Annotated in this window: 84 protein-coding genes and 1 pseudogene (1 of these 85 only partly in view); 39 read left to right on the top strand and 46 right to left on the bottom strand. The window is 56.6% G+C overall.

Going from position 1 to position 49,506, the window contains the following annotated elements; all coding sequences use genetic code 11:
• The 17 genes from CKW23_RS26265 to CKW23_RS15680 form a co-directional block, all read right to left on the bottom strand.
• Positions 1–260: the 5' portion of a hypothetical protein gene (locus CKW23_RS26265; RefSeq protein ID WP_143498965.1), read on the bottom strand. It extends 181 nt beyond the left edge of the window; only the first 260 of its 441 coding nucleotides appear in the window; it begins with the start codon at positions 258–260; its stop codon lies beyond the left edge, outside the window.
• 61 nt (positions 261–321) lie between these two features.
• Positions 322–573 (bottom strand): hypothetical protein, encoded by a 252-nt coding sequence (locus tag CKW23_RS26975; protein WP_095067937.1) that lies wholly within the window; start codon positions 571–573, stop codon positions 322–324.
• Between the two features lie 17 nt (positions 574–590).
• Complete coding sequence (locus tag CKW23_RS15750) at positions 591–1,064, bottom strand: hypothetical protein (RefSeq protein WP_095067935.1); 474 nt, start codon at positions 1,062–1,064, stop codon at positions 591–593.
• A 71-nt stretch (positions 1,065–1,135) separates the two neighbouring features.
• Entirely contained in the window at positions 1,136–2,071 is a 936-nt protein-coding gene (locus CKW23_RS15745) for a phage tail tube protein (protein WP_095067934.1), read from the bottom strand.
• Positions 2,072–2,135: 64 nt separating this feature from the next.
• A complete protein-coding gene (locus CKW23_RS15740; RefSeq protein WP_143498963.1) occupies positions 2,136–2,558 on the bottom strand; it encodes a phage tail terminator-like protein in 423 nt (140 codons plus the stop codon).
• The gene (locus CKW23_RS15735; protein WP_095067933.1) at positions 2,555–2,935 is read right to left on the bottom strand and encodes a hypothetical protein; all 381 of its coding nucleotides are present in this window, start codon (positions 2,933–2,935) and stop codon (positions 2,555–2,557) included. The genes CKW23_RS15740 and CKW23_RS15735 overlap by 4 nt, the downstream gene beginning before the upstream one ends.
• Positions 2,935–3,300 (bottom strand): hypothetical protein, encoded by a 366-nt coding sequence (locus tag CKW23_RS15730; protein ID WP_095067931.1) that lies wholly within the window; start codon positions 3,298–3,300, stop codon positions 2,935–2,937. Before CKW23_RS15730 ends, CKW23_RS15735 begins: the two co-directional genes overlap by 1 nt.
• Before the next feature lie 2 nt (positions 3,301–3,302).
• On the bottom strand, positions 3,303–3,680 hold the full coding sequence (locus CKW23_RS15725) for a hypothetical protein (protein WP_095067930.1): 378 nt from the start codon (positions 3,678–3,680) through the stop codon (positions 3,303–3,305).
• A gap of 4 nt (positions 3,681–3,684) precedes the next feature.
• Positions 3,685–4,119 (bottom strand): HeH/LEM domain-containing protein, encoded by a 435-nt coding sequence (locus CKW23_RS15720; protein ID WP_095068001.1) that lies wholly within the window; start codon positions 4,117–4,119, stop codon positions 3,685–3,687.
• A gap of 45 nt (positions 4,120–4,164) precedes the next feature.
• Entirely contained in the window at positions 4,165–5,142 is a 978-nt protein-coding gene (locus CKW23_RS15715) for a phage coat protein (protein WP_095067928.1), read from the bottom strand.
• Positions 5,143–5,145: 3 nt separating this feature from the next.
• On the bottom strand, positions 5,146–5,919 hold the full coding sequence (locus CKW23_RS15710; RefSeq protein WP_095067927.1) for a hypothetical protein: 774 nt from the start codon (positions 5,917–5,919) through the stop codon (positions 5,146–5,148).
• A gap of 117 nt (positions 5,920–6,036) precedes the next feature.
• Positions 6,037–7,083 carry a phage head morphogenesis protein gene (locus CKW23_RS15705; protein ID WP_095067925.1) on the bottom strand — a complete coding sequence of 349 codons (1,047 nt, stop codon included), beginning with the start codon at positions 7,081–7,083 and terminating at the stop codon, positions 6,037–6,039.
• Positions 7,073–8,452, bottom strand: a complete 1,380-nt coding sequence (locus CKW23_RS15700; protein WP_095067924.1) for a DUF4055 domain-containing protein — start codon at positions 8,450–8,452, stop codon at positions 7,073–7,075. Before CKW23_RS15700 ends, CKW23_RS15705 begins: the two co-directional genes overlap by 11 nt.
• Positions 8,452–9,777 carry a terminase gene (locus CKW23_RS15695; protein ID WP_095067922.1) on the bottom strand — a complete coding sequence of 442 codons (1,326 nt, stop codon included), beginning with the start codon at positions 9,775–9,777 and terminating at the stop codon, positions 8,452–8,454. Before CKW23_RS15695 ends, CKW23_RS15700 begins: the two co-directional genes overlap by 1 nt.
• Positions 9,752–10,228 carry a DUF2280 domain-containing protein gene (locus CKW23_RS15690; RefSeq protein ID WP_095068000.1) on the bottom strand — a complete coding sequence of 159 codons (477 nt, stop codon included), beginning with the start codon at positions 10,226–10,228 and terminating at the stop codon, positions 9,752–9,754. Before CKW23_RS15690 ends, CKW23_RS15695 begins: the two co-directional genes overlap by 26 nt.
• A gap of 111 nt (positions 10,229–10,339) precedes the next feature.
• Complete coding sequence (locus tag CKW23_RS15685) at positions 10,340–10,852, bottom strand: NUMOD4 domain-containing protein (RefSeq protein ID WP_159918434.1); 513 nt, start codon at positions 10,850–10,852, stop codon at positions 10,340–10,342.
• Entirely contained in the window at positions 10,852–11,469 is a 618-nt protein-coding gene (locus CKW23_RS15680; RefSeq protein ID WP_177434650.1) for a putative metallopeptidase, read from the bottom strand. The genes CKW23_RS15685 and CKW23_RS15680 overlap by 1 nt, the downstream gene beginning before the upstream one ends.
• A 98-nt stretch (positions 11,470–11,567) precedes the next feature.
• On the opposite strand from CKW23_RS15680, the gene CKW23_RS15675 reads away from it, so the two are divergent.
• Complete coding sequence (locus CKW23_RS15675) at positions 11,568–11,858, top strand: hypothetical protein (protein WP_218250570.1); 291 nt, start codon at positions 11,568–11,570, stop codon at positions 11,856–11,858.
• A gap of 44 nt (positions 11,859–11,902) precedes the next feature.
• Here CKW23_RS15675 and CKW23_RS15670 read toward each other — a convergent pair whose 3' ends face one another.
• From CKW23_RS15670 to CKW23_RS26970, 17 genes are all read right to left on the bottom strand, one after another.
• Positions 11,903–12,331, bottom strand: a complete 429-nt coding sequence (locus CKW23_RS15670) for a proteasome subunit beta (protein ID WP_095067916.1) — start codon at positions 12,329–12,331, stop codon at positions 11,903–11,905.
• On the bottom strand, positions 12,328–12,519 hold the full coding sequence (locus CKW23_RS15665) for a hypothetical protein (RefSeq protein WP_095067914.1): 192 nt from the start codon (positions 12,517–12,519) through the stop codon (positions 12,328–12,330). The genes CKW23_RS15670 and CKW23_RS15665 overlap by 4 nt, the downstream gene beginning before the upstream one ends.
• A gap of 126 nt (positions 12,520–12,645) precedes the next feature.
• Complete coding sequence (locus tag CKW23_RS15660) at positions 12,646–13,008, bottom strand: Gp49 family protein (protein ID WP_095067912.1); 363 nt, start codon at positions 13,006–13,008, stop codon at positions 12,646–12,648.
• A gap of 95 nt (positions 13,009–13,103) precedes the next feature.
• A complete protein-coding gene (locus tag CKW23_RS15655) occupies positions 13,104–13,349 on the bottom strand; it encodes a hypothetical protein (protein ID WP_095067910.1) in 246 nt (81 codons plus the stop codon).
• A gap of 34 nt (positions 13,350–13,383) precedes the next feature.
• Positions 13,384–13,722 carry a hypothetical protein gene (locus CKW23_RS15650; RefSeq protein ID WP_095067909.1) on the bottom strand — a complete coding sequence of 113 codons (339 nt, stop codon included), beginning with the start codon at positions 13,720–13,722 and terminating at the stop codon, positions 13,384–13,386.
• The gene (locus CKW23_RS15645) at positions 13,722–14,093 is read right to left on the bottom strand and encodes a chemotaxis protein (RefSeq protein ID WP_095067907.1); all 372 of its coding nucleotides are present in this window, start codon (positions 14,091–14,093) and stop codon (positions 13,722–13,724) included. Before CKW23_RS15645 ends, CKW23_RS15650 begins: the two co-directional genes overlap by 1 nt.
• 83 nt (positions 14,094–14,176) lie before the next feature.
• Positions 14,177–14,662, bottom strand: coding sequence for a hypothetical protein (locus CKW23_RS15640; protein WP_095067904.1), 486 nt, complete (start codon positions 14,660–14,662; stop codon positions 14,177–14,179).
• Between the two features lie 302 nt (positions 14,663–14,964).
• The gene (locus CKW23_RS15635) at positions 14,965–15,558 is read right to left on the bottom strand and encodes a hypothetical protein (RefSeq protein WP_256590465.1); all 594 of its coding nucleotides are present in this window, start codon (positions 15,556–15,558) and stop codon (positions 14,965–14,967) included.
• Positions 15,555–16,184, bottom strand: a complete 630-nt coding sequence (locus CKW23_RS15630) for a recombination protein NinG (RefSeq protein WP_177434649.1) — start codon at positions 16,182–16,184, stop codon at positions 15,555–15,557. Before CKW23_RS15630 ends, CKW23_RS15635 begins: the two co-directional genes overlap by 4 nt.
• Positions 16,181–16,465 (bottom strand): hypothetical protein, encoded by a 285-nt coding sequence (locus CKW23_RS15625; RefSeq protein WP_095067902.1) that lies wholly within the window; start codon positions 16,463–16,465, stop codon positions 16,181–16,183. Before CKW23_RS15625 ends, CKW23_RS15630 begins: the two co-directional genes overlap by 4 nt.
• A complete protein-coding gene (locus CKW23_RS15620; RefSeq protein WP_095067900.1) occupies positions 16,462–16,932 on the bottom strand; it encodes a hypothetical protein in 471 nt (156 codons plus the stop codon). The genes CKW23_RS15625 and CKW23_RS15620 overlap by 4 nt, the downstream gene beginning before the upstream one ends.
• Positions 16,925–17,449: an ead/Ea22-like family protein gene (locus tag CKW23_RS15615; RefSeq protein ID WP_095067898.1), complete on the bottom strand. Its 525-nt coding sequence runs from the start codon at positions 17,447–17,449 to the stop codon at positions 16,925–16,927. Before CKW23_RS15615 ends, CKW23_RS15620 begins: the two co-directional genes overlap by 8 nt.
• Positions 17,446–17,718 carry a hypothetical protein gene (locus CKW23_RS15610; RefSeq protein ID WP_143498961.1) on the bottom strand — a complete coding sequence of 91 codons (273 nt, stop codon included), beginning with the start codon at positions 17,716–17,718 and terminating at the stop codon, positions 17,446–17,448. Before CKW23_RS15610 ends, CKW23_RS15615 begins: the two co-directional genes overlap by 4 nt.
• Positions 17,715–18,185 carry a DUF1382 family protein gene (locus CKW23_RS15605; RefSeq protein WP_095067894.1) on the bottom strand — a complete coding sequence of 157 codons (471 nt, stop codon included), beginning with the start codon at positions 18,183–18,185 and terminating at the stop codon, positions 17,715–17,717. Before CKW23_RS15605 ends, CKW23_RS15610 begins: the two co-directional genes overlap by 4 nt.
• Positions 18,182–18,985: a hypothetical protein gene (locus CKW23_RS15600; protein WP_256590464.1), complete on the bottom strand. Its 804-nt coding sequence runs from the start codon at positions 18,983–18,985 to the stop codon at positions 18,182–18,184. Before CKW23_RS15600 ends, CKW23_RS15605 begins: the two co-directional genes overlap by 4 nt.
• Positions 18,969–19,940: a phage replication protein gene (locus CKW23_RS15595; RefSeq protein ID WP_095067891.1), complete on the bottom strand. Its 972-nt coding sequence runs from the start codon at positions 19,938–19,940 to the stop codon at positions 18,969–18,971. Before CKW23_RS15595 ends, CKW23_RS15600 begins: the two co-directional genes overlap by 17 nt.
• A gap of 1 nt (position 19,941) precedes the next feature.
• Entirely contained in the window at positions 19,942–20,799 is an 858-nt protein-coding gene (locus tag CKW23_RS26970) for a Rha family transcriptional regulator (RefSeq protein ID WP_256590463.1), read from the bottom strand.
• A gap of 154 nt (positions 20,800–20,953) precedes the next feature.
• Here CKW23_RS26970 and CKW23_RS26690 point away from each other — a divergent pair, with 154 nt between their 5' ends.
• Complete coding sequence (locus CKW23_RS26690) at positions 20,954–21,175, top strand: hypothetical protein (protein WP_177434648.1); 222 nt, start codon at positions 20,954–20,956, stop codon at positions 21,173–21,175.
• A 217-nt stretch (positions 21,176–21,392) separates the two neighbouring features.
• Here CKW23_RS26690 and CKW23_RS15575 read toward each other — a convergent pair whose 3' ends face one another.
• From CKW23_RS15575 to CKW23_RS15565, 3 genes are read right to left on the bottom strand one after another with little or no spacing between them, the layout of a single operon-like run.
• On the bottom strand, positions 21,393–21,596 hold the full coding sequence (locus tag CKW23_RS15575) for a hypothetical protein (RefSeq protein WP_095067996.1): 204 nt from the start codon (positions 21,594–21,596) through the stop codon (positions 21,393–21,395).
• Between the two features lie 19 nt (positions 21,597–21,615).
• Positions 21,616–21,816, bottom strand: coding sequence for a hypothetical protein (locus CKW23_RS15570; protein WP_095067888.1), 201 nt, complete (start codon positions 21,814–21,816; stop codon positions 21,616–21,618).
• Between the two features lie 28 nt (positions 21,817–21,844).
• Complete coding sequence (locus CKW23_RS15565) at positions 21,845–22,042, bottom strand: Cro/CI family transcriptional regulator (protein WP_095067884.1); 198 nt, start codon at positions 22,040–22,042, stop codon at positions 21,845–21,847.
• Between the two features lie 78 nt (positions 22,043–22,120).
• Between CKW23_RS15565 and CKW23_RS15560 the strand changes: the two genes are divergently transcribed.
• The gene (locus CKW23_RS15560; RefSeq protein WP_256590462.1) at positions 22,121–22,972 is read left to right on the top strand and encodes a LexA family transcriptional regulator; all 852 of its coding nucleotides are present in this window, start codon (positions 22,121–22,123) and stop codon (positions 22,970–22,972) included.
• An 89-nt stretch (positions 22,973–23,061) separates the two neighbouring features.
• Here the strand turns inward: CKW23_RS15560 and CKW23_RS26260 are convergent, their stop codons facing one another.
• Complete coding sequence (locus CKW23_RS26260; RefSeq protein ID WP_143498957.1) at positions 23,062–23,301, bottom strand: hypothetical protein; 240 nt, start codon at positions 23,299–23,301, stop codon at positions 23,062–23,064.
• Positions 23,302–23,406: 105 nt separating this feature from the next.
• On the opposite strand from CKW23_RS26260, the gene CKW23_RS15555 reads away from it, so the two are divergent.
• The 18 genes from CKW23_RS15555 (at position 23,407) to CKW23_RS15470 (ending at position 33,222) form a co-directional block, all read left to right on the top strand.
• Entirely contained in the window at positions 23,407–24,081 is a 675-nt protein-coding gene (locus CKW23_RS15555) for a hypothetical protein (RefSeq protein ID WP_143498955.1), read from the top strand.
• A 1,078-nt stretch (positions 24,082–25,159) separates the two neighbouring features.
• A complete protein-coding gene (locus CKW23_RS15545; RefSeq protein WP_143498953.1) occupies positions 25,160–25,519 on the top strand; it encodes a hypothetical protein in 360 nt (119 codons plus the stop codon).
• 110 nt (positions 25,520–25,629) lie between these two features.
• Positions 25,630–25,815 carry a hypothetical protein gene (locus tag CKW23_RS15540; protein ID WP_095067875.1) on the top strand — a complete coding sequence of 62 codons (186 nt, stop codon included), beginning with the start codon at positions 25,630–25,632 and terminating at the stop codon, positions 25,813–25,815.
• 64 nt (positions 25,816–25,879) lie between these two features.
• A complete protein-coding gene (locus CKW23_RS15535; RefSeq protein WP_095067873.1) occupies positions 25,880–26,119 on the top strand; it encodes a hypothetical protein in 240 nt (79 codons plus the stop codon).
• 65 nt (positions 26,120–26,184) lie between these two features.
• Positions 26,185–26,502 carry a hypothetical protein gene (locus CKW23_RS15530; protein WP_095067869.1) on the top strand — a complete coding sequence of 106 codons (318 nt, stop codon included), beginning with the start codon at positions 26,185–26,187 and terminating at the stop codon, positions 26,500–26,502.
• A 282-nt stretch (positions 26,503–26,784) separates the two neighbouring features.
• Positions 26,785–27,264 carry a DUF1566 domain-containing protein gene (locus tag CKW23_RS15525; RefSeq protein ID WP_095067867.1) on the top strand — a complete coding sequence of 160 codons (480 nt, stop codon included), beginning with the start codon at positions 26,785–26,787 and terminating at the stop codon, positions 27,262–27,264.
• Positions 27,265–28,615: 1,351 nt separating this feature from the next.
• Positions 28,616–28,867: a hypothetical protein gene (locus tag CKW23_RS15520; RefSeq protein WP_256590461.1), complete on the top strand. Its 252-nt coding sequence runs from the start codon at positions 28,616–28,618 to the stop codon at positions 28,865–28,867.
• Entirely contained in the window at positions 28,864–29,175 is a 312-nt protein-coding gene (locus CKW23_RS15515) for a DUF551 domain-containing protein (protein ID WP_095067863.1), read from the top strand. The genes CKW23_RS15520 and CKW23_RS15515 overlap by 4 nt, the downstream gene beginning before the upstream one ends.
• Before the next feature lie 14 nt (positions 29,176–29,189).
• Positions 29,190–29,579, top strand: coding sequence for a hypothetical protein (locus CKW23_RS15510; RefSeq protein WP_143498951.1), 390 nt, complete (start codon positions 29,190–29,192; stop codon positions 29,577–29,579).
• Complete coding sequence (locus CKW23_RS15505; protein ID WP_095067859.1) at positions 29,576–29,788, top strand: hypothetical protein; 213 nt, start codon at positions 29,576–29,578, stop codon at positions 29,786–29,788. The genes CKW23_RS15510 and CKW23_RS15505 overlap by 4 nt, the downstream gene beginning before the upstream one ends.
• Positions 29,785–29,922, top strand: coding sequence for a hypothetical protein (locus CKW23_RS26490; protein WP_159918433.1), 138 nt, complete (start codon positions 29,785–29,787; stop codon positions 29,920–29,922). The genes CKW23_RS15505 and CKW23_RS26490 overlap by 4 nt, the downstream gene beginning before the upstream one ends.
• Positions 29,919–30,275 carry a hypothetical protein gene (locus CKW23_RS26965; protein ID WP_256590460.1) on the top strand — a complete coding sequence of 119 codons (357 nt, stop codon included), beginning with the start codon at positions 29,919–29,921 and terminating at the stop codon, positions 30,273–30,275. Before CKW23_RS26490 ends, CKW23_RS26965 begins: the two co-directional genes overlap by 4 nt.
• 164 nt (positions 30,276–30,439) lie before the next feature.
• A complete protein-coding gene (locus CKW23_RS15495) occupies positions 30,440–30,874 on the top strand; it encodes a hypothetical protein (protein ID WP_095067856.1) in 435 nt (144 codons plus the stop codon).
• Positions 30,875–30,883: 9 nt separating this feature from the next.
• Positions 30,884–31,636 carry a hypothetical protein gene (locus CKW23_RS15490; protein WP_095067854.1) on the top strand — a complete coding sequence of 251 codons (753 nt, stop codon included), beginning with the start codon at positions 30,884–30,886 and terminating at the stop codon, positions 31,634–31,636.
• Positions 31,633–32,130 carry a siphovirus Gp157 family protein gene (locus tag CKW23_RS15485; RefSeq protein ID WP_095067852.1) on the top strand — a complete coding sequence of 166 codons (498 nt, stop codon included), beginning with the start codon at positions 31,633–31,635 and terminating at the stop codon, positions 32,128–32,130. Before CKW23_RS15490 ends, CKW23_RS15485 begins: the two co-directional genes overlap by 4 nt.
• Before the next feature lie 7 nt (positions 32,131–32,137).
• Complete coding sequence (locus CKW23_RS15480) at positions 32,138–32,371, top strand: hypothetical protein (RefSeq protein ID WP_095067850.1); 234 nt, start codon at positions 32,138–32,140, stop codon at positions 32,369–32,371.
• The gene (locus tag CKW23_RS15475) at positions 32,368–32,829 is read left to right on the top strand and encodes a hypothetical protein (RefSeq protein WP_095067848.1); all 462 of its coding nucleotides are present in this window, start codon (positions 32,368–32,370) and stop codon (positions 32,827–32,829) included. The genes CKW23_RS15480 and CKW23_RS15475 overlap by 4 nt, the downstream gene beginning before the upstream one ends.
• A gap of 81 nt (positions 32,830–32,910) precedes the next feature.
• Entirely contained in the window at positions 32,911–33,222 is a 312-nt protein-coding gene (locus CKW23_RS15470) for a hypothetical protein (protein ID WP_095067847.1), read from the top strand.
• Here CKW23_RS15470 and CKW23_RS15465 read toward each other — a convergent pair.
• Complete coding sequence (locus CKW23_RS15465) at positions 33,219–33,425, bottom strand: hypothetical protein (RefSeq protein ID WP_095067845.1); 207 nt, start codon at positions 33,423–33,425, stop codon at positions 33,219–33,221. The two genes, CKW23_RS15470 and CKW23_RS15465, sit on opposite strands and share 4 nt — an antisense overlap.
• Before the next feature lie 95 nt (positions 33,426–33,520).
• Here CKW23_RS15465 and CKW23_RS15460 point away from each other — a divergent pair, with 95 nt between their 5' ends.
• From CKW23_RS15460 to xerC, 14 genes are all read left to right on the top strand, one after another.
• Positions 33,521–34,129 carry a DUF1566 domain-containing protein gene (locus CKW23_RS15460; RefSeq protein ID WP_256590459.1) on the top strand — a complete coding sequence of 203 codons (609 nt, stop codon included), beginning with the start codon at positions 33,521–33,523 and terminating at the stop codon, positions 34,127–34,129.
• Positions 34,130–34,196: 67 nt separating this feature from the next.
• Positions 34,197–34,805 carry a DUF1566 domain-containing protein gene (locus CKW23_RS15455; protein ID WP_095067843.1) on the top strand — a complete coding sequence of 203 codons (609 nt, stop codon included), beginning with the start codon at positions 34,197–34,199 and terminating at the stop codon, positions 34,803–34,805.
• Positions 34,806–34,859: 54 nt separating this feature from the next.
• On the top strand, positions 34,860–35,216 hold the full coding sequence (locus CKW23_RS15450; RefSeq protein ID WP_095067842.1) for a four helix bundle protein: 357 nt from the start codon (positions 34,860–34,862) through the stop codon (positions 35,214–35,216).
• Positions 35,217–35,422: 206 nt separating this feature from the next.
• Positions 35,423–36,598 carry an RNA-directed DNA polymerase gene (locus tag CKW23_RS15445; RefSeq protein WP_095067840.1) on the top strand — a complete coding sequence of 392 codons (1,176 nt, stop codon included), beginning with the start codon at positions 35,423–35,425 and terminating at the stop codon, positions 36,596–36,598.
• A gap of 242 nt (positions 36,599–36,840) precedes the next feature.
• Entirely contained in the window at positions 36,841–38,436 is a 1,596-nt protein-coding gene (locus CKW23_RS15435) for a DNA cytosine methyltransferase (RefSeq protein WP_095067838.1), read from the top strand.
• A 37-nt stretch (positions 38,437–38,473) separates the two neighbouring features.
• Positions 38,474–39,592 (top strand): DUF4406 domain-containing protein, encoded by a 1,119-nt coding sequence (locus tag CKW23_RS15430; protein ID WP_095067837.1) that lies wholly within the window; start codon positions 38,474–38,476, stop codon positions 39,590–39,592.
• Between the two features lie 52 nt (positions 39,593–39,644).
• Complete coding sequence (locus tag CKW23_RS26960; protein ID WP_256590458.1) at positions 39,645–40,388, top strand: hypothetical protein; 744 nt, start codon at positions 39,645–39,647, stop codon at positions 40,386–40,388.
• On the top strand, positions 40,385–40,525 hold the full coding sequence (locus CKW23_RS26485; protein ID WP_159918432.1) for a hypothetical protein: 141 nt from the start codon (positions 40,385–40,387) through the stop codon (positions 40,523–40,525). Before CKW23_RS26960 ends, CKW23_RS26485 begins: the two co-directional genes overlap by 4 nt.
• Positions 40,526–40,797: 272 nt before the next feature.
• On the top strand, positions 40,798–41,013 hold the full coding sequence (locus CKW23_RS27275; protein WP_371856571.1) for a hypothetical protein: 216 nt from the start codon (positions 40,798–40,800) through the stop codon (positions 41,011–41,013).
• Positions 41,010–41,498, top strand: coding sequence for a class I SAM-dependent methyltransferase (locus CKW23_RS15415; RefSeq protein ID WP_095067833.1), 489 nt, complete (start codon positions 41,010–41,012; stop codon positions 41,496–41,498). The genes CKW23_RS27275 and CKW23_RS15415 overlap by 4 nt, the downstream gene beginning before the upstream one ends.
• Positions 41,489–41,683: a hypothetical protein gene (locus tag CKW23_RS15410; protein ID WP_095067831.1), complete on the top strand. Its 195-nt coding sequence runs from the start codon at positions 41,489–41,491 to the stop codon at positions 41,681–41,683. Before CKW23_RS15415 ends, CKW23_RS15410 begins: the two co-directional genes overlap by 10 nt.
• A gap of 51 nt (positions 41,684–41,734) precedes the next feature.
• Positions 41,735–42,022, top strand: coding sequence for a hypothetical protein (locus CKW23_RS15405; protein WP_095067829.1), 288 nt, complete (start codon positions 41,735–41,737; stop codon positions 42,020–42,022).
• Between the two features lie 42 nt (positions 42,023–42,064).
• On the top strand, positions 42,065–42,280 hold the full coding sequence (locus CKW23_RS15400; protein WP_095067827.1) for a DUF4224 domain-containing protein: 216 nt from the start codon (positions 42,065–42,067) through the stop codon (positions 42,278–42,280).
• Positions 42,281–43,303, top strand: coding sequence for a tyrosine recombinase XerC (gene xerC, locus CKW23_RS15395; RefSeq protein ID WP_095067825.1), 1,023 nt, complete (start codon positions 42,281–42,283; stop codon positions 43,301–43,303).
• A gap of 326 nt (positions 43,304–43,629) precedes the next feature.
• On the opposite strand, the gene CKW23_RS15390 is transcribed toward xerC, so the two are convergent.
• The 3 genes from CKW23_RS15390 to CKW23_RS26685 form a co-directional block, all read right to left on the bottom strand.
• Entirely contained in the window at positions 43,630–43,887 is a 258-nt protein-coding gene (locus CKW23_RS15390) for a DUF1652 domain-containing protein (RefSeq protein ID WP_025260322.1), read from the bottom strand.
• 46 nt (positions 43,888–43,933) lie between these two features.
• Positions 43,934–44,530: an HNH endonuclease gene (locus CKW23_RS15385; RefSeq protein ID WP_025260323.1), complete on the bottom strand. Its 597-nt coding sequence runs from the start codon at positions 44,528–44,530 to the stop codon at positions 43,934–43,936.
• 192 nt (positions 44,531–44,722) lie between these two features.
• Positions 44,723–44,860, bottom strand: coding sequence for a hypothetical protein (locus CKW23_RS26685; RefSeq protein WP_095067823.1), 138 nt, complete (start codon positions 44,858–44,860; stop codon positions 44,723–44,725).
• 232 nt (positions 44,861–45,092) lie between these two features.
• On the opposite strand from CKW23_RS26685, the gene CKW23_RS26680 reads away from it, so the two are divergent.
• On the top strand, positions 45,093–45,257 hold the full coding sequence (locus tag CKW23_RS26680) for a hypothetical protein (RefSeq protein ID WP_162883719.1): 165 nt from the start codon (positions 45,093–45,095) through the stop codon (positions 45,255–45,257).
• Between the two features lie 455 nt (positions 45,258–45,712).
• The gene (locus tag CKW23_RS26480; protein WP_159918431.1) at positions 45,713–45,850 is read left to right on the top strand and encodes a hypothetical protein; all 138 of its coding nucleotides are present in this window, start codon (positions 45,713–45,715) and stop codon (positions 45,848–45,850) included.
• 66 nt (positions 45,851–45,916) lie between these two features.
• Here CKW23_RS26480 and CKW23_RS15370 read toward each other — a convergent pair whose 3' ends face one another.
• Complete coding sequence (locus CKW23_RS15370) at positions 45,917–46,102, bottom strand: hypothetical protein (RefSeq protein WP_025260324.1); 186 nt, start codon at positions 46,100–46,102, stop codon at positions 45,917–45,919.
• A 256-nt stretch (positions 46,103–46,358) separates the two neighbouring features.
• On the opposite strand from CKW23_RS15370, the gene CKW23_RS15365 reads away from it, so the two are divergent.
• Together CKW23_RS15365 and CKW23_RS15360 are read left to right on the top strand one after the other, a co-directional pair.
• Positions 46,359–46,799, top strand: a complete 441-nt coding sequence (locus CKW23_RS15365) for an HIT family protein (protein ID WP_025260325.1) — start codon at positions 46,359–46,361, stop codon at positions 46,797–46,799.
• Positions 46,800–46,850: 51 nt separating this feature from the next.
• On the top strand, positions 46,851–47,378 hold the full coding sequence (locus tag CKW23_RS15360) for a hypothetical protein (protein WP_025260326.1): 528 nt from the start codon (positions 46,851–46,853) through the stop codon (positions 47,376–47,378).
• Positions 47,379–47,821: 443 nt separating this feature from the next.
• Here CKW23_RS15360 and CKW23_RS15355 read toward each other — a convergent pair whose 3' ends face one another.
• The 3 genes and pseudogenes from CKW23_RS15355 to CKW23_RS15345 all read right to left on the bottom strand — a co-directional run.
• Positions 47,822–48,367, bottom strand: coding sequence for a KilA-N domain-containing protein (locus CKW23_RS15355; RefSeq protein WP_025260327.1), 546 nt, complete (start codon positions 48,365–48,367; stop codon positions 47,822–47,824).
• 193 nt (positions 48,368–48,560) lie between these two features.
• Positions 48,561–49,034, bottom strand: coding sequence for a trypco2 family protein (locus CKW23_RS15350; protein ID WP_025260328.1), 474 nt, complete (start codon positions 49,032–49,034; stop codon positions 48,561–48,563).
• 254 nt (positions 49,035–49,288) lie between these two features.
• A pseudogene (locus CKW23_RS15345) lies at positions 49,289–49,506 on the bottom strand (IS21 family transposase); the annotation flags it as partial.

The following is a 49,506-nucleotide window of genomic DNA, read 5'->3' as shown; positions in this document are numbered from 1 at the left end:
GAATAAAGCTTGACCGATTGTCCGCTACCAGTTTCAGCAGCCAAGCGCTCGTTAATAAACACCTGCATACCAGCACCCAAGCAGCTTGTAACACTGGAGTCCTGAGTAAAAACTATCCTGGCATCATCAGGGCTTGTCGGCCTTGAAAACGCATAAATGTTTTCAGAGGGCACCGGCTTAGCCTGATCTGGCGAAACCCTTGTAGTCTCGCAGCCAGACAAAATCGCACCGACAACGCATAAAGCCAATATTCTTTTCACGCAAGTCACTCCCTGTTGATGGCAGCAATCTACCATCATCGGGCGCAACGGCGAACGACCGTTAATCCTCTTCTTCCTCGTCGTCCTGATCCATAAACAGACGATCCAGCTCGAAGATCACGTCGTCGACTTCCTCTCGCGGGATTGGAGACGGTCGCGCGTCGAGCCAGTCCGATATCTCTCTGGCCGAAAGCGGCATTGGGAATACGCCGCCCATGCCTGAAATGTAACGCCGCCCCCGGCAAACACCCCTGAACGTATTCAGTAGGTATGCCGTGATCGGATCTTGGGGCGGCTCATCCGGAACGGGAATGCCGAACCGTTGAAAGATCAGCCTGCGCTTTTCGGCTTCCGGCCCTGCCCACTCGCTTTCCCACTGGAAGCGGGCAACGGCTTTTCCAGCGTTTCGACCTGCTCGACTTTCTTCGAGTCGGCCAGTTCTCCGGACTTTTTGAGCACGAACAGAAAGAACTCGATATCGCTTTCAAGCATCTGCGCGCCGATTGCTGGCTTGTAGGCAAGCTCATTGCCTTCTTCGTCCTGCGCACCTTGCCAGTCCTTCAGCAAGAACGAGGCGATTGCCAAGCAGTGATTGACGTATTCGGTCTTCTCGCCTGCGATCACGCCGATATCACCCTCCTGGAACTGGGCGTCGTTGCGAGCCAGGCGGCGGCGCATGCGCTCCATTGCGATCTGGTATTCGGTGTTGTCCAGAGAGACCAGCAGTACCTTGGTGTCTGCGTCGAAATCGAACCATTTCGCAGCGGTATCGACCACTTCTTTGTTCTTCAGCTTGAGAGCCATGATGCAACCTCAACGCCACGCCATAAAAGGACCGCCCCGGCAGGCGTTATCACCGGAGCGGTCAAAAGGGTTTACGCGTCTGGATCTGGTGCGGGAGTGCGCGTGATGGTGGGTGCGATCTTCGCCACGGTGTAGTTCAGGGTCGCCTGAACGATTTCTCGCTTGCCACCGTTGGGAAGCTCGCCGTCGAACTCAAGCGCAGGAAAAGCGAATTGGTATTTGTTGCCCAGGCTGTCGGTGATCGGGAAGACCACAGAAAAAGGCTTGCGCGTCACCTGCTCTTTCCAGATGCGCCATGCCGCCTTGGACCAAGCCAGGGCTATCGTGCCTGTGATCGCTGCTTCGGTGGCAATCAAGGCACCAGGTCCGAGCTTGCCGCTACCCAGGCATCGCTGAACCTGAATCGTGTTGTCCAGGGTGACGGTCATGGCCGAAACGCACGCCTGACCCACCAGCGACACGCCATCGAGCAAGATGTCGCCAATGGCGAGGCTGGACATGAAAGGCGTAACGGTCGGCGCTGCGGCACCGGTTACAAAAGTGGCTTCGGAATCCGCGTAGTCCAGCGCCTGAGCGCCGATGGTAAGAACCACCTTGCCTTGCTCTGGAATGTCGATGGAGCCAGTAGCCGCATGCACTCCCTTGAAGAGGCCGTATACCCCGATATCGTTGAAACCCTTCTGCACGCTGAACGTGTGGCGGGTGTCGCCGATAGTCAGGACATTGTTGGTCCAGTTACCGTAGAACAGTGCTTCCAACCACTCGTCGAACGAGGCGAAAGACATTTCTCCTACGAGGTCGCCGGCGATGTTCAGCCCGGTCACGACCGAGCCTTGGCTGATGCGACTATCAGTGATCTCGTCAGACACTTCCGTGTCAGGAGTCGGCGACAAGGTGTTGCTCGTCAGTCGCATGGTCTTCCAGGCACCAGCAGCAGGAGCTACAGGTGTTACGCCGGGCTCCGTCTCCTTGATGTAGTGCGTTACGATTTTTGCGCCGGAACTCATGTGAGTCTCCTTTCTGCGGGCATAAAAAAACCCGCTCAAGGCGGGCCGGATGGGTGCTTCAGGTTCAACCGGCGCGGAACCGGATATTCACGTTGATCTGATAAAAGCCTTCGTACTCGCCTGCGTCGACCTGGCTGGCCTCGATGCACTCAAGGTCGCCTTCAGTCCAGTAGGCAAAGTGCGCTTCCAGTGCGTCGGCCAGTTCATTCAGGCCGCGCATGCCGGTGCGCAGACGGGCAAAGCACTGCACGACGATGATGCCGGGCTTACGGGTGTAGGGCTTGTCGGCCATGCCGGCCATGAAGGCCGTGGCGTGCTGGATGCTCAGGCGACACCAGAGCCCCTCTGCGGGAGGCTTGAACACCCCTGATCCGTCCTGATTTTCCGCAGGAACAGGTGCGTTCGGGTAAAAAATGCGCTCCTGCTCGATGCCGGTGAACGCCGCCATGCGCGCCGTGATGGCTCTTCGGATTTGCTCATAGGTCATGATGCATACGCCGCTGCAACACCCGCGAAGGCCACTCCGAAAACGCCAGACGGGGCTTGCTTGGAATGTCCGTTTTCCAGCTTCTCGGCATACGGAAGATTGTTTTGGATGTAGATGATCGAGTAAGGCTTCAGCCCCGATAAAACGGAAGCACCCTTGCTTATCGTGGCAGCGCCGGTCGGGTCCAGGGTCTGATTGTTCGAGAACACAGGGGAGCCAATCGTTACCGTGGTGTTGCCTCGAAATCGGCCGGTATCGACCGGCGACCGAGAAACGATTTCGCCCAGCAACGCCATGGCGATGATCCGAAGCTGCTTGGTCATATCGCTCTCAACCTGAGCTATGAAGACTGTCGGGGGAATGCTCCATCCGGCCATCAGACTTCCCTCAGTTGAATTTGGTAAGTGGCTCCAGCCGGATCAATGCCGACCTTGAGAACATTCATTCCGTTGATCTTGTGCCCAACCTGGGGTAGGCCGCCGAGCACTTCGTTCGTCAGCGCGATCAGGAGCTTGTCGGAAGCCTTGATGCTCTCACCGTCGATCAAGTCGATTTTGTAGCCGGTGAATACGCCGCGTCCGGTGTAGGCGATTACCTCGCCGGGCGTCGATTCCTCGGTAACCGGATCCAGGCTCCCAGGCAGCGTTATGCCGCCCGAGAACGCCTCTACGGCATCGGCCAGACCATCAGGATCGCTGAACGCCTCGGCCAGTTCGGCCTGTATCTCGTCGCGCATGCCCATGATCAGATCCTCTTGAGCATCATGACGCCAGGCCGCTTGATCCATGGAGCCAACAGGGCCAGGGCGAAATTCTCGCCTTGAGTCATTTCGGTGGAGCCGGCCACATAGGTCTTGCTTACGGAAGTGCCTGAGGTGGCCGAAACGGTCTTGCTCTGCACCTCGCGCTCCGTGGCCTTATACAGCTTGCCCTCAGCCGCAACCTTGGCGACTTGAGCGCCGGCCTTCTTGATCTCATCCGGGGTGGGATCTGGAACGGCTCGTTTGATCTTGTCCGTCAGCCAGGCATTGGCCATGTCCACGGAAAGGACCGCATCACCGCTGCCCTGCCAGCCAGGCCCAAGGATGGCGTCGACGTCGGTCACGGCGATGAAGTCGGTCATGCGCTTATTCCTTGGGGATCAGGGCTTGCAGGTCTTCTTTCCTGGCGGAGGCGTCGAAGTCGATACCTTTGGCGGCCAGCCAATCCTTCAGCTCAGGAACCTTCATTTTCATAGGGTCGGTTTCCGGTGCTTCCTGCTCGAGCTTCAGAGCTTGCTCGACCTCGTCGGCGGCACTCCGAGAGGCGTAGCCCTGTGGCGGATAGTTGCTTGCCTTGTAACCGGCAGCAACGTATTCAGCCACGGTCGGACCATCCATGCGCAAACCTTCCTCGATCTCGCTCACGGCGATGCCTTGGCGCTGGTACGCCTCGCCGATGTGAGGAGCATCGCCCTGCACGGCCACCGAGGTGGCACCATCGATGACGCCAAAAAACTGGTCCAGTCGGCGATAGCAGGTTCCGCGCTCACTGCCCGGCGTGTTGGTGTAAATGACTTTCATGCTGATCTCCTGTGCAGGGCGCCAGCCGACGCCCCGCATCATGGGTCAAGGGGTGGCGGTGCCGCTGATAACGGCGGCGAACGGAACCTGTTTGCGGTCGAAGACGCGCTCCCAGTTGGCGGCACTTGCGTACTCCACCGCAGTCGGACTGAGGTTCAGGTTGTTGCTGCCCTTCCAGCTGAAGCCGGCCGGCTGCAGAATGAAGGTCTTGCGCTCCCACAGGACCTCGGCACCACCACCGTTACCTCCTTCAGGCTTGCGCTGCAGCTCTACCGGAGTGTGCGGGGAGCCTTCGCCATAGCCGAATGCGCCTTGACCGAAGAATACGGACAGGTACTGGCCTGGCGCATAGATCAGGCTGTCATCCATGAAAACCGGCTTGCCCATATAGGTAGCAAGGATGATCTTGCCCTCGGAGTCGCGCAGGTACTCGATCATGTCCTGCTTTACCATCTGGTTCATCACGATGGAGTGAACGCCGATGGCACCGAACATGTCGGCAGCATCACCAGCAGTGAACGCAGCATCCTGGAAGGCGTTAGCGCTGATTGTCGCGCCAGCGTCCTTGACCATATCGCCGCCGTTGTTGGCGATATTGGAAGCGATCACGCCGCGAGCCGAGCCCAGCAAGTAACGCTGCCACTGGCGGGTCCAGTAGGTGCCGAAGCGGTTGCGAATATGCTGCTGAGGCTCGGAGTTCGCCAGTTCAGCAGTGAGGTCAGCTACGCCGTAACCCTTGTTGAGGTACAGGGTGCGGGCACGCATGCTGCCCTGCTCTGCCTTGCCAACTTCACCCAGGTCATCGGGATTGTCGTTGGAGATATTCGGCGCTTCGTCGGCATCCAGATCCTGCCAGTAGCTGATCTCGGACGTGCCCTGGCCGTTATTGGCGATGTTGTCCAGGGTGGGCGAGCGAGTGACGATGCCGGACTCGAAGACCGCAGTCTTCTCAGGCGAATTTACGGGTGCGAGAGTGCCGTAGTAATCGCGAACGAAAACGTCGGACAGTTGGGTGCTTGCCATGGATTAGGTTCCTCGGGTGGCTTGGAGTTTTTTGAATGCGTCGGGGTTGTCGCGGGCCAGCGCGGCGCGCTCGGCTTCCGTGTATTCGCCCCATTTCTTTGTGGCCTTGCCACCGTTGTCGCCGGTTTGTCCGGCACCCTGAGCCCTTGGCCAGAGGTGTGTTGCGGTCTCGCGCAGCGATTCCGCCCATTCAAGAGGGGAAAGCGGAGTCTTGCCGTCCTTCCCGTACACGACTTCGCCGGCACGGTCAGTGGCAACGGGCTCGCCGTCTTCGCTCAGTTTGAAAGTCCCGCGGGCGCGCAGAATGATGTCCTCGGCAGCCTCGGGCAGCGCGCCGGCCTTGATGGCCGCAGCGCGGATAGAGTCGGCCAGTACCTTGTCGCTGTACTTGGCGGCAAACGACTCGGCCTTATCGGCGCGCTCGTTGGCGGCCTTTACCTGCTTGTCCAGGTCTGTTCGCAGGCGCTCGGTGCGGCGGCTGATGACCTCGTCCAACTTGCCCTCGGCGATCAGCTTGGTTTCTTCGTCCTGCCCAACCTTGGCCAGCAAGCCCTTCACTGCGTCGATGTCCAAGCCGTCGAACTGGGCTTTCAGCTTGTCCAGCTCGGTCTTGATGGTTTTGTTGGAGCCGATCAGCTCGGCATTTTTGGATTTGAGGCCCGAGACCTCTCCGTCCAGGAATTTCTGCACCTCACCGCCCAGCGCGGCCTTCAGTGCGGCGGTTTGAGTGTCGTCAAGAGTAAGGCCGTGGGCGGCCGGATCGAAGTCAAAAGGCATGCTGCTATCCCCTGGGGATTGATTGGCCCGCCTGACGGGCATGAAAAAGCCCCGCACATGGCGAGGCTTGAGGTTTGTGCGCCACGTTTTTAAGCGGCAGCGTTTTGTGGCGCGAAATTAGTTCCTCCTGGCGCGCTCAAAAGCCATGGGTTCTCTCTGTTTGAGCTGCTCAAGATTGAGCGTCCTTCCGTTGTCATCAACGAATCGTTCAATTTTCAGCTCTCCCTTGCTGAACAGGTCATAGCGGCTCGGCCCCAGAACATCGCGCTGAAATGCCGCAGGCTGCTTGGCGAGCCACTCGGGGTAGCTCGTCTTGCTACTGACCTGCACAGCACCGTCAGAACCTACCGAGGGCCGCACTGATCCAGGTATCTCACGTGCGTACTTCGCCTTGAGCACAGGGATCAGACTTGTGCGGCACCGCCAGTGATACGGAGGCCGCGGGCCATCAAGCGGAATAACCGTCTGATCGACGCTCATGCAGAAAATCGTTGTGCGCCCATCCAGGGTGGCGATGCGTCTCATTCCTTCGAGGATGTCATCGTTCGCCTTGAACGTTTCCACACGCGCCGTGCTGGCTATGTGGTTGGTCATGGTGTTGACCAAGGCCATTGCCTGATCACGCTGCTTTACGCCCAGCGGACTCAGTCGCCGTGCTATCTGCTGGCTTGTCTCTCCCAAAGTAGATCCAATCCTGACCTGGCTGATGATTTCGGCTGACCTTTTTGTGGTGTACTCATCGAGGGCACCGGCAATGCTGATCTTCTGCCGCCCCTTACCAACCTCCAAGTCCATCGGTTCAGCCATCGCGGCTGCGGCGATCATCTCGGCTGACGGCTTGCTGTACTGGACAGATGCCTTGACAACCTTCCCCAGAAGAGCTGCATTGAATGCCACCTCATAAGTGGCGAGGTCAGACAGATCGAGCTTGGCCTGAACTGACATCTCGCTATACACGAAGTAAAGATCACGCTGCAGCGTTGCTATCTGCTGCTCATAGCGCTGCGTACCGTATGCGCTCAACCCCTCAGCCACCCTTCCCTTTGCAGTCTTGATGGCCTGCTCAATGATCTTGGCCAGCTTCTTCATGCTGCCGCCCGCGTAACGCTGGACGTACACCTGATGCCGGGTTGCGGCGTCAGTCAGAAAGCCTTCACTGCTCATCGCTTCCGCCTACGGGTGGCTCCATCGCCAGCTCTTCGTCGATATCTTCGTTGCTTCGGTCGAGCGAAATTACCGCGCCTCGACGCAAATTGTTCCGCAGGTCCGTCTTGGCGATGATCCCGTTTTGCCAGAGTTGTAGCTGCGCCAGAATCTGTTGGGCTTCCGCTTCTGGAACGACGAACTCCGGATCGACTTTGAAAGTGACCTCGTCGGGCTTATACCCGGTCCACTCTGCTGCATAGCGCAAAGCTTGCTCGATACCAGCAGCCGCAGTGATGACAATGCTGTGCAGGGTGGCGTGCTGATCGTTCTGCCGTGTCTTGCGGGCCTCGCCAGACTCGGTACCGCTTACATCCATGACCTTGGCGCCAGCCTCAAGCGCGGCGTTCTTCTGGTCTTCCATGGCTTTGCGGACGGCTTCGACGCCGACGCCCTGAAACTCCAGGTAACCGCAGCTGCCTTCCTTGCCCAAGTCCCAAGCCGCAGAGGGGCCGGTGATGCTGAGCTCGACGTTATCGTCCAGGCCGGACACCCACGGCTGGGGGTGACTGGTCTGGTGCAGCGCAGTGAAGTAGTCGGCACTGAGCTGATAGGCCTTGAGCGCGGCTCTGGCCATTGTCAGCAGCGGGATCTCATCCACGCCCGGAGAGTTGTCGGTCGAGCCGCAGTAGATCACCGGAATATAGCTCAGACCGCGCACCAGGTTGGCGTTACCGTCGACGGCACCAAGAGGTCTGTCGTCTTCGATCAATTCGCCGGCCTCGTTGCGCACCCCGGTACGGCAAACCGCGCCGTCCATGTAGAACTCGCGGTAGACCGTCTCGCATTCGTGGCTATAGCGATCCTGCTCCTTGCGCCGGAACTCGCGAAAAACGGACAGAGCCAGGTCCTGGCGGCCGCCTTGGTCGGCGGTATCCCAGTTGATGGCGTTGCGCACCGCATATGTAGCGAAGTAGGGTCGGCCTGAGTCGTCGATGTTGACCACCAATGGAACCCGGCCATGGGATATGGTCTGGCGAACGACCCGCATGAACAGCTGGGTCAAGCCGAAGCCATCAGCGGTAGCGTTGTCCTCCAGCCCCTTGAGTCCAGCGGGCAGCTTAACCTCCGGGATCAGTCGTGAGACCAACCCCATCATCGAGCGCAGCGAATCCCGCACCCAGTGTTCGTACTGAGCCCGGGCGGTGTAGTTCTGGTACAGGTAGGCATTGTCCGTGCCATCCAGCTTCTCAGCCTCGGTCATGCCGCTAGGCTTGGGCAGGTTGCGCTGGTTGCGCTTGATGGCACTCTCGCCTTCCAAGGCATCATCCATCATCCGCCACTCATCGATATGAGCGTCGTAGTCTGGGTTGGTTGATTGCACAGGCATTACGCCAATCCTCCAATGCGGCGCGTGCCGGCTGTTTGCGACTTGATCGGGAACCGCTTGGCGATGAAGTAGCCAGCAGCATCGTTCATATGGTCGTGACCCTTTTTCGGGTCTTTGTCCGGCTCGCCTTTGTCGGTATAAGTCTGGCGTTCCAGGCACTGGGTAAGCTGCGGGCACTGGTCGATGTTGACCTTGAGCCTGCGCTCACCGTAGGTGTTCAGGAGCATGGCGTTGACCGAGTTGACCCGGTCTTTGACGCCAGGGTTTGTCGAATCCACCACCACGGTAAAGTTGGCCTTCTTGAGCAGGGACAGGTCCGATTCGCTGGCATTCTTGCTGCTTGTGTTCTGGCCTGAGGCATCTGGATACACGGCAATGCTGTGGCCGGGGAAGCGCGCCCGGATCTTCTCGATCATCTCCGGCGTGTCGCGCACGCCATGGAGCTCATCCAGAGCCAGTGGCAGGCCGTCGCGAACGACATAGACAACTGCGGCCATCTTCATGACGTTGAAGTCCATGCCGATATGCAGGGCTTCACCTGGCTTGATCCGCTCGGTTGTTCGACACTCGGTACGGTTGAACGTGTAGTAAACGACGCCTGAGTAGTTCTCGAACCCAGCTTCGTACTCTTGCCGGAAGGTCCGTGGGTCCATCTTGCGGCGTGCCGCTTCCAGCTCATCAGCCGGGACGTTGCCGCCCTGCAGCGAGGTGTACTGCCAGCTCTTGTGGTCCGGCTCCCCGCCTTCTTGCCCATCGCGGTACGTGTCGTAGCAGTGGTTGAAGCCCTTCGGCGTGCCGATCCGTAGCGCGTGACCACCCTTTCGTGTTTCGCCACTCGGCAGGGTGTACTGACACGTCGAGAGCATCGGACGCAGGACTTCTTCCCACGCAGCCCAAGGACAGTCGGCCCATTCGTCAACTAGGACAAAGAACAGGCCAGAGCCGCGCAAGTTGTCGTAGTTATCGAGCCCGACCACGCGCATGATGTGTCCGGATTTGAGGGTGATCGAACACTCTGTCTCGTTTGGGCGGTGCGCACGCCAAGCCTCCGGGATCGCCTGCTTGAGCCGACGCCAAAACACGCGCTTGGCCTGCTTGAAGGTCGGAGCGCCATACCATATCTCGTCCTCCACGCTGACTCCCCACTCTGCCGCCAACCTGGCAGCCCGGCGCATCTCAGCCTTACCGAGGAAAGTCTTGCCAAACCGGCGACCACACACCGCATCACGAAACCGGGCGCTGGGCTGGAAGCCCCACACATAAATGTTCGCCTGCTTAGGTGTCAGCTTGACCGGCGCGTCATAGGTACGGGGTAGGCGGGACATTCTCGTCTGGCTCCAGCTTGTACTCAGCAACGGCCTGCGGCTGGTCGGCCTGGGAGCCAAGGGGCTTCTCTGGTTCGAGGCGGCGATTCACGAATACATCGCCACACTCCTTGGCAGCCTGCTCCAACAACTGAGCAGTCAATGCCATGTTCTTCATGTTCTCGGCCTTCTCAGCCATACGGCCAAGAGCACGCAACCGGTATGCGCGATTCGCAATCGGAATGTCTGCTGTCTCTTCCCGGAACCGCTTTCGGCACTCATGAAACAGATCAGCCCACTTCTGCGCCAAACCTTTACCAGCGTACTTGGTCGGGTCGTGGGATTCGCACTGCTGGCGGGTGATAACGATGCCGAACTCGGTCTTGACGGCCTCGGCTACCTGAGACGGCGTGTCGAAACAGGCCAGAGCCTGCACGATGTAGGCTTTGACCTCGCTTCGTAGTGCTGCCATGTAATTGTCATCCGTCAAAACCTGTCATTGATTCAGGCCGACTTGAGCAGACAGGTTCCGCAGGCCCTCGATATGTTGATTCTTGCCACTTCTGGCGGCTGTTTTGCTGCGTTAGATATGCGCCCAGGTACGCCGGGCCGCTACGTCGCGAACAGTAGCCATAGACACGCCAAGGCTTTTAGCCAGAGAAGCCTGAAGGGAGCGCGGGAGGCTGGCATGAGAACGAATCTCACGAACCCCAGCTTCTGTAAGCTTGGAGTACCCGTTGCTTTCGCCTTTGGCGCTGAGCCCTCCACTCTGGTAGGCATGCAGGCGATTAGCGCTGGAGGTCACCCACTCAAGGTTTGTGGCTAGGTTGTTGGCCCGATTGGAGTCGATGTGGTTTACCTCGCTCGCTCCCTCCGCTCGCTCCAAGAAGGCGGCTGCTACGAGGCGATGAACAGATAAATGGCGCCGACCTGATTCATTCAGCAGGTTGACCATCGGATAACCGGTGCCGCCAATCGGGGTCCTGAGAATTCGACCAGCAATAGCATTGTTATTTGTTTTGAGCCGGCGCAGCCGCCCTTGATTGCTCACTTCATAGTTGGGGTACTCGGCTACCACCTTCCAGCACTCAATCATTATGCAGACCTCATAAGGCATGTACCGCATGCGCTGGCGATAGATGCATGACTTACCGACGGTGCCTTCTTGGCGGCTTCGACCATGCGAGCCAAATCACCGTCCGGGCTCCCTACGCCGTATCGCTCAACAATCGAAACGAACTCGCTGACGTCGTGACCTCGCAAGGCGAGCTTGGGCATGCCTTCTTTCGTGAACTTGGGTGCGCCGTACTGATCTGTGGCCTGGGCCACATGCATCAATTCATGCTCAACAAGCCGCAGAAAATCGACGTCACTGCACTGCGAGCAGTAGTCAGCGGCCAACGTGATGATGAATTCAGGCTCTTCTCCGAACCACTCACGCATCTGTTGCTCGGCGCGGGCTTTCTGCCAGCCTCCTGCACGATGCATCACCATCTCAGCCTGGCCCAGCACAATTCTTCCCTGCTTTGCGAATGACCCGGACGCCCATAGAACACCGATGCTCGCGCCGATCAGGTGCTGGTGGTCTGGATTGTGAATGCTGCCGTCTTCGGCAAGGATCTCGGTCGATATCCACTCCCATACCTCGGGAGCAGGCTCAAGAGTCAGGAATACAGCCTCAAGCACGCTTGCTGGCGGGATGGGCCTGATCATAGGCAGGCCCTGGTTGAAAGCGCACCCGCCCGGTAGGCGCGCTCGATGGCCTCCCAGTCGGGTTGCTTGGTTGTCATCATTTGTCTCGAATTAGGCCAATGGATAACTTGAAAAGATGGCATTTTGACGGTACACGTATCAATCCATCCATAAAGGAGTTACAGATGGCAATTTCATGCGGTGATCCAGATCGCCTTCTCAAGCACATTGAGAATTCGTATCCAAAAGCCAGTCATTCTGAGCCGAATGCGATCGGCACGGTAAAGGTCAAATTTCCTGACGGACATATCGTCAACGTGTTCAAAAACGGCACGGTGAATTTCCAAGGGAAAGCAAGTGACGTTTCAGATCAGATCAAGAGACAAGTCGAGATCATCAACGAAAACTAGATTTTCACTTCATCATTAGCGCCGCACTCACCTGCGGCGCCCTCCTACCCAGGCAAGCTGAACATCAAGACTTTCCCGCCCGTGTAAATATCCCGCTTCATCGCAGCCCGCACTGCATCTTCTGCGCTTGCACCCATGTCCATTGCAGCCAGGGCGTAGGCCGAGCCACTACCAATGGCGTCAGGGTTCGCCGGATCAAGCTCCAGTTTCCAGATGCCGGTCTTGTCGCAGTGACCGACCATCAGTAGCTTGCCGCCGTCGACGGCATAGCCTGAGCACTCAACCGGTACCAGCGACGGAGTGCCGAAGTAGGCCGCGATCAGGGCCTTCTCGTCGCAGACAGCCCCAGACAGGAAGAACTTGACCCCATCGACAACTTCGCACTTCGAGCAATCATCGGAAACAATCCGATCACCCCTTGTCTGCCGCGTGTCGTAGGCAATAACGCCGTCTTTGTATGCAATGGTCGTCATTGATGCACCATCATGTGAGTTTGAGCGTGGGCATGCCCATGCAACGTGGACACAACAAAACCCTGAGGCAGGCCAGCAGCCTTTGCGGCATCAATAGCCTTGACTATCGCGGCATCCATATCAATGAGGGCCTTGCTGATCTCGGCACTCACGGGAGCTGCATGGCGAATGTTCGTGACGTTGCTCATGCTCTACTCCACAGTGCAGGTCGGCCAGATCACCCGGGCGCATGCCAGCGCTTCGGCATGGCTCAGAGCTGGACCCATAGGGATCATTGGGAATGTAGCCAGGCGCATGGACGAGCCAGGACTTTTTCACTTCGAGTCGTGCAGGCGCTGTTTCAGCTCATAGCCCATCAGCGGCCAGATCTTCTGTTCGGCGTTCTGGCGAGCGATCTTGCGACCAATCTCGGCGTCGAAGTTCTCCGGACTGGCACAGGCGCTCTCGCCGGTCACGGTGAAGCCGTTTTGCAGCACCAGGACGCAGAACGTAAGCAGATCAAGGTTGGCAGGGTAGGCGCTTCGATCAGCGCCTCCGGCCAACGCAGCCCCGTGCGCCCCGTCGCCAGCCGTGAAGTAGTGCTCGCTCTGGATGTTGAAGGTCACGTCAGCCGGAGTGATGCGCGGCGCGGTCTTGCCCTTGGCCTGGATCTCTTGCTCGATTGCCTTGTCGTTCATGCTGTACTCCAGAATGCAAAAGCCCCAGCGGATGCCAGGGCTTTGGTTGTTACCGCCACGAAGAGCAGTGTTTTCTTTTGTAGCGCACCAACCCATCAGGCCTCTACAGGCCCATCAGTCATGGCCACAACGCCGAATCCTTGAACCGCGACAAGCCAAGCGTGCCAGCCAATGCGTTTGTCATATTCATATTCGGTAATGGCTATAAGTCCGACCAGCTCATCGGGCAGACCAAGACCGTGCCGGGAAAGATACTTAGCAATGTCATTGATGGACGGCTCTATCTCTTGTGCGGTTTCCATTGCCTTAGCAAGGCTACCTGCGTGCATTTTGATCTTCATGGACTTCTCGTGGCTGAACTGATTAGGCCAGATTTTACGGCGTATTCCGCTCTACCGCCTCGCTGACCTTGTCCGCCGCCTTGCTGGCAACCTCTGCCGCTTCCGTAGCCTTGCCCGCCGCTCCTTCAACCTTCACGGCCGCCTCGGTCGCGGACTTGGTCAGCTTGCTCAGGCGCATGTCACGCTGCAATGTGGCCTCATCATACCCGCGCCGGACCTCGGCAACTTGGGCGACGTACCAGCTTGACAGCGACCATTGGGCGACTTGAAAGCCAAGCATTGCGCCACCGGCCAGCAGCAGGATCGCAATAAGCCAGACTTCAACCCGGCGCCACCAGTGGCGGGCAATGAAGTTGATTGCGCATCTGTCCATCAGCTGACACCTCCCAACTTTGTGCGCAAGCGAGTGATCTCATCGCTTTGCTGGGTTACTCGTTGAGTGAGCTGCGCAACCTGGCTTGTGAGAGCTTCAATCTTGCCCTCCATACGACCAACCGCAGCAGCCAACTCGTTGCGCTCTTTTGCGAACTGATCCGCCCGGGCTTCAGCCTCCTTGCGAGCCTCGCGCTCAGAATCAAGCAATTCATTCAGACGCCGGACAGTGCCGATATCGGCATTGTCCATTGCCCGATCAGCAGCATCCTTGGAGAGGAATTTCCTCAGCCACAGAAAGCCACCCAGTAGGATGGTGCCGGTCCCGCCCAGCCAGGTAGCTGTGCCTGGGCCAAGGTCAGTTGGGTCCATCGGTACTCCGGGGTTTAAAAAAGACTGGGCCATGCCAGTCGGAGGGAAATAAAAAGACCGATCAGAGTCGGCCAAAGGAGCGTTTAGGCGTTGCGATGCAGCAGACCGCCAGGGCGAAGCTCTTCACGGAGAACCTTGCGAACCACATCAGCAAACGAGTCGGCATCAGTTACAAACTGATCTGCGCTGACTTGGGAGCGAGGACCAACCCCCACGCCAGTGAATACATAACGCCCGTCGAGCAAAGCCGCTTTTACCGACCAACCCTGCGCAAGCTTCAGCTTGGCGATTGCTTGGCGCTCAACCTCGGCCCCGCTGATATAAGTCACACCGTCGACGACGATGAATGGCTTGGGATCGGGGGCTTGAGGCTCAGCCTTGGGAGACGGTGCTTTATCCAAATTCCCGATGCGAACAGGCCGCTCTGACCCACCACGGATCTCAAAATAGTCTTTGTCGATGTCGATCTTCCATCCGGAGATGCCCGGCACGTAGTCGCTGCTCTGCATTTCTGCGCCCCTGAAAGCAAAAAGGCCCAGCAGATGCTGAGCCTCGGAATAGGTGTGCACGTCTTTCCGTGCTGTCTGCCAACAACCGACTAAGCGTCGACACCCCAATGCATCGATCTCGCTCAACCAGTTACGCGCCAGCCTTTTCAGCGTGAGGCAAGGATGCGCGGGCTGCCGGTGTTTTTCCGTAGCACTGCACTACCGGCTTATCAGTGTCCAGACTCCCCAAAGGGCTGCCCTGGCTGCAGGTCCATCAAATCTCAGGTAACAAAAAACCCGGCTTTTGGGGCCGGGCTCTGAGGAGGTTTGCCAAAGGCAAAACTTTAAAGATGGCGAAATAGTGCCGCAGCGCCCTCAAAAAATCAAGCAGCTTCTTTCATCACTGAAATTGCCCGAGAAACTGGCGCCAAAGCGGCCTTGTCGAGCTGGTTGCAGGCATCGAAACAGCGCTCGACAAATTCGCCCCAATCGCGCTCCCAGTTTGGGCCAATGAGCGCCACGCCGAACTCAGCAAGAATCCACAGCCGCATCTTCTCGACTGTTGGCAGCGGGTCTACACCTTCGCTCTGCCCGCCCTGGTGCATGCGGCGATACCTGTGCAGAACAGCCATGGCCACGTAACGCGCTTTCTCAAACTTGCGCGCCGTCATCTTCGGCCCCAGAGCATAGGCAGCGTGCAGCACGCGCTCGTCCGCCTCCTCCTTATCGTCTATACCGGCGAGCGGGCTGTACATGTGGTTGCCGAATGCCTGCAGATGGTCGGGCAGCGATGCGATCGCGTGCTGGATGCGCGCCGACATCGATTGATGCATGGCATGACGGCTGTTCACTGACCTCTCTGTCTTCTGCACAGAGCAACCCAGCAGGCCGATTTGCTCGATGTGGGCACCCTGACTATCCCATGGGGTATAGAGCGCATCGTGCCAGGCTGCCCGGGCGCTGTTGAGTTTGATCATGCTGCTTTCCCCTCAAGCTGTTTGATTTTTGCCCGGCACTCGGCCTTGATTTCTTGCAGATCAGGAATGGTGTAGCGCTTCGGCTCGCAGGGGCCTATCAGGGCCTCTACTGCCGTAAGGCCAATACGGCGTTCAAGCTCAGGCCTGTACCCATGAATGTTCCCGCTCAAGTGGTTGTTGCAGACCGAGCAGGCCTTGTGCACGTTGAGCGGGTTGAACCGATGCTCCGGCGACGAGCCGACACTGAGGAAATGCGATGCGTGCCATTGACCCTGCCAGGTCGCTGGCTTGTCACAACTCACGCAACCCAGGTGAGCGTCACGCAGCCTGATCCAGCGATTGAACAGAGCCTGGGCCTCTCGCATGTGTTCGCCTTTGGTCTTCACCCGCTCTTTCGCCGCCTTCAGCTCTTGCCGTCCGACCTCGGCCAGAGCCTTCCTCGCCCTGGGCTGGTTTTCCTGCGCGATAGCCAGGCCGCAGGCCGGACTGCAGACAACCTGCCCCATTCGAGACGGGACGAACTTGCTGGCGCAGGCCGAGTTGCGGCAGGTCTTCTTGCGTGGAGTGCGCGGAGTGATACCGCTGGCTTTCAGCGGCACGGCGCGCTGCAGTGGAGTTCGCTTCATGCGAGCACCGCCTCGGACTTCTGCTGCTCAGGGGCGAAGTCGCCGCGCAGAGGCATAATCCATTTCTCCCAAACAATACAGTCCGCCTGCCCTTCCATTTCAGCAACGACCCAGATGGGATCGCCTTTGGCCTGCTCGTACACGCCAGGGTCCATTGGGTTGCGGCGATCAACCGGCCCCACCAGGTGGCGCGATACCAGCTCAACGCACAAGCCAATGGCTGGCGGATATGTGTGATTGATCACCAGCGCCAGATCGCCCGGCTTGAATTGATGGCTCATGCGGCCACCTCACCCAGTAGATCGCCGAAGAACACGCCAAGCGACGTGAACTCAGTCACGATGCGGTCGGTGTAAGCGATACCTTGGGCACGGTTGAAAAGACTGGTAACCGGGAACCCGTCAGGACCAAGCAATTTGCAATCACCCATAAGGCCGAGCTTTTCCTCGTATGACAGATGCTTGGTCGTGCGATGCCAGGCTGCCCGGTAATCCTCGTCCTCGTTGATGAGGATCTGTACGCCATGGTGCAACTTGCAGTACTTGCGGGCGTCGGACGCATCACCGATCTGAGTCATCTCAGCAATGCGCTTGTAGAACGCAAACCACAGGGCGTTTTGGTCCAGGGTACGGTCCTTGCCCGGACGCAGGCTGACAACCACGAACTTCTTTTCGCGAAACATCGCGCTGAGCTTTGTGATTGCCTCGGAGAGCTTGGCTTGGCAGTTGACGCTGATCTTCTCAGTCATGGCTTTGCTCCTTGGCCATGGCCGCGTCGATGGCATACTCAACATCGTCAGCGTCAACTGGCGCACGCTCACCGGCCCAAGGAGACTTTGCATTGCCAATGTCGTAGATATACGCGGCACGATCCACATACCAGGCAAGCTGACTTACAAATCGGTAACGCTCAGCATCCTTACGCAGCGCCTCATTCTCGGCCTTGAGCCTGTCGAAATGCTCGTGCAGCACATCGGCGCGGTGCTTTCCGAGATCCTTGGCAGTAGCAATGCACTGGAACCAATCGGTTTTGTCGCTCCACTCCATGTATGCGGCCTTGAACTGCTCAAGGCGCTCAATCTCCCCCAGTAGCACCAGGATGATGGCCGGGCTGGCTGCGGCGATGAATGCGTCATCGTCGTGATGAAGGCCGTGAATCTCGCCGGTTTTGTCATCGGCGTAGCGCAGGTCGCCGGGGTTGTACCATTCGGACGCAGGAGTTGCTTTCTCAGCCAGCGCCTTGAGTTCGGTCTTATCGATGGTCATGGCTTCAACCCTCCTGCCAAATATTGCCCGGACGTCTGCCCAGTAGCGATATGCTCAAGGTTGCCTTGGGCATTCGTGCGGAACTCGCCTTTAGGAAGGAATGCACGCTCGAACTCACCGTGCCATTTACCAATTTCAGGGTCGCAGGCAGAACAGAGCATCCATGGTTGGCTGGGCAAACCGCGCCACTGACCTTTCATGCGAGACCAGAAATTACAGGTGGCCGTGTTCTCCTTGCAGCCGCATGCGTAGCACTGGAACAGGCTCATGGTGTCACCTCGCAGCTTAGGCCTACCGCCTCAATTTCATCGCGGACATCATCAGCGTCGATCAGTCCACGCAATGCAGGAGGCAAATGAACGACAACGGCCTGGCGGCTGGCCTTCCACACACCCCAGGAATGCACGTAAGCCTCGTACCCAGCGATGGTCGAACCGGTATGACGAGCCGTCTTGATGTCAACCAGCGCGTAGCGGCTGGTTTCTTCGCTCCAGCGGACGCCAGCCGGGACCGGGTAGCGAGCTTCAAATTGTTCGCGGGACTGGCTCATTGGGCGGCCTCCATTTTTTTCGGCGTTCTGGATCAACTGCTCGAAGCGGGCAGCGGCTTGATTCACAAGGTCAATACGATCCGATTCGCTGAGAACAGGAACGCACACGAAGTCGATACCTGCATTTGCGAAAGTGTGTGCAGCTTCAAGCGAGCTACGAAGGGATACAGGGGTTGCTCTGTTCATTGAGAGTGCTCCTTACGCATCAGTTTCTCGGCCTTCGCCGCGTGGGCAGCCTTGAGTTCGGCAAGGCGACGGCGTTCACGCCTGGCATCCCAGCGCTGTTGAATGGATTTGCGGCGCCGGACGGCCAGAAGGTCAGCCTTGAGCTGCTGCCAGCGGGCTCGATTGGCTTCCGTGGGCTGCACGACTGTGCCGGTCAGTAGTCCAGCTATGGCCTGCCCGTCCTGGCTGATTGGCGCTATGCGCAGGTCGGACAGATACCGGGCGCCAGCTTCATGGCTGATCAGCTTCGAGCGGACCGCCGATTCAATGGCTGCAATGCGACGATTCGGGTCAAAGCCAAACGATACGGTCCAACTCGCCGGGGTGGCCTCGGTGCGAGCCTGAGCGACCATCCGATCGTATGCACTCAGGAACGCCATGCGGGCACCCACCTTGTCGCCCCGAGCGAGGATCGGCTGAGCAGCATTCATCGCCTGCTGAATCTCGGTGGTCATGACCACGGTTTCACTTTCGTCAGCAGCGGAAAGCGCAATGGACCAAGCCTCATCCTTGCCAGGGCGACCGTCAGCAGCATTGATCCGCTGCATGATCGCGCCAGTGGTCAGCTTGCCGGTCAGCTCCAGGCGGCAGGACTTGAGCGCCCCGGCAACGACCTTGGCCGGATACTCGGCAAGGTCATCGGCCATCAGCTCAGCGGCGTCAGCGCTCAGGGTGTAACCCAACGATTCGGCGGTCGCGCAAATGGCCAAGGCCAGTCGGGCAACCTGCTCTTGGCTCATGCGTTCAGGAGAGGAATTCATTGTCCCGCCCCCCTGCCCGTTGCCGGATTCGGTCGGCGGCTTCCATGCCAGCACTCAGGTTCGCCTGCTTGCGCTCCATCTGCTGAGCAGTCGTTGCGGTCATCTGACGGTTGGTGGCCCATTGCGTGTGATACGCCTCAGCCTTTGCCAGCAGGTCGCCAATGCCATGGCATCCTCGAATCAGGCCCGAGTCGTTGATGCTCACAAAGTACGCAGCGACGTGATGGGCAACATCGATCCCCAAGCGGTCGATCAATTGGCCAAGCTGGCCGCCCACCTTCGCATTCCAAACCGGCCAAGCTTGGTACCGCTTGCGGTAGGCCATTGCGTAGTTCGCCCAGGCCTTGAAGGTTTTGCAGGATTGATCCTTTGGTCCAGGCATGTCTGCCGGGATCGGACACCGAGGGCCGCTGTCAGCCACCAGCACCAAGTTGGCAGGTTGCTGCGGCGCAGCCGAGGCGTCCTGCAAGCTCTGACTTGTACCCTGATTGGTATCCTGATTATTGGTATCCTGATTTGTCGGAGATTTATCCGACCCTTCCTCGGATTTTTTTCCGACCTTGATCGGATTTTTTTCCGAGGTAGATTGGATTTTTTTCCGGCCTTTGTTCTTTGGTGGGGTCGGATATTTTTCCGACCCGTCAAGCTTCTGATTCCACTCGACAGACTTCGCGGTTAAACGGAATAAAGTGATGTTTGACGTGCTGGAAAGCTCAATCAAACCGGCCTCTTCCAGGGCCTTCAGCATGCGGTAAGCGGTGTCCGGCTTGTCAGTGAGAAGCGGCAGCTCCTCGGTGATTTTTGCCTTGCTCAGCGCGAAGAAGATCCCGTCATCAGTCTTGATCGGTTTGGCCCAGCTCGGGCAGCCGTAGATAAAGGCGAACAGCAGGGCCTGCTGAGAGTTCAGCCCCCACTCAAGCGCCTTCACCTGGTTGATCGTGACGGTGAATTGCATATCAGGCCTTCCCGACCAATTTGGCAAGCTCGAGAAAGCGATCCACATACCAGTGCGGCTGCGTCTCGCGGGGTGATTGAGGGCTGGTCAGGTTCTTGCCGTAGCGCAGGCCCTTTTCAGTCACCGACCAGAAGTCGACCATTTCTTGTCTGGAGTTCTTGCGCTGCATGACCTTGAGGAAGCCATGCTTTTCCAGAAGGCGATTGAAAGCCGCAGCGGTGCTGGCAATACCGAACTCCTTGATGAGCGCGGTCAGTGCCTTGGTTGGCATTGAGCCACCGCCGTCACCCGCATCGGGCGCAGCATCCACGGCATAGGCCGGCAGGAATTTTGGATCAAGACCGTTGTTCTCGGCGATCTTGGCCAGCATCTGCATCTGGCAGGACGGAGCAGGCTTCAACAGTCGCGTGAAGCACTCCATAATCGCAAGCTCGCCAACAATCTTTGGGCTGCCGGGCGTCAGCTTTGCTTTTTCACTCTCTTCCAAGGCGCTCATTCGGTCGAAAACCTTGGCCTGGAGGTCGTAGCTGTACGACATGGCTATCAGGCAAGCCTCCCGCTTTGGGAAGGAATAGCCTCGGCGAGGGCGACCGTACCGGTCAGGGAGATTGGCTGAAAATTTAGCCGATGTTTCCCCCAATACTTCTGGCACCTTGCTGAGCAGATTTTTATGCATCAGCTTTGGATAGCCATCGCAAGGAAAGGCCATTCCAGCAGATAGGGCTTGGCGTTTACGGTCTTGGTTGATGAAGTCCACCAGCTCCAGGCTGGTCATGGATACGTTACGCGCCACGTTTTGCGATGGCGCTATTTCGTGGCGCGGTGGTAGCGGGTTGACGCTATAGTGAGAACTAGGCATTATTCGCTCCAGAACTTTGTTGTAAGTGCTGCACAAGAAGCCACCATGCCCGGTGGCTTTTTTGTGCCTGCGGTTTGTGCTGCAGTTGGATTGGGTGTCCGGCGCATCCGTGGTAGCTTTTGGCTTCCACACGAAAAGGCCTCGGAGGCCGGACATGACTGAAAAATCTGTAGAGCAAATGGCCCGGGACACGCTGAATGCGCTCATAGCTAGCGGCCAGATCCCGGAGCAGTTGGTTTTCTCGCAGGGGAATCGCCTGGAACTGGACAAGATTTCTCTTCGCCAGATTGAGGAGCAATTGCGCGAGTACTATTCAACTGGCTTGTACGAGAAGAAGAGTCGGGGGGCAAGCCGTCCAATTTCTGGCCTTCTGTAAAGCGCTCGCACACGAAAGAGAAAGCACTCGAAAAGGCGTCAGCGAAGTTTCTCGCAGCGCCTTTTTTTTGGTCGTGATCGTCAATCTCCAGGATCGCTCGAGCCTCATTCTTAAGGCCCTCTGCGCACGCCCGAGCAAAGATCAGCTTGATTTCGTTGTTAAGGTCCTCAGGTGTCATCGCTTTCTCCGGATTTATTTTGCGTCTGCGGTTTTTGTGTCAGTCACGCTTGAGGCCCTCTTTAGGGGCTAATTGGTACAGCTTGGCTTTGGGTCGCCTCATCTGAGACGGTCCCCCCATGGCCAGGAACTCGATGGCAATCGCCTCAAGCGCCTTGTCAATGCTCATACCCTTACTCAGTGCAAAAGCCGCGACCTTCCTCTTCGCGCCATCACTCAGGCGCTCGTAGTCAATTTCTGGCACTGGAACCTCCAAAGGGCCTCTATGCGGCGCTAGACTCTTTCCCGTCCTTGCTCAACGCCTCAATCGCCCCGTTTTCAACGGCCCACTCGATCATTTCGTACAGGTATGTGGCGTGCTGCATTTCGGCTCGCTCAGCAGCACGACTGAGCAGGCGGTCAAGCGTTTTGTTGAAGCGCACCTTCCTGGGCGTATCACGCTTGTGCGATTGATCGGCGTACATGTGTTGCTCCTTGTGGCTGATGAATTGGTTAGGCGGCGGATTTTCGTGCAGGAATGGGCCTGATTTCGTTGGCCGAAATCGAACCGTCATCCATCAAGGTGATGGTGATAGTTCGTCCCGATCTGTGCATCTGGGATACCGCGCTCTGCTGAATCCCCAGAGCCTTGGCGAGGTCGCTCTGGGTGCCGTGAGTTGCCAGGTACTCCCCAAGGGTTACGGTCTTCATTGGCGTGTCTCTGATGGGTTTGGCGAGATATTAGCACTGCTGTTTTGAATAAAACAAGAAAAGGATTAGCAGTGCTGTTTGATTAAATATCAGCCCTGCTACTTAATCGAGAATATGAAGAAACCAAACCGAACCCCGCTTGATGGCTGGCAACTTGCCGATGCTGAGCGTTTGCGCGAAATATATAAGCGGCGAGTGCGAGAATCGAAGCTGCGCGGTGATGTGCCTACACTGAATCAGGCAGAGGTTGGAGAGCGCTGCGGGTGGAATTCCCCTCAAAGCGCGTTCAGCCAGTACTCAAACGGCAAGGTTGCATTGAACCTTGATGCTCTCGTAAAGCTTTCGGCTGCACTTGATTTTCGGCTTGAAGAGGTAAGCCCCACTCTGGCGAGCGGCATAGTGCGAGCCGTTGACGGTGCCGATACTACCCCTCACCCTCCAGCGGAGGGCGTATCACATACCCCGCTGCCAACCAGAAGTGAACCAGATATAGATCTGGATAGCAGCTACGCCTTCATACCTCAGTACACAGCAGTGGCCGCCGCCGGTGCCGGGCATGACAATCCGCACGTTGAGATTCGCAGCACCTTGGCGTTCAAGAAGGAATGGCTCAAAGCCAAAGGCGTACAAGCAAGGAATCTGCGCGTCATATACGCCAACGGTGAAAGCATGTGGCCAACGATTAGTCATCAGGATGTACTGCTGGTCGATAGCTCTCAAGTTGAGCCCCTGGACGGCGGAGTGTTCGTGATCGAAAGCTTAACTGACGGGACGATCGTCAAACGCCTAGTAAAGGCTCCCTTAGATATGTGGATTCTGCGTAGCGATAACACCGATAAGGCATCATTCAAAGATCGATCCTTCAGGCGCAGTGAGCAGAATGAACACCGGATCGTTGGTCGCGTCATCTGGCGCGGCGGGGATTTGTAGGCAGGCTCCGGGGAGGTGCTGCTGATCTGGATTCCACGGCAGCATGCTTTAGCAGAATGGTACGCATCTAGAAGTGCTTGGTGCAGTTATTAAAAAACAAGCTGGATTTCATTTCGCCAGACAATGGATGGAGCGCGAGTAATGGCAGTAGATGCAACAGCACCAAAAAAAGAAGTTCTAAACATTCCAAAACTGAATGCGTGGATGTCGGAAATTTCCGCGTCGGCGACCTGCCCTTTTTGTAAAACCGACGCTTGGGAAATTGCAATCCCGGAAGGCGTATGTTCATCAGCTTTAGCTTGGTGTAATGCTCGTGGGGAGCTATTCATGTCCGGGCTTCCAGTCATCCCCCTGATTTGTAAGAAATGTAGATTTGTGCGCCCTATAGCCATACATGAATCGGTGCGAGAAGCCATCTTTGACGAGGTTGACGAATGATCGTTGGCTCGGAAAAGTCCCGCTCAGATGGGCGGCGATTATCGACCCCATTGGGCTATGTTGAAAGCGCCCCTCAGTGGCTCGATATTGCAATGGGTCGCGAACGAGGTTTCAGCATTGCTCGCTCCCGGTATAGCGCTTGGCCGCAAGAGCCAACACAGACTACCGATGCCGCCCGTGACAATGCGACCAAGCAGAGCGATACTGGAGCTATGAACGATATTACTCGCGAAGAACTCAGGTCAACCTTGTCTGCTATTGAAGAGCGGATGGATAAGCGCATCGACAGGATGGAGCATGATGCGGAAAAGCGCGTACTTGACTACAAGAGCGAGCTTGAACTTCGCGACGAGCAAGTCCGGCGAGAGGTTGATCTGCGCCAGGAATCTTTCCGCTTTGAGCAGGCCGCAAGAGACGCGGCGCTTTCAGAGAAATTTTCCGGCTTCCTCGCTGCACAGGCTGAACGAGATAAGGCCTGGGAAAAAATTTCTGAAGCCAGATTCGAGCGTATCGAGAAGGATGTGAGCAGCATAAAAGCGGACACCAAAAAGGTTTCCGATGATGTGAACGGGATAAGGGTCACCATGGCCAAGTACCTTGGCGCTGCAATCGTGATTGGCGCCCTTGCCTCGGCAGCGCTTGGCGCCGCCGCAAAGCACATACTGGGATAACGAAATCGCTAAAACAAGCCCGGCCCAGCGCCGGGCTTTTCCTATCTGCCCTTCCCATCTTCAATTATTAATAATTTGAAAATGGCTTGCGGAGTTTTTCCAGTCACATAGCCTCCAAGCCTTCACTCAGGAGGAACCTCATGCCATACGCAGATAGCATCACCAAAAACCTAACCGCCTGTACCCCGCCAGGGTTGAAGATCACGCTCATTCGCCTGGGCCGACTGGACGTGCAGTTCCGAGTAAGCCCTCCAAGGGGAAACAGCTTCCTCCTTCGCTCAAATAAGCCTGACATCTTTACATTTCCTAGTAACGCCAAGCAGATTCAAGCGCTCTTCTCGGAATCCGCAATGCGCCACGATATGGCCAGGTGCACTTAATAATCCCCATTGACTCATGCCCGGTGTTCCGCCGGGCTTTTCGTTTTCTCCCATCCCGCCTGACCTGATCCCGGCCCAAAATCTACTTCCGGCCAGAATATTCCTGCCCCCCCTGCTCCGCGCTCAAATCCACCTGCACCACCTGCATCATTGCGCTCGACCTGCACTTGCGTTGTCGACCTGCTAATTCTCTGGCAGGCCTGCACATCCTGCGTCGACCTGCTGATTATCTAACGACCTGCATAGCCGACCTGGCCCGCCATTGAGCGGGCTTTTTTTTGAACGCAATAAAAATATTAGCACTGCTGTTGACACGCAAATATCAGCAGTGCTAATTTTGATCCATCGAAGCGCAGAACACAGCGCCTCAGGCCCTCAAAAGCCCCGCTCTTTCAAAATCTGACGTGACCCAACGACGTACCGGCCAGCCGGTGGTGAGAAAGCTAAACCGTCGTCCATGCAGCCTCTGGATAGCTGCCGTGCTTCCTCATGCAAGCACGCGAAACCACGCAGACAAACTGGCAATGCACCGAACACGAAATGTGCGGCGCTGGTGAGAGATGACTCGCACCTAGCGTGGTGGAGATAGCCGCAAGGCAGCCCAGGAAACCGTGGCGCGTAACGGAACCCAGCAACACCAGATTTCACTAGATGCCATTCCATGAGTGGCATCCGGGAAAACAACGGAGGGCATAGACATGCCGAAGAAAGTCTACCGATGTGGCGATTGTGGAGAGGTTCACGATTCGCATTGGGATGCCGAACGCTGCTGCATGCCGACTCCGATGGAGGGGTGGGTTTGCCCTGTATGCGACGAGGTCTGCGACGAAGAAGATGAAGCAGAAAGATGCTGCGCCTCGGTTCGCCCTGATGGCGAACTGGTGACCTGCCCCAACTGCTTCCGCGACCACGACGAGGTTGCTCACCAAGCGGAGGTTCAGGTGTCCGGGCACTGCTCAGTATGTAACCCGGCATTCAGTGTGGATGAAGACTTCAGGATTCACGACATTATTGCCGAGCATGCGCACGAACACGCGATGAAGCTGGCCGGCTGGTAGCTACGAACGCTTACCAAGCCGGATGAGCGACCGGGGCCTGATTTGAGACCGAACGATTTACTGAAGCGCCTGGGCGACCGGGCGTTTTGTTGAATCCAGAGGAGAACACCATGAACAAAGTAATTCGCGTCACCCTGCGCGGCGAGCTGGAGGTTTTTTCCCACAACGACTTGGCCGCCTGCATCCGCGAAGCAAACCGTTTAAATGTCGAGCGTGGATATCACGCCTCGGTGCACGTAGTCGAGTGCACAGACGGTCACCGTATGACAGCAGCCGACTGCAAAGCCGCAGCATGAAGATTTCACTGGCTGGCCCTGGCTTACACAGTAGGGCCAGACGGGAAATCAACCGGAGGGATTCATGATGTTCAATTTCACCAGCCAAGAAATCAACGGGCACACCATTGCAGAGCTGGGCGACTTCCGGGTTCGCTTCTTTGCAAATGACAGGAATACACGCATCACCTCAAGCATCGGCCTGAGCAATGAGGACGAGGAGTTTCGCGCTTCGGGAACGTTGTTCTTTCACTACGACGCGATTGCTCAGGGGGATGGAAATCGCGACACCGGCGGAAGTCAATTCGATCACATGACGTGCTAAGCCATCGAGCATTTCACTCATGCCTCTGCATCAGAGGCATTGGGAAATCACACAGGAGTCACAGCATGGAAATTACTTTCCCAGCAAGCAGTGTCAGCATCGAAGGCAGATATCAAACCGTCGGCGTCAGCGTCACGGTGATCGGTAGCGGTCGAGAAATCGCAGCTCAGCTTGATCTGGATGATCGTCTTCACGACCTGGACGCCGTGGATGTCGTCAGTGAAGTAGGTGCCGCAAAGCTGCTGGAGCAGATCGGCGAAGAGGAGGTGCGAACCTGGCTGCTGGCAAACAGCGATCCAGATGACACCCTGGAGCACATCGGCTCCGACAAGATCCATGAATACCTTTCGCACGGTGAGCCGGACGGAAACTCGCCTGTTTAGCAATTAGCGAAAACGAATCCTGACCGGGGATTGATCCGGCCCCGCCACGACCGTCGGGCAATACGGCCTTTGTGAACACTCCAAAGCAGTGTTTGACAGTCGGAAAGACGGCCCGATGCCCTCAGCTCAACTGCAGGGTTCATCGGTGAGTGATCTGCATGAAAACGCTGCGCCCGAGTCCACACATAACCGCTTGGCACCGGAAGCCGGAAACAGACGGCGGCAGTAGTCACAGATCACTCTCCGATGCATCCCGCCCCACACATCAAACAGGAACAGCACATGAACGCAGAACAGAAGTTGACTCCTCCGGCCATCGGCCAAATCTGGCCCGGCCAAGGCGGTATCTACGGCGGCATCCGACAGTATCCCGAAGGCCTGTGCCACGTGATCTACGCCGCGAACGATGTGCCGGGCCGCCATGCATTCGGCGACTACGGCGTCAAAGTTGACGCTGAAAGCCGCACTGATGGCCGCGCAAACACGAAGGCATTACTCGCTAATGAGGGTGTGCATCACGCCGCCATTGCAGCCGCAAGCTACACGGCAGACGACCACAAGGACTTCTATCTGCCTGCCGTCGGCGAGCTGAACCAAGGGTGGCAGTACGCACCAGAGTCGTTCGCAAAAGACTGGTACTGGTCATCTTCGCAGCGCTCAGCCAACCACGCTTTCCTTCTGCATTTTGAAGATGGCATTCAGTTCATCTACGTCAAGCACGGCGAGTGTTTCGTCCGTCCCGTCCGCAGATTGCCTATTTGATCATTTATTCATTGCTTTTAAGGGCCTGCGCCTCACGCAGGCCGCATCTGAGTGTGATCTGAATGCGCAGGCTGATGCGCGAGCCCATGGAAGCCGGTTGCTCCTACCCCAGTACTATGGCGCGACCAATACCGGAGATCAGTGCCGGTCAGATCACACCCTGATGCGGATGATTTCAAGCCGTTAAGTCGGCCCCTGCATCAACGCAACACAGCATAAGCGGCGTGGAAAGATGGGCCCGATACTGCGCCTCGCAGACACGCTAAACACGGCATGACTCGATGGGGATCGCTCCTTGGAGATTGGAACCAAGGTGGGTAAGTGCACACCTTCTTGTACTGGTGGAAACAGGCCCCTGGATTCGGACGTACTGCAGCCTTGCCGAGCAATCGGGCGATACCGAACGCGCTGCGGCCATTACACAGAGCATGAACGTTCCAAAGCTGGGGTAGCGTCCAGCCTTATGCATCAGCCTTCAATCGGAGAATCATATGCTCCTACTTTTCCTGATCGGCGCAGCGCTCAGCCATGCGCGGCCAGAACCGCAATCTGAAAGCGGCCTGCCAACCGATCCATCACACGACATACGCGAGAAGCCGCGATTGAGAAACGGGGCGGCAACCGTTCTGGAGGCTGCCGTCCCGCCAAGAATACCAACCTGAGACGGAAAGCCCGGGAATGCTCGGGCTTTCACCTCGAAAGAGGTTGCATCGGGGATGGCTCTCGTAAATCGCACATAAGCCCAGCGCCGGGTGGATGTGCGGAGAGAGCCATCCACCGATGCAGATGCGGCGTGGAAAGCAGACACGCAGGACAACGGATAGGCGTCCACCTGAAAAACTGCCTGTAGTACCAGCCGCTTTGAGCGACGTCCGGTATGCCTGCTGGGGCTAGAGCCGGAACTTGAGAGAAAGGCTTTGTCGGCCTAATGAGGATAGCCGGGGTAGCGTCCGGCCCTCTGCATCAACCCATTAAATAGGTGGTCACTGCCTTCCCAGTGAGCGAACAGCAGGAGATACCGATATGAAGTAACTCATCGCAACACCCGCCGGGCGCAGCAAGCCTGAAGGCTGAGCCCAATACCTGGACAGGCAGCGGAAAACAGGGCCGTCGATGTGACCGCGCATCAGCCTTAGGGCAGGCCCACTCCCAAGCAAGACGAACACCGCAGGCGAATCCGGGACCTGCCCGGTCAGACCAGATGCTTCCCGGGCGGCTCCGGGCGCCTGCATCCCCTTCCCTTCAATTTCAATTTCGACCGCATCGGCGGGCACCAGGTCTTCGCTAACGCTGCGTAGACGGCTGGTCGCCTGTACTGGTGTCCGGCCAATGCGGTCCAGAGGATCAATCAATGAGCGGAATGAGCGCTTCCGGACAGGTTCTGGTTCAAGAGCCAGCGGCCAGTGGATTTATCGCGCACGTTTACGAGACGCGCCTCGATGCAGCTATTCAACTGCTGCGCGTGATGATTCGCCGCGCCGCCGACGAGCAGCAGGCCATGGACACTATTGAAAATGCCGTGGCCGAGCTGATCAGCGAAGAGCGCCATGACCTGGATATGGAAATGGCGACTGAGCGTCGGCGTCAGGGAGAAGAGCCATGAAGAAGCCTACCCAGCGCGAACAGATGGCCTACTCGACCATCGCACGGCTTGAGGCTGAACTGGCTCAGGTGAAAGCGGCAAGGGGCTGGATCGCTATCACGGATCGGCTGCCGCCTTTGGGCGAAAGGCTTGATGCGCCATGCGAGGTTAGTGGTAGGCAGATTCCCCCGCTCAACCGCTCTGTTGAGGTAATCGTATTCTCAAATGGTGGCGTCTTTAGCGCCGTCGTCGAGTGGTTCGATGGCGAGGAAACGCCTACCAGCGATATCACCCATTGGCAGCCACTTCCCGCGCCGCCCGCCGAATAGCCCTGGAGGCGATCATGAACGCAGCAATGAACGTTGCTCCGCTGATCCTGACTGACGCGGAAAGGGAGTGGGCCTATGAGTCAGCTCTTCAGCTCATGATTGGTGCTGATGTGCAGTTCAAGCGCTTCGGCAAGCAGCCTCAGGGTGTCAATCAAGAGCGCTTTCATGTGGCTCTTGATGAGCTATTGATGGCTCGCACAAGCCGCAAGGGAGCCAGCAATTCAGTGCTTGGCAAAATGATTCATGCGATTGAGGCCGGCGATATCGGAACTGCCCGCGAGGCGCTGAGCGAAGCGCTCGAACTTCCTCAAGGGGTGCGACGGGCGTTTATTGAGCAAGCCGAGGGCCTATTGCGCCCCTTTGCAGCCGACGGCGTGATTGCCGATCAGGAGGATTCGCTATGAGCACCCATGCCGCGCACGCCTTCATCCAGTTGCAGATCGCCAAAATGGCCAATTCAGCCCTCCCGGCTCAAGACCGGACTTTCATCGAAGGCATGATCGAAATGGCTGTCTTGCTTGAGCAGCTTCCCGTCAGTGACGCCGAATGCTACCGCGAGGCACTTGCGGTAAAGACTGGAAACAGGATCGTAAAACTCAGGAGTGCAGCATGAACATCACTGCAAGCTCTTTTGAAGGCATGACCCAAGCCCTGCAACAGCGGGGTTTTTTGTACATATCCCAAATTCAATGGGTTCGCCAGCCGCGCCGGGAGAATGGGCGGTGGCGTTGTGAGGTTCTGGCATGAGCTTCTACGAAGAAAATATCGACGATGGAAGCCACTGCATGTCTTGCTGCCAGTTGATCGGCGATAGCTGCGGGCACCCAAGAGCCTGCGGTGAATGTGGTGGTGATCCACTTCCGCTCCGCGATAAGAAGATTGAGAAGCAGCTAGCCATGATCCGCTTTGAGGCATGGCTGGGAAATACCGGTGTCGCGCACACGAAGCACAACAACGGCTTCCATGTTGTGCTCAGGCTGCCGGATGGCAGGATAATTGACTGCTGGCCCAGCACCCGCAAGTGGCAACTGCGCGGACAGAAGATCAGCCGCAGCGGCAAGGCGCTTCACGACCTGGTTCGCCAGTCATTGAGGCCGTGATGACCCGCCTACAGCGCGCCCGCCGCTTCGCCTTCTGGCGCGGATCGGCAATCGCCCTTTTGTTCCTAACTGCCTGGATGCTCGCCAGCGCATACGCTGAACGCATCACCAACTGAACCCAATATTTGAATAAGGCGCCCGACACGGAGCGTCGAGGATTCGCTATGTCTGAACTCACCTTGAACATCAATGATTATCTGAGCGATCAGGAAAAAACCCAGATTGCCCGGGAAGCCTTTCGCGAAGCTGCCGCCCAGCAGGCCAGAAAAGACTTCGAGCGCATCTTAAGCAATGCGGCCTACCACATGGTTGGCGAAATCGTTGATCAGCACTTCGATGGCGGAATGGTTGAAACGCTGAAGACGAATGCCATCAAGGTTATTAACAACCTGAGTTCGACCACAGTTTTCTCTCCGCCAAATGCTTGGGATCGGGCGTCAAGCAAGGGGTTCGATCATTTGCAGACTGCCGTGGACGAACTCAAACCAGCAATTCATGAGCGGGTTGCCAAAGTCATCGCCGGATACAGCAGCACCGAACTGCGCGAGTTGATTGAAGCGCAGGTCGGCGAAGCCATCATCAAAAAACTTAGCGCTTAGGAGTCGGCCATGTCCACAAACATGCGCATCTGGGATCAAGTCGACAAGACTGACCCAGGGGCAACGAAGGATTTCACCGGCATGGGCGGCTTCAAAGGCACTGCCATCAAGCCTACTTATCTAATGCGCAGGGCCACCGAGGTTTTTGGCCCTTGCGGCGAGGGCTGGGGCTGGGTTGTTCTGGAAGATCGCTTTGATGAGGGGGCACCCCTGATGGCTCCCACGAAGGAGTGGCCCGACGCGCCTTTAATCAACGCAAAGCTGCATACGCTGAAAGTTCAGCTCTGGTATCTGGGCAAGGATGGACAGAAGTGCACCGTAGAGCACTACGGTCACACACCATTCGTTCTACTCCAGCAAGGCAAGATCATCACCGATTGGGAGCCAGCCAAGAAGTCGCTGACCGATGCCATAGGAAAGTGTCTCCAGCCTCTCGGATTCTCTGCTGACATCCACATGGGCCTATTTGACGATGCATCCTACGTCGACTCTGTGCGCGAGGAAGTCGCTATTGAGAAAGCCGAGGACAAGGCGGCCGCAGAAGAACAACAAAAACAAGAACGCCTGGAATGGCTCAAGTCTGCCGTGGAAACAATGGCGGGCGCCGTAACCATGCATGAGCTGAAAACGCTCAACACGCGCTACGTGAAGAGTGCTGCGGCCCGTAACGAAACATCGTTCCTGCGCCGCCTGACTGAAGCCTTTGAAGAGAGAAAGGCTTTTATCGAAGCTGCCAACTCTAAAAAGGAGCAAGCCGCATGAGCAGCCTTTACGAATTGACAGGTCAGTTCAAGGAATTGTCGGCGCTGATGGATGGGGCCGATGAAGACATGGCTATCGCAGTGCGCGACACAATGGGCGGAATCGAGGCCGAATTCAACGACAAGGCCTTGGCTGTGAGCCGGGTCATCTTGAACATGGACGGCGACATCGATGCTGTGGAAGCCGAGATCGAGCGACTTCAGGAACGCAAGCGCATCATGTCCAATCGAAAGGGCCAGATCATCGACTACCTGCGCGAGAACATGGAGGCTGCTGATATCACCAGGATCAGTTGCCCCCTGTTCACTATCACCCTTGCAAAGGGTAGAGAGTCGGTGATCGTCGATGATGTAAAGCTTCTTGAAGATGAGCTTGTTTCCACAAAAGTGGTGACGACTCCGGACAAGAAAGCAATTGCCGATCGCATTAAGGCAGGCCAGGACGTTAAGGGTGCCCATCTGGAGCGCGGACAGTCATCGATCAGGATCAAGTGAGGCTTTCATGACTGATAACTACATCGTCGCAAGCGCTGAGCGCCAGGCGAAACTTGAGGCAGCTAAGGCTGCCTTTTTCATGCGCGGCGGCCAGGTGCATGTTGGCCCGGGCATTCCCGAGCGCCCTACTCCCGCTCCGCGCAGCTCTCGGATCGACCCGGAGACAGTGCTTGTTCGCAAGCGCCGCCGCCTTCGCCCCGCTGAGGCCGAAACAATTCGCCGGATGACGGAGGCGATATGAAAAAGCGCAAAGCAAACAACTGCCGGGCACGGGCTGAGCGTGCATGTCGCGCCCTGCTCAGTACAAATCACGTCGCCGTCGTGAACATCGACCCAAGCGGATTGCAAGTCATGGTGAACTGGAAGAGCTGCAAGCAAATTCGCAGCCTGGCCATTGCCAACGCCATCTTTGACTTCTCCTACCACTGGACGATTTACATCGCCGCCATGTGTCGAGACGAGCGCGGCGGCGAGTACATCAAGTCGATTGAAATCTCGCCCGAGGGTATCTACAAGGTCGAGCGACTGGCTGACGCGATCGAACATCACTACCTGGAGCTGCGGAACTCCTGCAACCCAAACCACATGGTCGCATCGGGATGGATCGCTATTCCGGCTAAGTTGACGCTTGAGGAAAGCACGGCCGCAAAACTGTTCTATGCAGCCGGTGCATGGCATCAAGTGAAGGTCGCGGCATGAAACGCATCAACAACAGAGTGCGACAGCGCCGAAAGCAGTTGCACATCAAAATCCCTCCAAGCGGTTATGCGGAGTTGTGTCATGCCTGCGGATCAGAAAGCGCGCTCCGCGAAGTCTGCGGAAAAGCGCAAAGCGAATGGCGAGGAAGAGCTGAGACTGCGAGCCAGACTGGGAACCCGAACTGTTCTGTCTGAACTTATGGCCTGGCACGGTATTGAAGAGCAAGGCGAGGCAATGACTCTGGCCTTGCATCATTTGCATGCTCTCGGCCCCGAAGGCTCTCGCCCTTTCTTCACTCCGCCGCGCCACAAAATCACTATCTCTGAAAGCGTGGCGCGGAAACTGGAGCTGGCCTATCGGCGTGAATCTTTGCGGATCGGTCGAGAAGACTAATCCCGAAGCTCATCAATCATCCTGCGCGCTTCAGCATCAAGCTCGGTTTGCGCCGATTCTTTGTCCTGCCAGATTTTGTCGCTGTATTTAATCTTCGGCAGGCCGTCGATTTCCAACTCGGCTATCACCCCATTTGGGTATTGACCGAAACGCATTACGAAGCGGCGCCCCTTATAGGCATCCGCAAAACTCGATTGATACATAGCCGTTATCCATTCCTGATCAAGAACCTGTAATACCCCATCCTGAATCTACTTGCCACACCTCTATTGAGGTCGCGCATTCCCGAGGAAAAAACATGAACCCTGTTTTCCATATCAAAGAAGTGAATATCAACATCCACGCATACCAGCGCGCTCCAGCCCTTGTCGCCCTGGGCGCTGCATTTGCTGCTGCGGCAGCCTCGCCCACCCCGGACCCGGTCGAATCGGTTGATATCGCAATCCCAGCGCACGGTGAGTATTGGCCAGGGGAAGGCGGAAAAAACGGTGGCTTTGTCCCGGCTCGGGGGGACGTTCCGGCCCACTACCTGATCTTTGCGAGCGAGGATCTGAGCGGAAAATTCAAATGGGGCGGACGTGAAAAAGAATCGGCGGCGATCAGCAAAACTGACGGACGCTTTAACACTGACGCCCTGCTGTCCGAAGGCGATCACCCGGCGGCAGAAGCCGCGGCGAAATACACCGCTGACGGGCATGAAGATTTCTATCTTGCTGCCCCGGCAGAGTTGTATCAGGGCTGGTTGAACTGCCCGGACATCTTCTCGAAGAGCGACTGGTACTGGTCGAGTTCGCAGCGCTCAGCCTACTCCGCATTCACTCTGCATTTTGGAGGTGGCAATCAGCACTACTACGGCAAGGGCAACGAGTGTTTCGTCCGTCCCGTCCGCAGAAAATTTATTCAGTGATCCATTAATTGCTTTTGATCCTGGCGCACAAGCGCCTTTTTTATTGCCTTGAGAAAGAGGAAATAACATGTCCGCATCAGCAGGAAATGCAATCTCAACATCAGAATTGGTTATCGGCCAGCCATACGGCGGCGGATTCTTCATCGGCATCATCCGCGACCCGGTAACCGGCCTTGAATATCGCCAGATATCCGCCGGGGTTGAACTTGAGCTGCGCGGCAAATGGGGCGAGTACGGCGTCAAGATCGCTGGCGCAGACAGCTTCATCGATGGTCGAGCGAATACTGAGGCCATGGCCGCTGCCGGTAGCGATCTCGCTAAACAGGTTCTGGCGCTGGGCGACGGCTGGGCAATTCCAGCACGCGATCAGCAAGAGCTGCAATACCGCCACCTCAAGCCAACCACCGATGAAAACTACTGCTGGAATCGCGACGGCGACAACCCTCACAGCGTTCCTGTCGGCACTCTGTACACGGAGCATTATCCGGCGCAGACAGCGATCGAAGTGTTCAAAAGCGGTGGCAAAGAGGCATTCAGGCCTCGCTACTACTGGTCATCTTCGCAGCGCTCAGCCGACTTCGCGTTCAATCTGAATTTTGCAGTTGGCGATCAGAGCAGCCACGACAAGAGCGGCGAGTGTTTCGTCCGTCCCGTCCGCAGCGAGCTTATTCAATAATTCGTTTATTTGATCCGGCCGCCTGCGGCCGGTTGCTTTTGGAGCAGTAATGCAATGGGAATGCACACAGATCTATCGATATATAAAGCATCGATGGGATTGCTACACATCGCTACAAACATGACTCGCAACATTCCGAGGGATTTAAAGCAGTCCCTTGGCAAGAGGGTCATTGATGAATGCATTGATGTTTTGATGCTTATCGCCCGGGCCAACTCCACGCAAGACAAGCGACCTCATTTGATTGAGCTGGTTGAGCGAATTCAAGTGGTTGAATTTCTAATGAGGCTATTCAAGGAAAATCGCTTCATCAGCGTGGACCAGCACTCAAAGGCGATTGAAATAACCGAGTCAATCGGAAAGCAGGCAAACGCCTGGAAAAGATACGCAGCAAAATCGCCCGCCACATGAGGGTTACGGCTTTCATGTCTGAGCGAATAAATCTGGTCGCGCCGCTGACTCGATGAGTCACCGCCATGTGCGAAAAGGGTACCGCCGATCTAAAGGGTTCGGGCTGGCCCTGCACAGTTTCAGGGCTGAGAAATCGACCTTGTGACGTAGATAGCGCGACAGGTCGCAGCGCTCAGCCAACAACGCATTCAATCTGAATTTTGAAGATGGCAATCAGAACAACAACGACAAGAACAACGAGTGTTTCGTCCGTCCCGTCCGCAGATTTAAATGCTGCACACTACCAGTTCAGGGATTTGGTTCAGGCCTACTACGACTGTCGGCGCTCAAAGCGCAACAGCGCAAGCGCGTTGACTTTCGAGGTGAACCTGGAAAGAAACCTGACGGCGCTACATCACGACCTGGTAAGCGGCAATTACCGCCCGGGCCGTTCTATTTGCTTTGTCGTGACACGGCCAAAGGCAAGAGAGGTGTGGGCTGCCGACTTTCGCGACAGGATCGTCCACCATCTGCTTTACAACCGCATCGGTCCGCGGATCGAAAGCAGCTTTATAGCGGACAGCTGCGCTTGTATTCCTGAGCGCGGCACGCTGTACGCAGCAAAGCGGCTTGAGTCGAAGATTCGCAGTCAGACGCAGAACTGGTCGCGACCTGGCTTCTATTTGAAGCTTGATCTTGCAAACTTTTTTGTGTCTATCGACAAGCGCGTGCTTGCCCGGCAGCTTGCCGAGAGAATCACCGATCCATGGTGGCGTGAACTGGCCCTGCAAGTGCTCTGGCACGACCCGCGTGAGGACTTTGCGACACGAAGCCCTGCACACCTTTTCAACCGGGTTCCACAGCATAAGCAGCTTGCAGCTCAACCGGCCCACCTCGGGCTGCCGATTGGTAACCTCTCTTCGCAGTTCTTCGCGAACGTCTATCTCGACGCACTCGATCAGTTCTGCAAGCACACGCTGAAAGTGCGGCATTACATTCGGTATGTCGACGACTTCGTGCTGCTGCATGAGTCGCCGCAGCAGTTGAACGAGTGGCACGCCCAGATCGAGGCCTTTCTGCCGACACTGGGCGCTCGGCTCAATCCGAAGAAGACGATTCTTCAGCCCATCGACCGGGGTGTGGATTTCGTCGGGCACGTCATCAAGCCCTGGCGCAGGACAACTCGGAAGCGATCAGTTGCGCAGGCGATGAAGCGAACCGCAGCAGCGCCAGCCGATGATTTGCGCGAAACGGCTAATAGCTATTTTGGGCTGCTATCGCAAGCGAGTCACAGCCATAAAGACCGGGCGAAGCTGGCAAACCTTCTTCTCCGTCGGGGCTTTTCAGTCAACCAACAACTGACCCAGACCTATAAGCGAGCACGCGATCAGGGCCGACCTTGAATCGATCCAGCATGGACTGAGGGGAATGGATGGAAAAGTATATCCAATACCCCGATCCATCAGCCATAGGCTCGTTATCGGCGATGTTTGCAGAAACCTCTGACTCGGAAATACCGAGCGCTACAGCGACTTCTCTCTGATCCAGCTTTTTGCCCAGCCCCATAACCAATTCCTTCTTTCTGGATGCCAATTCAGAAGCAATAGCCCACTTCAACGAATCACGCCACAGGCGAGGATGATCCATGTCCGCATTTCAATACGGTTCGGTGTGCAGCGGCATCGAGGCCGCGACCGCCGCCTGGCATCCGCTGGGTATGAAGCCGGCCTGGTTCGCCGAGATCGAGCCATTCCCCAGCGCCGTGCTTGCCCATCACTACCCAGAAGTGCCGAACCATGGCGACATGACTCGCCTGGCGGCCAAGGTTCTGACAGGGGCGATTCCGGCACCAGACCTGCTGGTCGGTGGAACGCCCTGCCAGGCATTCAGTGTCGCGGGCATGCGCGCCGGCTTGGCAGATCCGCGCGGTGCCCTAACCATCAAATATGTGGAGCTCGCAGATGCAATTGACCATGTTCGCGCCAACCGTGGCGACCCCGAGTGCATCACGGTCTGGGAAAACGTCCCCGGCGTCCTCTCCGATCGAGGAAACGCCTTCGGCTGCTTTCTTGGCGCGCTTGCTGGGGAAGACAGCGAACTGCAGCCTTCAGGGAAGCGCTGGACAGACGCTGGTTGTGTGTATGGACCCAAGCGAACAGTCGCGTGGCGGATCTTGGACGCCCAATATTTCGGCCTGGCCCAACGCCGCAAGCGTGTGTTCGTTGTCGCAAGTGCTCGTCGAGGATTCGATCCCTGCGAAGTACTTTTTGAGCGCGAAGGCGTGCGCCGGGATACTGCGCCGCGCCGAGGCCAGGGGCAAGACCTTACCGGACACGCTCCTTTTCGCCCTGCTCTCCAGTGTGGATGCGGATGCACATTCGACGATCAGTGCGGCCCGTGGGGCTGCCCAAACTGCGAAGGTGACGAAGGGCCAGCAGTCGGAGTGATTGCTGGTGTTCCAGCATTCGGCGGACACAGCCTGGGCGGCTCAATCGAGCAATCGGCCACGCTCACAGCAAAGGAAAGCCGACTGGACGTGGAGAGTGAGTCCTTCTTTGTGATTCCAGATCACGAGGTGACCGGAACCCTTAGCGCAAGATCGACTGGTGGCGGGGGGCTGGGTACAGACTTTGATCTTGCAGGCGGGCTTCAAGTTGCTGGAACGCTGCAGGCAAACGGCAAGGCAGCCGGCAGCGCCACACAACAGGATGCAGAGTCGGGACTTTTGGTCGTGCACGGCACGCAAGACCCAAGCGTGCTTGGAGAGCTTGCTCACTCGCTGGGCCGAAATAGCGGGCAAGAGAATGCAGTCCTTGCTTTCAGTTGCAAGGACTATGGTGCCGATGCTGGCGATGTAAGCCCGACGCTGCGCGCTATGGGGCACGCAGGAACCCATGCCAACGCTGGCGGGCAAGTTGCGATCGCTGTTTCCCTGCGAGGCCGAGAAGTCGGAGGCACGATAGAGGCTGGCGATGACGTCCACGCTTGCATGCGAGCGCCTTCCGGTGGAGGGGATAAGCCTCACGCCCTGGTCAGTTCAAAGGTTCGTCGGCTCACTCCGATCGAATGCGAACGCCTTCAGGGCTTTCCTGACGATTACACAATGATCCCCTATCGCGGAAGGGTCGCAGGCTTGTGTCCTGACGGTCCGCGCTACAAGGCGATCGGCAACTCCAAGGCCGTACCCGTGGTCCGCTGGATCGGCATACGCCTAATCCAATCTATCCAACGCGCTACATAACCAAATCTCAGCCGGTCACGCCCGGCAAGGAACCCTCATGTCAAAAATCTACTTGTCAGGCCCAATGACAGGCCTGCCGGATTTGAACTTTCCAGCATTCAACGCTGAGTCTGCCCGCCTTCGCGGCCTGGGATTTGATGTCGTAAACCCAGCAGAGCTGAATCCAGACGGGGCATCGTGGGGCGAGTGTATGCGCAAAGATATTGTTGCCCTGATGGGCTGCGGCATGGTTGCCACCCTGCCCGGCTGGGAGCACTCGAAAAGCGCGAGGCTTGAAGTTCTGATCGGCGAACGTCTGGAGATGGCTGTCGTGAAGGCCCAGGACCTTGTTCATCCGCCAGCAATCCTGTCTGCAGGCCACGCACCAGCCCTCGGCAGGGAGATTGATATGCCGCGGCTCGACAGCCTTGCTGATATCCCATACGCCAATCAAACCCCTGACGATTGGGATCCGGACTACCGAAAAATCTGGCAAGAGCTTCAAGTTGCAAGCAGAAACAAGACTCAGCTTGGCGGCTTCATTCGCGAGTTGCGCGAGCGGCTAGCTGAAGCTCTATCCGAGGTCGATATTTTGCGCCGCGAATCCCCTTCCGCCCAGTCAGTGGACGAAACCGATCTTGAAGCGGCAGTGCGAGTGCTGAAATACGTCAACTGCCCTGAGTTGGCGCAAGCTGTGGGTCGTGCCAGCGCCGCCCTCTCCGCTCCCGAGCAAGAAGACCGGGGCTACCCGCCATGTGATTACTGCGGAACCGCACCTGATTATCATCCGTGGCACGGCAGCGGCCTGCTGAATGGCGTCGTGAACAAACACATCCACGCCTGCGGCGCGTGCCTATCAAAACTGCCAGCGCATGGCGTGACCGTGCAGAGCGAGCAGGAGCTGCCCGACGGGCTGAGCTGGGATCAAGCGCCGGCCAACGCAGTTGCGCTCATTGGCGGAAAAATCGACGACCTGCACCCTGAACGAAAGCTGTTCGTTTGGGTTCCAGAGCTGGACCAGCAGACCATGGGGGTTTTGGCTGCTCCGTTCGATAGCCGCCCAACGGGAAGCCCGCAAAGCGCCGCGCTTGATAGCCCCAACAGCCAGTGGGTCGTTCTCGCCAAGCGCCCTGCTGTCCAGCTCAACGCCCAGTCCGCCTCAACTCACCAGAAGTAACCCCTCTCCTCTCTATACATGCTGCTGCCCGGTGGGCGGCAAGGACGAAGTCATGCCTGAAGAAATGAAATTGATCGGACCGGTAGAAGTTGTCCGCGACGAGAGCGGCTACTGGGGTCACCCCGACGAACCCAACTTTGACGAAAATCATGCAGCCTTCAAGGCCTGGCTCGTTGCGCAGGGGCTTGAGGTGACGCAGTGGCACATGGATGCGGATATCGGCGAGCCGCACCCGTACGATGATGGTGCAACCCATTGCCTGGGCTGGGAGCCTGTCGCACCAGGTCCTGAGTGGTTCCTATTGGACATCTTCGATACAGAAGACGGGCCTTGCGTGAGCTGGGTGCGCCGCAAAGGCGAACAATACTGGTCGCTGAATGGCGATGATGGCTCATGGGATTACCCGAGCCTGATGGCCTTAGTACGCGACAACTTTGGCAGCGCCGCCGAAGGAACCAGCTTCGGCCCCGGGCTGGGCAACGGGCTTAAGGTCGGCGATACCGTGAAGGTTGGCGGGGTGTGCAAAGCTGACCCGGCTGGTTTCCTCCCTGATGCCGACAGTATTGCTGATCACATGTTCGAGGAGGCAGTTGGTAGCGATGCAGGGGAATGGGTCGACAACTACCCCGATCTTAATGAGCAAGCGAGGGCGGCGCTTGAGAAGGCACTGGAGCCTCTAATGGCTTGGGCGCGCGAGTATTGCGAACCCCAATTCTTCACTATCGAAGGCATCTCGGATCACATCATCACTGCCGAAGATGTGCGACTGGCCAGGGCGCACGGGGTAACCCCATGAATCGCCTGGCCCTCGCCCTCCTGCTGCTGGCCACCTGCGCCAGCGCAGCCCCCACTCCTGCACCGGTCCAGCGCCAAAACGTGATCGAAATCGAGCGCGACAGCCAGCGCGGTGTGACGTGCTACATCCTCAATTGAGTAGGCATCAGTTGCGTGCCAGACAGCCAGATCAAGCCTGAACCAAAGGCCAAACAGACCCATGCGCAGGACAGGCGCGTTGATGAGAGGTATTCGATGTGAAGGCACTTTCAATTCGCCAGCCCTGGGCCTGGCTAATCATCCACAGCGGCAAAGACATCGAAAACCGGTCATGGCATACGAAGTTTCGGGGGCGGTTTCTGGTTCACGCCTCCTCGGGCTGCACTCGCAAGGAGTGGGCCGAGGCCGTCTCGTTTGCCTTGGAGGCAGGCATGATCAAGCATCCGGCTGACGTGCCGACAATCGACGAACTGCAGCGCGGCGGAATCATTGGGTCAGTTGAGCTGGTGGATAGCGTCGATACCAGTGATTCGCCCTGGTACATGGGAGAAAAGGGTTTCGTGCTGCGCGACCCAAAGCCTTGGTCATTCATCCCGCTCAAGGGTCGCCTGGGCTTCTTTGATGTGCCGGCCGGAGTTTTGCCATGAGTGCCGCCGCAAAAGTGCTCGACCTATGCAGCGCCAGCCGCATGATGTGGTTCGACAAGCAGGATCAACGCGCACTGTTCGGGGACATCCGCGACGAGCAGCACTTGCTGTGCGATGGTCGAGTGCTGAAAGTCGAACCTGACGTACTGATGGACTTCCGCCAATTGCCGTTCGAGGCCTCTACCTTCCGCTTGGTCGTGTTCGATCCGCCGCACCTGACCCGCGCCGGGCAGGATAGCTGGATGCGCGCCAAGTACGGGGTGCTGACCAGCGATTGGCGCGAGGATATTCGGCAAGGCTTCGCCGAGTGCTTCCGAGTGCTGGAGCCAGAGGGCATTCTGATCTTTAAATGGAACGAAACCCAGGTGCTGGTCAGCGAGCTGCTGTCCCTGACCGACGAAAAACCGTTGTTTGGCCACAAGTCTGGCAAGCGCGAAAAGACGCACTGGATCACTTTCATGAAGCGGGGTTTGCCATGCGCCTGATCCCGCAAACCGGCTGGCTCCGCCGCCAACTTGAGGCAGCGCTGATCCTGCTGGCCGCATGGATTCTCGGCGGCCGCAATGTCGCCCGCTCCGGCGTCGTCTCCCGATCCGACAACAACGAAATGTTCGAGATGGACTTCGAGCTTCGCGAGATCGCCCGGCGCATCCGCAAGAACTACCTGTAACCCCTTCCCTTTCAATCTGCCTGCCTTCGGCGGGCATAGAGAGCTATTGCCATGACGAAACACACCCCCGGCCCTTGGGCCGTAGATGAATCCCGCCACGAAGGTGCAATCAATCGCAAAGATCCGTTCCGCCACATCGGCATGGTCAGTCAGTTCCTGCATGACGCCAGCAGTCATGCAGAAAACGAGGCCAACGCAAAGCTGATCGCCGCCGCACCAGAACTGCTGGAAAGCCTTTCAAATCTGGTCGGCCTGGCACGACTGGGCGCAGCGAACATCAGCAAGTACCACGCAGCGTTGGCTCATGCCGAATCGGTCATCGCCAAGGCTACCGCATAACCCATCCCCACCTCTGCCGCAGTGCGCGGCCCGGAGACACCAATGAGCGCAATTGAATTTCTCAGTCATGAGGAAGTGTGCGAGCTTACCGGCGCTCGCACGAAGGCAGGACAGATCACAATCCTCAAGCAAAATGGCATTCGGCACACGATAAAACTGAGTGGCTGGCCCTGTGTAATTGTTGCCGCAGTCACAGGCACCGAATCATCACCAAAGGTCGCTGAAAGACCAACTTGGCAGCCAAGGAAAGCAGGATAGATGCCGCGCCCCACCACCACCCCAAGATTGCGCAAGCGCAAACAGCGTAGCGGCGCAGTCTACTATTACTACGAAACAGGACTTGAAGGCCGCAAGGAAGTCTGCCTTGGAAGTGACTACGCCTTGGCAATAACGGAGTACGCCCGACTTGAAAAAAGCCGGGCATCAGCCGACCTGGCGGCCCAAGTGCTGACATTCAAGTACGTTGCTGATTTGTACATGACAGAGGTGGTCCCAGGAAAGGCACCAAGCACGCAGAAGGACAATGCCCGCGAACTAAAGCAACTGCTTTTATTCTTTGATGAGCCACCGGCACCGCTTGAGTCAATAGAACCGCATCATGTCGTTCAATACATGCGGTATCGCTCAAAGACTGCGAAGGTGCGCGCAAACAGAGAAAAAGCACTTCTTAGTTCAATCTGGAATTTTGCCAGGGAGTGCGGATACACCTCGCTTGCCAACCCGTGCGCAGGGATAAAGGGCAACAAGGAAACGGGGCGGGATAACTATATCGAGGACGACATGTTCATGGCTGTCTATGAGTGCGCAGATCAGCCGCTCAAGGATGCTATGGACCTGTTCTATCTCACTGCTCAGCGGGTGACAGACACGCTAAAAATGGATGAGAGGGACATTCAGAATGGTCAGCTTTTTGTACAGCAAGGCAAAACGCGGGCAAAAAGACGGATTGAGATTGTAGGTCAGCTGAAGGTCGTAATTGACCGTATTTTGACCAGAAAGGCGGGCTATGCGATACGCACAAGCAGGCTAGTCGTCATTGATGGCGGTCAGCCTATGACGCCAAGCATGCTGCGCAATCGTTTTGATGCGGCAAGAGAGGCTGCCGGGATTGAGAAGATCGATTTCCAGATGAGGGATCTTCGGGCAAAAGCCGCGACAGACAAAGAGGAATCTACTGGCAGTATTCGGGATGCTCGCGACCAGCTTGGGCATACAACTGTAGGAATGACCGAGCAGTACATTCGCCGCAGAAGAGGACTGAAAGTGATGCCTACAAAATGACTTTTCATGCCGGAAAACGCTTCGCTACGAATTCGGCACCCTTGAAAACAAAGGGCTGCGCAGAAGGCAAAAAGATCACGTAGCGAAGCTATATTGCATGCAAGCCATTGAAATAAAAGAACAAGCTCATGGACTTAAAATCCCTCGTCCTCTGGACGTGCCGGTTCGACCCCGGCTCGGGGCACCATATATGAATCAAAGGCTTGCACGGGGAGACTCGGCAGGCCTTTGGTGTTTTTGTGGATTGTGAACGTTACGCTGCTAGGCAATTTCGGCAAAGCAGATATATCAAGCCCGGCTTAGTGCCGGGCTTTTCGTTTCAGTTCCTAAGCCAACCGCCTCATGGACAATTCCATCTTCGCCATCAGATCTCGCTGCTCCCTCAACGAAAGCACCAGATGCGCGATCGACCTGCTGGATGACAGATCAGACAAAGGCATACCCGTTACGTACAGCTCGATTTCGCCTGATTCGGCGTTGGTGAGCTTTACCGAAAAGCTGTCGTTCGCCGAAATGACGCATTCGCATTTGCTGGGCAGAAAAGCCGTTTCAAGGACTCGCTGTAGCTCGGGCTTTGAATACATGGTTGCTCTCTACTGATCAGATCTTTCCGACAATACTAGACAAGTATTACGCCAACTTGTTGCCGATCGTCGGCATCTTTTCTTGATCCAAGTGGCTTCGGGCGTACTCGATAAGCTCATCCACATACATTTCTGCACGAGCCAGTCGGGTACTCAGGGAAATACTTGAACCATGAGTAGTGGTTCGTCGATACAGACAGTTTTCTGAAAAAGATAGAAGTGGCCTGGCTTCAACTACATCAGATAGTTGAGGATGCTCGTTCAAAAATGCCAGAAGCCTTTCGCTGGCTCTGTGTAGAGCTTCCTCCATGAGACGGCTGAATCTGCCAGCATTTCTGTTTACGTATCCAACAAAATACTCGCTCTTGTAGCAGTCCGGTGACGCCACATGACATTCGGCACAGAGCAGGAATCGGTTCTCTACCGTGTCAGCCCCACCCAGAGAATGCGGAATGATGTGGGCGACTTCCTGATACCCCTGATCGCCACAGCACCAACAGATACGCAGCTCTTCATTGTCATCACACACCGCTTCGAGTGCGTATTCAGAAAAGCCGTACTGTTTGATCCAGTGCGAATTGTCTTGCCAGGCCTTGCGAACAACTTCGCGCCTGATCACTTTTCTCTTTGGTGACAGCCCCATTAGAGACACCTGCTCGATCAACCATGAATGACTTCATGATCGCAATGATACTTCGGCTATAGCGGACTGTAGGACCGGATTTATCCGGGAAGACGATATGACTGACGATATAGATATCGAGGATGTACAAGTTGCCTGGTACACACATCATGAGCAGGCCCGACATTCGCCGAACCTGCCAGACAACCTATCTTACGGACATACGCAGACCGTCGGACCAAACACCGGGCCGCTGCATGGGTCTTTGGACGGGCCGAATACCGGGCATGCAGCCTGGGCATTCAGGGAGAAACCACACAGCAGCACTACAGCAAACATCACTTTCTTCATTTGCAACCTCCTGGTCGAAACATCAATAACATTCCGTGCTCTCCCTGCAGCCAGGACACCAGCCCGCAGAGGTGCCGAATATTCGCCTATCACAGGATGGGCCGCAAGATCTGTCAGCAATGACCGCCGAGCCCTTCACAGAAAATCCGGTTGAACCAACACACTGGAACGCCATCCACTTTCAAGCAGCCTGAATCTAATTCGGATGGACAGCCAAGGCTGGGAGGCAGTCATGAAAAAGAACACCGACACCAAGAACAAAGCAGTGCCGTCGTCAGATCAATCAGGCGAAGTCGAGCGCGATAACGATGCACATCGTCCAGACGGGTCTTCTGGAACAGCGCATGATTCAACGGCGCAGAAAACCGCCCGCAAAGAAGGCAAGCATTCAAAGTGAAGTGACGACGATGCTACACATTTGACAGGGCGAAACTGCGAACAGCCGCAGTTGCTCTGGGCCAACAACACCGTTCAGGTACGTTGCTGCTTGTCATAGCATATTGCTTCATACTGATGGGCAAAGTCATACGTACGAGAGTTGCCACTTGCTCGATTTCATAAGCGATGCATTGAATATATTTGCGAACTGGCCCACCTATGAACGCCCTCGTCGTGTATTTACGAGAGGTTTCGTCATTTTTTGCATCGTGACGGCAGTGGCAGAACTGCTCATTCTGAATGAGCTGTTCGGCAGCTGATGATGAGAGGCAAGCCCGCCCCTGGCGGGTAAATGAATCGATGCAAATGGCGAATACCGATCCCCTGTACTACCTTCAAGGTGCTTGCATCCCCCTGCGCGTAAAACACAGAGCCGGGCGTATCACTGCGAAGCGGACTTGATCTGGAGCTTTCATGAAAAAAATCATGCTGCTGGTGTTTTTTGCCCTTTCGGTGTCTGGCTGTAGCTATTTTTCATTTCAGGAAGACAACTGCACAGACAACCCACAGATGGCGGGATGCGATGGGGAACACTCCGGTCATCGACGCTAAACATTGCCGTACTTCGAAACGCGGGCCTGATTGACCTCATGAGCGACTGTAGGCCCGCCCCCGCCATTACCCTCTGACCATCTGCCTGCGTTGTCTGCGATCAGTCGCTCTGGATACCACATAGGTCCAGCTCAGAAATCCCATACCCGCCACAATGAACACTGCCGGGCTACGCATCAGAACAATCCCACCGATCAGCATACCCAGACCCAACGCACCCACGAGCAAGGCAGATAGTGCAATCAGATTCATACAACCCTCCTTTGTCATAAATAAATTGGTCGCACCTTCGGCATTGCCATGCGTATAAGTTTTCAACTGCGAGATAGGTGTGCAGACCGGCTTGGAGGATGAGTGGGTGTTTGGCGGGGGTGGTTCCATGATTGCGGCATACCGATAAAGCCCTGAGTCTTGCAGGTGCTTGGCAAGAGCCTCATATAGCTGTAAAAAACGCAACGAAAGTGGTTATCACTTACAGCCATCCCAGCTCTGGAATCCAAGGACGATAATGCCCCTGATCACTGAACGTGTAGAACTGGCCCGCAACGGAGCCAACGATAAAGTCATTTGCCGAATGGCATCAGGCTGGGCGGTCATGGGCGACGTGCAGTTTCTTCCCGGTTACTGCCTGCTACTCCCCGACCCTGTCGTTCCAAGCCTGAACGATCTGGATGCAGAAGCCAGAACGACATACCTGCTCGACATGGCCCGAATCGGAGATGCGGTGCTTCAGGCAACCGGGGCACTTCGTATGAATTACGAAATTCTGGGCAATTCAGAGCCCGAACTGCATTGCCACATTTTTCCTCGTTACGCCTCGGAACCGGAAAAGCATCGCAAGATGCCTGCATGGTTCTATGACTGGAAAACGGCTACGCCATATGCGGAGGAAGTGCATGGGGAATTGCGCAAGAAGATTGCACGGTTGTTGGATGCAGACTTGAAATAGCGGCAATTTGCCGGTATTGGTGGCGCCTTCTAACAGCCAGATAGCTGACCAATGGAATTCGTTCGCAACCGTTTTACTGCAGTATCCATCCTGGCCGCCCTGGCTCTCAGTGGATGCACCTCCTATCCGCCGGAGACGAAGACTAACTACGGACCTGGGAAAGTCGACATTGTGAGCAGAAAATATGTTTGCTACACGGATGCGCAGATCATAAATGGCGAGCGTACCCTCGTAAACTTATGCGGCAGGTCCCATTCGGGGTTTTCTTTTAAGGATGAACCTCAAATATGGGCAGGGATTGGCCACCAGATGCCGCCCAAGTTTCAGCTCAGCGATGCGATTGAAGGAACAAAAGTACCTATCAAGGATAAGATTGGCCTGCTCAAATGCGAGCCGCTGAAGCAAGAAACCAGTACTGCGGCACGTGAGACTTTCTGCAAGGTCACACTCAACGATCAGGTGCTTGTGAGTGCTCAAATCATCTTTGAACCGCTCTCCGAATCTCGCATGGATGAGCAACCGGCCAATCCATTGACCAGACCCATCTCGAGCCTCATCGAAACATTGCAACGACCGTGATGAGTAATACCGGTGTCACCAACAACATTCTGATAACTTGCCGCTCGCTGGAAAGCTTTCAGGGTAATCATCGTCGTGGTCATTTTGGCTCTTTCAAGGCTACCCCTCTCCCGCGGATACACCACCACGCAAATCACACCACAACGGCGCAGACATCCGCATCACTAAAATCGAGATACTGTCTCGCATACCTGCCTTGGCGGACGAGCTAGATAGAATGACAGATGACGAACATCTTGGACTGACTGCCGAAGATCAGCGTGAAATCTGCTATTCCCAGGCAATCCATAAACTAGGGGAGCAGCAGGGACTGAAGCGCCCACCTCTCAATTGTTTGATTTTTGCGAGATGGCACGCATGATGAGCCCCGCTTAACACTGTCCGCAGCCTCATATAACAAATCCCGCATCAGCGGGCTTTCGTTTGCCTGAGCCAAGGGTGCATCAGTTCGCTTCTACCCTCGCCGCCGAGATATCTTCAAGCCCAAGGGTCATCTGCAACTGATCACGCCAGTAGGCGACCTGATATTCCAGGCGCGGTTTCTTCTGTTTCCACTTGGACAGCTCACGGCCGCTGAGGCTGGCGATGTCCTTGCCGTCGTCCAGCGCCTTGCAGGCCAAGTCGAAATTTTGTTTTTCGTTCAACTCGCCACGGATAAGCGCGTCGATGTGCAGATCACACCAGACCGAGAACTTCACATCCAACCACCGAGCAAAAACTACCGCCAGCTTCGGATGAAGCAATGTTCCCGGCGACTTACCACCGCGAGCAGTGCGCACCAGACCAAAGTGATCCTGAGTCACTTTGGTATCCAAGCCCAGAGCATCAGCCAAGACAGCAAGGTACTGCTTGGTCTCGGCCTGCTTCAGCCAGTCCACGGGTCGTTTGTCGAAGCGCTTGGCCACGTCCGTGGCATTGATCCAGCCATCGCTACTGAAGTGCACTGGCTGTCCTTGGTAATGAAACGGGATCACATTACTTGCGTTCATGGGTGTCACCTCGCTCATCAGGCGAAAAGGTACGCAGCCGGGGAGGACGGATGAACGAACATCCACCGTTCGACTGTACGGGTCTAGGCTGCGTATTGGGTTTGCCTTGCGGCAGAAACAAAAAGCCCCAGATCGCAAGTGCGTCCGGGGCTATGTGGGGGATACGTCGATCTACATCGCGACCTTCAGCGCGCTATTTTTTCTCAAGTGTGGTGGAGGGCTGATGCGACTGGATTTTGATATCCAAATTTTTGATAACCCCCTCCAGATTTTTTCCATCATTGGTGCCACTGACAAGCGCATACCCAACAGTGTCCTTTGGCAAGGCCAAGACATTTTGGAATCTCACCGTCACCGTATTCGACCTTGCGGACGATTTTTGCCCGGAAAGCTCGCCTCCAACACCAACCCCATCACTGACTGCAGGAGCTGACAAGTCGACCTTCAACTTCCCGCCGCTGGTGGCGTCTGCAGATATCTTGAAGGTTATCTCCGCAGATTCGGCCATTAGTCCGGTCTTGACATCTCCTTGCGCGGCCCGCATCGAGCTGAGCCCTTCTCCGACCTGCCTCATTGCCTCGACCAGGGTGATATCACTGGGCTTTGCGACCTGCTGAAAACACCCCGAAAGCGGCACCAAGCACATCGCCAATATGACCTGCTTCATTCACTACTCCTTGTTGTGAGTGGCAAATAGCCACTTAAGGAGCGTAGCAGTGGGTTTCAGCAAGCCAAGGAGCCAGATGCAAAAAGCCCAGCGCGGGGCTGGGCTTTTACCTACGATCAATCTTGGATCACGACTCAGGAGCACGATCATAAGCATCTTGATCAGTAATCTGTGTGACCTTTTCAACCTCCGCCTTTATGAGCTTCCCAGCCCTGGTCTTCGTTACCAAGTGCAGCATCACAACTTTTCCGCCCTTCTGCCACCGTCAAACCGTTGTACTGCGGATGTACAAGTTCAGCCCAGAGCGTACGACAGCGTTGGCCGAGCCAGACGTTCAGCTCCTCGAAGGTATGGAACATGCAATTTTGAGCATCGAGCCAGATTCGCCTCCGGCTGTCCTGCACGTTCTTTTCGACGATGCCTTTCTCCCAGCCAGAGGCCACGTTGCAGAAGTCCGGATCGAACAGATAGT

This window comes from Pseudomonas sp. Irchel 3A18 (assembly GCF_900187465.1).
GTDB lineage: Bacteria > Pseudomonadota > Gammaproteobacteria > Pseudomonadales > Pseudomonadaceae > Aquipseudomonas > Aquipseudomonas cichorii.
Note: the sequence above shows the minus strand (reverse complement) of the source record. Positions and strands in the feature narration are given on the sequence as shown.

Excerpts from the sequence above, each read along its gene's own strand:
- CKW23_RS15750 (WP_095067935.1), bottom strand. The coding sequence starts at position 1,064 with ATGGCTCTCAAGCTGAAGAACAAAGAAGTGGTCGATACCGCTGCGAAA.
- CKW23_RS15745 (WP_095067934.1), bottom strand. The coding sequence starts at position 2,071 with ATGAGTTCCGGCGCAAAAATCGTAACGCACTACATCAAGGAGACGGAG.
- CKW23_RS15740 (WP_143498963.1), bottom strand. The coding sequence starts at position 2,558 with ATGACCTATGAGCAAATCCGAAGAGCCATCACGGCGCGCATGGCGGCG.
- CKW23_RS15735 (WP_095067933.1), bottom strand. The coding sequence starts at position 2,935 with ATGGCCGGATGGAGCATTCCCCCGACAGTCTTCATAGCTCAGGTTGAG.
- CKW23_RS15730 (WP_095067931.1), bottom strand. The coding sequence starts at position 3,300 with ATGGGCATGCGCGACGAGATACAGGCCGAACTGGCCGAGGCGTTCAGC.
- CKW23_RS15725 (WP_095067930.1), bottom strand. The coding sequence starts at position 3,680 with ATGACCGACTTCATCGCCGTGACCGACGTCGACGCCATCCTTGGGCCT.
- CKW23_RS15720 (WP_095068001.1), bottom strand. The coding sequence starts at position 4,119 with ATGAAAGTCATTTACACCAACACGCCGGGCAGTGAGCGCGGAACCTGC.
- CKW23_RS15715 (WP_095067928.1), bottom strand. The coding sequence starts at position 5,142 with ATGGCAAGCACCCAACTGTCCGACGTTTTCGTTCGCGATTACTACGGC.
- CKW23_RS15710 (WP_095067927.1), bottom strand. The coding sequence starts at position 5,919 with ATGCCTTTTGACTTCGATCCGGCCGCCCACGGCCTTACTCTTGACGAC.
- CKW23_RS15705 (WP_095067925.1), bottom strand. The coding sequence starts at position 7,083 with ATGAGCAGTGAAGGCTTTCTGACTGACGCCGCAACCCGGCATCAGGTG.
- CKW23_RS15700 (WP_095067924.1), bottom strand. The coding sequence starts at position 8,452 with ATGCCTGTGCAATCAACCAACCCAGACTACGACGCTCATATCGATGAG.
- CKW23_RS15695 (WP_095067922.1), bottom strand. The coding sequence starts at position 9,777 with ATGTCCCGCCTACCCCGTACCTATGACGCGCCGGTCAAGCTGACACCT.
- CKW23_RS15690 (WP_095068000.1), bottom strand. The coding sequence starts at position 10,228 with ATGGCAGCACTACGAAGCGAGGTCAAAGCCTACATCGTGCAGGCTCTG.
- CKW23_RS15685 (WP_159918434.1), bottom strand. The coding sequence starts at position 10,852 with ATGATTGAGTGCTGGAAGGTGGTAGCCGAGTACCCCAACTATGAAGTG.
- CKW23_RS15680 (WP_177434650.1), bottom strand. The coding sequence starts at position 11,469 with ATGATCAGGCCCATCCCGCCAGCAAGCGTGCTTGAGGCTGTATTCCTG.
- CKW23_RS15675 (WP_218250570.1), top strand. The coding sequence starts at position 11,568 with ATGGATAACTTGAAAAGATGGCATTTTGACGGTACACGTATCAATCCA.
- CKW23_RS15670 (WP_095067916.1), bottom strand. The coding sequence starts at position 12,331 with ATGACGACCATTGCATACAAAGACGGCGTTATTGCCTACGACACGCGG.
- CKW23_RS15665 (WP_095067914.1), bottom strand. The coding sequence starts at position 12,519 with ATGAGCAACGTCACGAACATTCGCCATGCAGCTCCCGTGAGTGCCGAG.
- CKW23_RS15660 (WP_095067912.1), bottom strand. The coding sequence starts at position 13,008 with ATGAACGACAAGGCAATCGAGCAAGAGATCCAGGCCAAGGGCAAGACC.
- CKW23_RS15655 (WP_095067910.1), bottom strand. The coding sequence starts at position 13,349 with ATGAAGATCAAAATGCACGCAGGTAGCCTTGCTAAGGCAATGGAAACC.
- CKW23_RS15650 (WP_095067909.1), bottom strand. The coding sequence starts at position 13,722 with ATGGACAGATGCGCAATCAACTTCATTGCCCGCCACTGGTGGCGCCGG.
- CKW23_RS15645 (WP_095067907.1), bottom strand. The coding sequence starts at position 14,093 with ATGGACCCAACTGACCTTGGCCCAGGCACAGCTACCTGGCTGGGCGGG.
- CKW23_RS15635 (WP_256590465.1), bottom strand. The coding sequence starts at position 15,558 with ATGATCAAACTCAACAGCGCCCGGGCAGCCTGGCACGATGCGCTCTAT.
- CKW23_RS15630 (WP_177434649.1), bottom strand. The coding sequence starts at position 16,184 with ATGAAGCGAACTCCACTGCAGCGCGCCGTGCCGCTGAAAGCCAGCGGT.
- CKW23_RS15625 (WP_095067902.1), bottom strand. The coding sequence starts at position 16,465 with ATGAGCCATCAATTCAAGCCGGGCGATCTGGCGCTGGTGATCAATCAC.
- CKW23_RS15620 (WP_095067900.1), bottom strand. The coding sequence starts at position 16,932 with ATGACTGAGAAGATCAGCGTCAACTGCCAAGCCAAGCTCTCCGAGGCA.
- CKW23_RS15615 (WP_095067898.1), bottom strand. The coding sequence starts at position 17,449 with ATGACCATCGATAAGACCGAACTCAAGGCGCTGGCTGAGAAAGCAACT.
- CKW23_RS15610 (WP_143498961.1), bottom strand. The coding sequence starts at position 17,718 with ATGAGCCTGTTCCAGTGCTACGCATGCGGCTGCAAGGAGAACACGGCC.
- CKW23_RS15605 (WP_095067894.1), bottom strand. The coding sequence starts at position 18,185 with ATGAACAGAGCAACCCCTGTATCCCTTCGTAGCTCGCTTGAAGCTGCA.
- CKW23_RS15600 (WP_256590464.1), bottom strand. The coding sequence starts at position 18,985 with ATGAATTCCTCTCCTGAACGCATGAGCCAAGAGCAGGTTGCCCGACTG.
- CKW23_RS15595 (WP_095067891.1), bottom strand. The coding sequence starts at position 19,940 with ATGCAATTCACCGTCACGATCAACCAGGTGAAGGCGCTTGAGTGGGGG.
- CKW23_RS26970 (WP_256590463.1), bottom strand. The coding sequence starts at position 20,799 with ATGCCTAGTTCTCACTATAGCGTCAACCCGCTACCACCGCGCCACGAA.
- CKW23_RS26690 (WP_177434648.1), top strand. The coding sequence starts at position 20,954 with ATGACTGAAAAATCTGTAGAGCAAATGGCCCGGGACACGCTGAATGCG.
- CKW23_RS15570 (WP_095067888.1), bottom strand. The coding sequence starts at position 21,816 with ATGTACGCCGATCAATCGCACAAGCGTGATACGCCCAGGAAGGTGCGC.
- CKW23_RS15565 (WP_095067884.1), bottom strand. The coding sequence starts at position 22,042 with ATGAAGACCGTAACCCTTGGGGAGTACCTGGCAACTCACGGCACCCAG.
- CKW23_RS26260 (WP_143498957.1), bottom strand. The coding sequence starts at position 23,301 with ATGAATAGCTCCCCACGAGCATTACACCAAGCTAAAGCTGATGAACAT.
- CKW23_RS15555 (WP_143498955.1), top strand. The coding sequence starts at position 23,407 with ATGATCGTTGGCTCGGAAAAGTCCCGCTCAGATGGGCGGCGATTATCG.
- CKW23_RS15545 (WP_143498953.1), top strand. The coding sequence starts at position 25,160 with ATGCCGAAGAAAGTCTACCGATGTGGCGATTGTGGAGAGGTTCACGAT.
- CKW23_RS15540 (WP_095067875.1), top strand. The coding sequence starts at position 25,630 with ATGAACAAAGTAATTCGCGTCACCCTGCGCGGCGAGCTGGAGGTTTTT.
- CKW23_RS15535 (WP_095067873.1), top strand. The coding sequence starts at position 25,880 with ATGATGTTCAATTTCACCAGCCAAGAAATCAACGGGCACACCATTGCA.
- CKW23_RS15530 (WP_095067869.1), top strand. The coding sequence starts at position 26,185 with ATGGAAATTACTTTCCCAGCAAGCAGTGTCAGCATCGAAGGCAGATAT.
- CKW23_RS15525 (WP_095067867.1), top strand. The coding sequence starts at position 26,785 with ATGAACGCAGAACAGAAGTTGACTCCTCCGGCCATCGGCCAAATCTGG.
- CKW23_RS15520 (WP_256590461.1), top strand. The coding sequence starts at position 28,616 with ATGAGCGGAATGAGCGCTTCCGGACAGGTTCTGGTTCAAGAGCCAGCG.
- CKW23_RS15515 (WP_095067863.1), top strand. The coding sequence starts at position 28,864 with ATGAAGAAGCCTACCCAGCGCGAACAGATGGCCTACTCGACCATCGCA.
- CKW23_RS15510 (WP_143498951.1), top strand. The coding sequence starts at position 29,190 with ATGAACGCAGCAATGAACGTTGCTCCGCTGATCCTGACTGACGCGGAA.
- CKW23_RS15505 (WP_095067859.1), top strand. The coding sequence starts at position 29,576 with ATGAGCACCCATGCCGCGCACGCCTTCATCCAGTTGCAGATCGCCAAA.
- CKW23_RS26490 (WP_159918433.1), top strand. The coding sequence starts at position 29,785 with ATGAACATCACTGCAAGCTCTTTTGAAGGCATGACCCAAGCCCTGCAA.
- CKW23_RS26965 (WP_256590460.1), top strand. The coding sequence starts at position 29,919 with ATGAGCTTCTACGAAGAAAATATCGACGATGGAAGCCACTGCATGTCT.
- CKW23_RS15495 (WP_095067856.1), top strand. The coding sequence starts at position 30,440 with ATGTCTGAACTCACCTTGAACATCAATGATTATCTGAGCGATCAGGAA.
- CKW23_RS15490 (WP_095067854.1), top strand. The coding sequence starts at position 30,884 with ATGTCCACAAACATGCGCATCTGGGATCAAGTCGACAAGACTGACCCA.
- CKW23_RS15485 (WP_095067852.1), top strand. The coding sequence starts at position 31,633 with ATGAGCAGCCTTTACGAATTGACAGGTCAGTTCAAGGAATTGTCGGCG.
- CKW23_RS15480 (WP_095067850.1), top strand. The coding sequence starts at position 32,138 with ATGACTGATAACTACATCGTCGCAAGCGCTGAGCGCCAGGCGAAACTT.
- CKW23_RS15475 (WP_095067848.1), top strand. The coding sequence starts at position 32,368 with ATGAAAAAGCGCAAAGCAAACAACTGCCGGGCACGGGCTGAGCGTGCA.
- CKW23_RS15470 (WP_095067847.1), top strand. The coding sequence starts at position 32,911 with ATGCCTGCGGATCAGAAAGCGCGCTCCGCGAAGTCTGCGGAAAAGCGC.
- CKW23_RS15465 (WP_095067845.1), bottom strand. The coding sequence starts at position 33,425 with ATGTATCAATCGAGTTTTGCGGATGCCTATAAGGGGCGCCGCTTCGTA.
- CKW23_RS15460 (WP_256590459.1), top strand. The coding sequence starts at position 33,521 with ATGAACCCTGTTTTCCATATCAAAGAAGTGAATATCAACATCCACGCA.
- CKW23_RS15455 (WP_095067843.1), top strand. The coding sequence starts at position 34,197 with ATGTCCGCATCAGCAGGAAATGCAATCTCAACATCAGAATTGGTTATC.
- CKW23_RS15450 (WP_095067842.1), top strand. The coding sequence starts at position 34,860 with ATGGGAATGCACACAGATCTATCGATATATAAAGCATCGATGGGATTG.
- CKW23_RS15445 (WP_095067840.1), top strand. The coding sequence starts at position 35,423 with ATGGCAATCAGAACAACAACGACAAGAACAACGAGTGTTTCGTCCGTC.
- CKW23_RS15435 (WP_095067838.1), top strand. The coding sequence starts at position 36,841 with ATGTCCGCATTTCAATACGGTTCGGTGTGCAGCGGCATCGAGGCCGCG.
- CKW23_RS15430 (WP_095067837.1), top strand. The coding sequence starts at position 38,474 with ATGTCAAAAATCTACTTGTCAGGCCCAATGACAGGCCTGCCGGATTTG.
- CKW23_RS26960 (WP_256590458.1), top strand. The coding sequence starts at position 39,645 with ATGCCTGAAGAAATGAAATTGATCGGACCGGTAGAAGTTGTCCGCGAC.
- CKW23_RS26485 (WP_159918432.1), top strand. The coding sequence starts at position 40,385 with ATGAATCGCCTGGCCCTCGCCCTCCTGCTGCTGGCCACCTGCGCCAGC.
- CKW23_RS27275 (WP_371856571.1), top strand. The coding sequence starts at position 40,798 with ATGATCAAGCATCCGGCTGACGTGCCGACAATCGACGAACTGCAGCGC.
- CKW23_RS15415 (WP_095067833.1), top strand. The coding sequence starts at position 41,010 with ATGAGTGCCGCCGCAAAAGTGCTCGACCTATGCAGCGCCAGCCGCATG.
- CKW23_RS15410 (WP_095067831.1), top strand. The coding sequence starts at position 41,489 with ATGCGCCTGATCCCGCAAACCGGCTGGCTCCGCCGCCAACTTGAGGCA.
- CKW23_RS15405 (WP_095067829.1), top strand. The coding sequence starts at position 41,735 with ATGACGAAACACACCCCCGGCCCTTGGGCCGTAGATGAATCCCGCCAC.
- CKW23_RS15400 (WP_095067827.1), top strand. The coding sequence starts at position 42,065 with ATGAGCGCAATTGAATTTCTCAGTCATGAGGAAGTGTGCGAGCTTACC.
- xerC (WP_095067825.1), top strand. The coding sequence starts at position 42,281 with ATGCCGCGCCCCACCACCACCCCAAGATTGCGCAAGCGCAAACAGCGT.
- CKW23_RS15390 (WP_025260322.1), bottom strand. The coding sequence starts at position 43,887 with ATGTATTCAAAGCCCGAGCTACAGCGAGTCCTTGAAACGGCTTTTCTG.
- CKW23_RS15385 (WP_025260323.1), bottom strand. The coding sequence starts at position 44,530 with ATGGGGCTGTCACCAAAGAGAAAAGTGATCAGGCGCGAAGTTGTTCGC.
- CKW23_RS26685 (WP_095067823.1), bottom strand. The coding sequence starts at position 44,860 with ATGAAGAAAGTGATGTTTGCTGTAGTGCTGCTGTGTGGTTTCTCCCTG.
- CKW23_RS26680 (WP_162883719.1), top strand. The coding sequence starts at position 45,093 with ATGAAAAAGAACACCGACACCAAGAACAAAGCAGTGCCGTCGTCAGAT.
- CKW23_RS26480 (WP_159918431.1), top strand. The coding sequence starts at position 45,713 with ATGAAAAAAATCATGCTGCTGGTGTTTTTTGCCCTTTCGGTGTCTGGC.
- CKW23_RS15370 (WP_025260324.1), bottom strand. The coding sequence starts at position 46,102 with ATGAATCTGATTGCACTATCTGCCTTGCTCGTGGGTGCGTTGGGTCTG.
- CKW23_RS15365 (WP_025260325.1), top strand. The coding sequence starts at position 46,359 with ATGCCCCTGATCACTGAACGTGTAGAACTGGCCCGCAACGGAGCCAAC.
- CKW23_RS15360 (WP_025260326.1), top strand. The coding sequence starts at position 46,851 with ATGGAATTCGTTCGCAACCGTTTTACTGCAGTATCCATCCTGGCCGCC.
- CKW23_RS15355 (WP_025260327.1), bottom strand. The coding sequence starts at position 48,367 with ATGAACGCAAGTAATGTGATCCCGTTTCATTACCAAGGACAGCCAGTG.
- CKW23_RS15350 (WP_025260328.1), bottom strand. The coding sequence starts at position 49,034 with ATGAAGCAGGTCATATTGGCGATGTGCTTGGTGCCGCTTTCGGGGTGT.